Genomic DNA, 56,233 nt, shown 5'->3' with positions numbered 1-56,233 from the left:
AACCCCGCCACCGTGCTGGCGCTGCTGGATGAGCTGGAAGCCAAAGACCGCCGCATCGAAGAAGAGATAGGCAGAGCTAACCGCGAGCACCACCGTGGCTTCATGATGGCGTGCGGACACCTTAAAGAGCATTCAAATGTTCATTACGCCGATGCTGCCGAGATGGAGATAGCGGCCCTCCGCAATCGCATCAATGAGCTTGAATCCGCAGCCGGTAAAGGAGCGTGAAATGGCTGATACAACCGCAGAGTGGAGTTTATCGCTCGATACCGAATGCCCGCAGTGTAAACACGTTTTTGATTTGCGACCTGAGCTTTCCGAGTGCTGCTCGTCTATCCAGATTTGCGAAACAGACACCGTAGCAACCCGTGATTATGAAACAGCATGCCCGGAGTGCGGACATGAATTTACGTGCGACTTCGTGTACTGAGGGCTAACCATGAGCACTATTACCAGAGAATTCACCAAAGAGCAGTTAATTGCAAAGGCACGAGAGCAGATTGAATTTTGCCGCAACACGAAGATAACAGGCGAAGGCCGCGTCCACGTAAACCAATGTTCGGCGCTGTTTGAAATCGCACTGGCATCGCTCGAAGCGGAGGCTGTGGCGTACGTGGACCCGTTTGCCTTCAATAATTTCAGTGTTTACCGTGCTGGCGATACAGATAACAAGCGCATGGGCAGAGAGTGGATGTGGGCCAATCCGGACGAAGGGCTTATTCCTGTTTACACAGCCCCGCCTGCGCCGGTATCTGTGCATGAATCTGAGCCAGTAGCATACATCTTCAAACATCCGGCAGGTAGGCTGTTCTGGTCGCTGACTGACGAGAGCAACAAAGGGCAAAGCGACGTTATGCCGGTTTACTCCGCTCCAGTTCCGGCTTTTGTGCCTCCAGCCATTGAGCCGGATTACGAGGTCATCAAAGGCATTCTTCCGACCGCTAACCCTGATGAATATGCGTGCTGTATTGCAGCCGATATGTGGAACGCCTGCCGCGCCGCCATGCTTCAGGGTGCCGATGGCAACTCTCCGGTGGTGCCGGATGGTCTGCGCCTGGCGCTCAGCAATGCTGGGATAGCAGCTCCAGAGTCAGATGAAATGCTGGCTGCTACCTGTGAGAAGCATATTCAGGCACTGGTTACCTGGGTAAAAGAGAGAAAGCCTTTCAGCTCTCCGGTGATTCCGGATGGTTGGGTTATGGTGCCGGTTGAGCCTACGGAAGACATGATCGTTAATGGGTTCGAATCAGAGCCAGATGAGAGCTTTAGCGATGCGGAGGTCTGGGAAGCATACGACGCCATGAGCGGATGTCAGCAGGCAGCGCACCGGGCGAAGCTGTGCTGGGCAGCCATGATTGCAGCAGCGCCCAAACCGGAGGCCTAATGCCCAGCAAACTCAAACAGCGGCGCCTGCGCCGCCTTAAAGCAGACGTGAACTGGTGGCGAGAAGAGGCAGAGGATTGCCGCTACCGACTGCTGGAGCTGGCCGGGGAAATCGACAGGCTCAAGAAGTTGGTTATCCGCGTGCCGATGCCGGTTCTCATGCCGAAGGAGATGGTCCACCAGCTCTATTACACCGAAACAAAAAGATGTCGTACCTGCAATGATGGGCTTCGTGGTGGTTGCTCATCTTGCATTTTCTATAAGAGATAGCCGGGTGCAGCCGGTTAAGTGGAGAGCAACTTATGGGGCAGTTAGTAACACTACATGAGTGGGCGTCGGGTCCTAATGGGTTCAAATATCCATTAAGCAACTCAGCACTAAACAAGATAGCTAAGACCAAGCAAACTTTCCCACCAGCTTTAAAGCAAGGTCGCCGCTGGGTTATAGATGAGGACGCTCGTTTTATTGGCATGGTAAGCAATGTTGATATTTCATCATCATTATCAGACAAGGCTCGCCAGTTAGTGGAGAAAGCAATAAATGGCAGCTCGCCCCAGAAAGCATAACGTTAAAATACCTAACCTGTATTGCAAGTTGGATAAACGTACATCAAAAATCTACTGGCAATATCGCCACCCTGTCACTGGAACATTTGTTGGTTTTGGAACAGATGAAGAGGCAGCCAAAGCTGCTGCTACGGAGTTAAATCGGATAACATCTGAGCAGGAAACACGTCAATCCTTCGCTCTTATCGATATGGCCATTAAGAAGACAGATAAGAAAGAGAAAGGAATTCGAGTCGCAGACTGGATAAAAAGGTACGTAGATATTCAGATGGAAAGGATGCGTGACGGAGAAATAAAAAAACCGACCGTAAAATCCAGGAGGTTATGTGCTCAAGTTCTAGCCGACAGAGCTCCTAACGTTCGACTAAAAGATGTTGACACGAAGTTAATCGCAAAAATTATTGATGAATATAAGTCTGAAGGTAAACATCGAATGGGTCAGCTGATTAGGAGCGTGCTTAACGACGTATTTAAAGAGGCTCAACATGCTGGTGAGGTTGAACCCGGCTACAATCCTGCTTTAGCAGTTAAAAATCCGATAGCAAAGGTCAAGCGAAGCAGGCTCAGTATCGAACAATGGAAGCTAATCTATGAAAGCGCGGGAACATTGCCACCATGCGCTCAGAATTCCATGCTATTGGCTTTGGTGACGGGTCAACGGATTGGTGACATAGTGGCGATGAAGTTTAGTGATATATGGGATAATCATCTTCATATAACCCAAAGTAAAACAGGAATGAAGTTAGCTATTCCTTTAAATTTACGGTGTGATGCTATCGGCATGACGCTTGCAGAAGTAATAAGTAAGTGTCGAGACAGAGTTGTGAGCCCGTTTCTGATACACCACGTGAAACATCATGCTTACGGTAAAGCTGGTTCTCACGTTCCTGAAAAAACAATATCTAAGTATTTCAAAGAAGCGAGAGATAAAGCAAATATTGACTGGCCAAAGGATTGCATTGCCCTACCACCATTTCATGAGCAGCGTTCGCTTTCATCTAGAACCTATAAAGCACAGGGTATTGATGTCAAAACTTTGCTTGGACATAAAACTGAAGCGATGAGCACAATGTATGGAGATGATCGTGGCCTGGAATGGAACAAACTTGTGATTTAGCGAGACAGATAACTTTTAGAAAGTGCCAAATGATAAGCTGGCTTCATATGAGTTTTGGGGATTTGTTTTGGGGATAATTTGGGGAAGAAAAATTAACCTTATTAAACAATAAAATAAAAATCATCGAATTGTTCCACAAGCAATCTGCTACCAGCAACGCATAATCCAACAGCCAGCGAACCCGCTGGCTGTTTTCTTTCGACCTCGTTCATCCCGTGCTAATGTAGAACCCTGCAAAATGGATTATCACCGGGAAATCGTTATGACTGACGACGTTATTGGGGCAGGAACCCACCAGCAGCTGATTACCTTACTCACCGAGCAGGGCGCGCGGTTTCGCGTTATGGAGCATGCGGCGGTCGGGAAATGTGAAGCGGTAAGTGAAATTCGCGGGACCGATCTGCGGCAAGGCGCCAAAGCCCTGGTCTGCAAGGTGAAGGGCAACGGCGTAAAAAAACACGTTCTGGCGATCCTCGCCGCCGATCTGCAGGCCGACCTGGGCCAGCTTGCCAGCCATTTTGGCGGGCTGAAGGCCTCCCTCGCCAGCCCGGCCGAGGTCGATACCCTGACCGCCTGCGTTTTCGGCGCTATCCCGCCCTTTAGCTTCCATCCTGATTTGGCACTGGTTGCCGACCCGCTGCTGTTCGAGCGCTTTGACGAAATCGCCTTTAACGCCGGTTTACTGGAGAAATCCGTGATTATGGATACCCAGGATTACCTGCGCATCGCCCGTCCTGAGCTGGTGACCTTCCACAAAGCGTAACCGCGATGGCTGACGCCCCTGTCAGCCTTTTCTTTCCAGAAACAGCACGGAGGCGACGAGAATAATGGCAATAGCGAAAAACGATGAGGAGATGATCAGCGTTTCAACAAACATGTGATCGTTCATGATGGCGACCCCTTTTGCGATATCTGCCTTCGTTTTAATCCGCGTAAATGACAAGGTTATGACAGCAATATAATCTTTTTAAAACTGTCCTCCGCCGCGTTTGCGCGTACAGTAAGCAAGTTGATTATTTTGGCAAGGATTCCCTATGTTTGACCCTACTCTGCTCATTCTTCTGGCACTCGCCGCGCTCGGCTTTGTCAGCCATAACACCACCGTCGCCATCTCGATTCTGGTGCTGATTATTGTTCGCGTGACCCCGTTAAATACCTTCTTCCCGTGGATAGAAAAACAGGGCCTCACCATCGGGATCATCATTTTAACCATCGGGGTAATGGCGCCCATCGCCAGCGGCACGCTTCCCGCCTCAACCCTGCTGCACTCGTTTGTAAACTGGAAATCGCTGGTGGCGATCGCGGTGGGGATTTTTGTTTCGTGGCTGGGCGGGCGCGGCGTTACGCTGATGAGCAGCCAGCCCTCGCTGGTGGCGGGTCTACTGGTGGGCACCGTGCTGGGCGTGGCGCTCTTTCGCGGCGTTCCGGTGGGGCCGCTGATTGCGGCTGGCCTTGTCTCTCTGTTTATCGGGAAGTCGTAGTCAGGCTGGCCATATAACGCGCCGGCGTCTGGCCCAGTCCCTTTCTGAACATGGTGATAAACGCGGTGGTAGAGTCGTAGCCGAGTGTCTGTGCCACCTGCTGTACCGATTTCCCACCGATCAAATGCTGTAACGCCACGATCAGCTGCAGCTGGTGACGCCAGCGGCGAAAGCTTAAACCGGTCTCTTTCACTACCAGCCGCGCCAGGTTGCGTTCGCTCATGGCAAAGTGGCTCGCCCACTGCGTCAGCGTCTGCCAGGCGGCGGGCTCTTCCGCCATTTTCTCGCTCATCAGCCGAATTTTAGGATGGGGCGAGACGGGCAGCTGCAGATGCTCCTGACGCTGGAGCGGCAGCTCGTCAAACAGAACGTCTACCAGGCGCGACGTGGCCGCAAGAGAGAGTTGTTCACGCGATTTTTCCGCCAGGGATAAAATCAGCTCCCGCACCAGAGGGGAGATTTTCAGGGTGCAGCAGCGGTCGGGCAAGCTTGCCGCCCCCGGTTCAATGAACAAAAAGCAGAGCTGCGCGCCCGGGGTGGCCCTGTTGCTGTGCGGCATCTGGCCGGGGATCCAGACGGCGTACTGGGGCGGAACCATCAGCATGGCATTTTCCACTTCGCAGGTGATCGCGCCGCCGAGGGCCAGAATCAGCTGCCCCTTACGGTGATGATGCCGGGGAATATACTGTTCCTCCGCCACCACGCGGATGCGAAATGCGACGGCCGCGTCGTGCTGGCTATCGGGATCATAGCCGTCCAGTCCCAGACCAATCATCAGTTTGTCCGATTTTAGCGATAAACTGTCATTTTAGCCTGATTTAAACCGCCGGGAAAATCGGTATTGTGTGCGCTCGCTTGAACGTATGAGAACATAATGACTACTGCTATTCGCACCTCAGGAAAACACGGCGCGCTGTTGATTGCAGGCATCCTGATGATTGCCACTACGCTTCGCGTCACCTTTACCGGCGCAGCTCCGCTGCTCGACACTATTCGTCTTGATTATGGCTTAAGCACGGCGCAAACCGGTCTGCTGACTACCCTGCCCCTGCTGGCTTTCGCCCTTGTCTCGCCGCTCGCCGCAGGCGTTGCCCGACGTATCGGCATGGAGCGCAGCCTGTTTGTCGCCCTGCTGCTGATTTGCGCCGGAATTGCACTTCGCTCGCTGCCTTCCGCCGCGCTGCTTTTCATCGGAACCGCGGTCATCGGCTGCGGAATTGCGCTCGGGAACGTGCTGTTACCCGGATTAATTAAGCGTGACTTCCCGGGCCAGGTAGCCCGACTCACCGGGGCCTATTCCCTGACGATGGGCGTCTCGGCGGCGTTTGGCTCAGCGATGATTGTCCCCCTGGCGCAGGGTAGCGCAGGCTGGCATGGCGCGCTGCTGATGCTAATGACGTTTCCGCTGGTCGCGCTGCTGCTCTGGCTGCCGCAGTGGCGCCAGAAACACGTTGCGACGGTAACGGGCGCTGGCGCGCTGCATAATCGTGCCATCTGGCGCTCGGCTCTCGCCTGGCAGGTGACGCTCTTTTTGGGGATTAACTCGCTGATTTACTACGTCATCATCGGCTGGCTGCCGGCGATATTGCTCAGCCACGGCTACAGCGAAGCGCAGGCCGGCTCGGTGCACGGGCTGTTGCAGCTGGCCACGGCCGTGCCGGGGCTTGCCGTTCCGCTGATCCTCCACCGTCTGAAAGACCAGCGGGGGATCGCCGGCGCGGTGGCGCTGATGTGCGCGGTAAGCGCGGCAGGGCTATGGTTTATGCCTGACATGGCGGTGATGTGGACGCTGGTGTTTGGCTTTGGCTCCGGAGCAACGATGATCCTCGGCCTGACGTTCATCGGTCTGCGCGCCAGCTCCGCGCACCAGGCTGCAGCGCTGTCCGGCATGGCGCAGTCGATTGGCTATCTGCTCGCCGCCTGCGGCCCTCCGCTGATGGGGAAAATTCACGATAGCGCGGGAGACTGGCAAATCCCGCTTCTGGGCTGCGCTCTGGCCGCCGTGATAATGGCGCTCTGCGGCGTGCTTGCCGGGCGAGACCGGGAGATCGCGCCCCGTTAGAGACTGTGGCAGACCATCGGGTCTGCCTTTTCCTACCCGCGAGCCGCGCGCAGCATCGCCTGCACCAGCACGACCGGACGGCCTTCCAGCGCGGCACGCTCATGCTGGAATAAGGTGATCACGAAGAACGGGTGCGTGACCAGTTCTGCGGCGCGAATTTCCCCCTGTTCGTCCCAGCCCGTAACGTGCATGTCACCGCTTTCCAGCGCCTGTGCAAACGCCGGCGACACGCCATAGTTACAGTGATAGCCCTCTTCAATTTCCGGCTTGCCGTACGCTTTCGCGATCAGCGTATTTTTGCGCAGCTCAATGGCATCGGTTTTTTCCACCAGCGAGCAGGTCAGCGGCGCAATCACCATGGTGCCTTCTGTATCCGTCTCGGCATGTGCCGCATCGGCCCAGCCCAACACATTGCGGGCATACTCAATCAGCGCGTGCTGGAATCCACCGCAGGTGCCCAGGAACGGTACGCCGTTTTCACGCGCGTAGCGCGCGGCGATAAAGGCGGCCTCGGTGTTTTTATAGGGGCTGGCAGGCACCAGCCAGATGGCATCGTAGCCCACCAGATCTTCAGGGCTTGTCAGCTCCGTGGTGGCAAGCCAGTCGTAATCGGCGGTGAGGTCAAGGACTGCGGCGGCGTCGTCAATCGCCAGCGGGATCGCCTGATGCGCAATAACACTGGGATTGTAATCGCCAACCAGCGCAATGCGCAGCGTCGTTTTAACCGGGAGGTGTTCCATGAAAGGTTCCTTATGCCAGAGTATTATCAGATAACATAAGGAACCTCAGACTACCGATCTTCTGCAATTATCACAATACCTTAAATTGGGAGGGTGGAATTATGATTCAATGCAAACGCGTATACGAGCAGGCTGGTCCGGACGACGGCTATCGGGTGCTGGTAGACAAGCTGTGGCCGCGCGGGGTCAAGAAAACGGACCTCGCGTATGATGAATGGTGTAAAGCGCTCACGCCCTCGAATGAATTACGCAAGGCCTTTCATAGCGAAACCGTTGATTTCGCCGCCTTCAGCAAAGCCTATCGGGAAGAGCTGGCGCAGCATGCTGACGAGGGAATGCGTCTGGCGACGCTGGCGAACAGGCAGACCGTCACCCTGCTCTTTGCTGCCAAAGACACGAAGCAAAATCACGCCCTGGTATTAGCCGACTGGCTGCGCCATCTCTGATCAGCCGATCGCCAGCTCGTCATGCATTTGCGGCGCTTCATCGGGGGTGAGCGGCATCAGATGTTCGGCGCGGACAAAGGCAAAGCCGTGCTGATTGTCAAAGGCGTAAACATCACCTGTCACCAGCCAAAGCGCGCGATCGGCGGCAGAGGGTAATTGCGACATCACGCCGTTGACCGGGTTAACGAAACGCAGGCCGGGCTGACACAGGCCAAACAGCTCAACAGATTTACCAATATTTCGACGGCCTGACGCCGTGCGGGCACCGATGATCATCGCCATGCTGCCCGGTTTAAGCTGAAACATACTTCTCTCACGGTAACGATAGCCAGGGACTGGCTAAGAATAATCCTAAAGAGAAGTGTATCGCAGGCAATATACGTCTGTCACCTGGTGGGTTGCGGACGATCGCGACGGTAGAGCGTCCATTCATCAATCACTTCGCCCCCCGGTAGTTTGCACTCCGTGCGTACGCCCTGCGGGCTTTGAACCGGGATCTGTTCCCCGCCTTTCTCCAGGCAGTACACGGAGGCCGGGTTCGCCATACCAATAGCGTGCGGTGGTTTCGGCGCATCGGGTGGGGTTGTTTTCGCGGTGCAGGCAGCCATGGGAAGCGCCAGCGCCAGAAGCAGAAATCTCATCTCATTGATCCTTGTGACATCATGACAATCTAAGGTTAACGGGTCATCGCCCCTTTCTCCATGATTTCTCCATTTTAACTGCACTTTTCAACACTATAGTGTGGCATGTTCTCGATATGACCAGAGAACATCATTCCGTAATCAAGATGTCTTTGCCCCGGTCTCAACAACGGGGCCTTTTTTTCTCTGCTGCTGCCCTCTCCCTGCATATATTAAATTTTTTATATTCATGTTTTACTATGCCTGAAGTCTAAAAATTCAGCATAACATGCAGATGCAGACGTCTTCTGCCTGGGAGTCATTCTACGTCATGTCGGATATTATCCTTGCCCGTGTTTCAGAAACCCTCGCCACTGAACAATCCCTTGAAGGTCTCGTTCGCCAGCTGCTGGAGATGCTGGAGATTGTGACTGACATGGAGTCGACTTACCTCACCAAGGTAGATATCGAAGCCCGACTGCAGCATATCCTCTACGCCCGCAACAGCAAGCAGATGACAATTCCTGAGGGGCTGAGCGTCCCGTGGGATGAAACACTGTGCAAGCGCGCGCTGGATAGCGACACCGTATTCAGCAACGACGTTCCCGAACGCTGGCCGGAGTGCGAGGCGGCGAAAGCGCTCGGCATTACGACCTACATGAGTATTCCTGTCCATCTTGCGGATGGTTCACTCTACGGAACGCTTTGTGCCACCAGCACGGCCAGAAAGCCGCTTAGCGAGCGCGGTGAACAGGTTCTGAAGTTATTCGCCGGTCTGATTGCCCAGTCCATTCAGAAAGAGTCGCTGGTAACCCAGCTTCGCGAAGCCAACGCGGCCCTCATCGCGCACTCTTACACGGATGCCCTTACCGGTTTACCCAACCGTCGCGCCATTTTTGAAGATCTGACCACGCTGTTTTCCCTGGCGCGTCACCTTAAACGTAACACCGTCATCGCGTTCATCGATCTGGATGATTTCAAGCTGATTAACGATCGCTACGGCCACGAGGCTGGCGACCAGTTCCTGATTGAAGTGGGCAAGCGTCTGACGGAAGAAAAACAGCAGGACGATATCATTGGCCGGCTGGGCGGCGATGAGTTTCTGGTGGCGTCGTTGAGCACATCCCACAGCGAAGGAGATAACGCGCAGGTCACGCTGCTCAAAACGCGTCTCAGCGCCTGTATTGCCGGTGAATACTGGCTGGGTAGCGTCAACCTCATTTACCCCGGAGCCAGCGTCGGCGTTATCGAAGTGGACCCTCAGATAACCGATCCGGACAGCGCATTACGCGACGCAGATGTCGCGATGTATCAGGATAAGAAAGGAAAAAGCAAAACACGCTTTCTCACTATCGATTAACCCCGTACACTCTACGGCGTTACAAAAACCGAAACAGGTGATGATATGAGAATAGGGATCCTCTTCCCGGTCGTTATTTTTATAACGGCGGTGATTTTTTTAGCATGGTTTTTTGTCGGTGGTTACGCGGCGCCTGGGGCATAAATGAGAAAAACGACCCTCGTTATGCTGATCGTTGCCATCGCGGCATTTGCCGGCACGCAGCTTGGCTGGTGGTAAACGCCACTACGTAAAAAGGCCGCCATCTGGCAGCCTTTTTTAACGCTTGTAAGCCTTAGCTTTTGATTTTTCTGTAGATAAACAGAACAACCAGCGCACCAATCACCGCGACAGCGAAACTGCCGAAGTTAAAGCCATCGACTTTGCCAAAACCGAACAGCGTACTGATCCAGCCGCCGACTACCGCGCCGATAATACCCAGTATTACGGTGACGATAAACCCACCGCCATCTTTGCCCGGCATGATCCACTTCGCCAGAATACCCGCAATAAGCCCAAAGATAATCCAGGATAAAATTCCCATAACTTTCCTCTCTGTATGGTTTTTGTCATTAAATCAACGACACAAAAAAGAATAGCACAGGATTTCAGAAAGGAAATTTGTGATAGGCATCACAATGAGAGAGTGCGCAATTATTCATCAACAAAAAGGTCCAGCCGCATAAACTGTGGGGTTGCATCTTTTGTTGAGAAAGATTATCTTTCTCAACACTGAATAGTTGAGCGTAACACTCAGGTATTTAGTACGACATTGCTCACATTGCTTCCAGTATTTCTTGCCCACTCCTGAGTGGGCTTTTTTTTCTGTTCATACCCCAACAAACGCGTACCGGTTACGTCCCGCGCGTTTTGCCTGGTAGAGCGCCTGGTCAGCGGCAATAATAATATTCTGCTGGCTGCCCGCGATGTCGACCGCACGCGCGGTAGAAATCCCGACGCTTACCGTCACCCGCCCGAAGGGGCTAAAATCATGCGCGATTTGCAGGGAGAACACGTTGCGAATGATCGTCTGCGCCAGTCGAAGCGCCTCCTGAATATCCGTATCAGGCAATATCAGCGCAAACTCCTCTCCGCCGTAGCGCGCCACAATCTGATTATCACGGGTAAGGCTCTCCCTGAGACTGTTTCCCAGCAGCGTCAGACACCGGTCCCCTTCCGGATGGCCGTAGTTATCGTTGTATTTTTTGAAGTAGTCCACGTCCACAATCAGTATCGAAATTGCTGCGTCATGCGCGGCACAAGTCGCGATTTCCGAGAGGATTCTTTCATCAAAAATGCGACGGTTATACAGCCCGGTCAACGCATCCTCGGAAGCGATAATCTTCAGCGCCTTATTATCTCTGGTTTTTCTGGATAAGTCGGAATACAGGAAATATGACGCGACGATAAGTATCGCAGTGAAAACGAAAATGAGCAGCGCCAGCTGAATAGCCTGCTTGCGCCACGGTGCGAGGGCTTCATCAATGCTGACGGCCACGGTGGTCACCAGCCCGTAGCGTCGGTTTTTCTCATAGGCGTAAATGCGTTCGATTTTATCAAACCGCGAAACGGAACTGGCTATCCCGGTATTTTGTACCTTTAGGTATTTCCTGAAGAGGGGTGAATCAGAAAAAATCGTGCCGACGTAGGTATTTTTAAAGGGGTGACGGACCAGCAGCACGCCGGATTGTGTCGTTAAGCCAATGACGCCCAGATGACCAATATTAATCTGCCCGTAAAGCGCGAGAAAATTCTCAATACCCAGCGTCACCACCACGACACCGTTAAATGCCCCGGTGTGGGTTTCAAGGCGACGACTAATGGTAATGACCCATTTGCCATTGGTTCTGCTTACCACGGGCTCACCAATAAAAATCTGCTGATTTTTATTTTCCTTGTGATAGATAAAAAATGACCTGTCCGATCCTTTGCGTGGGCCTGTAAAAGTTTCATGCAGCGCGGTAAAGATATCGCCCTGAGCGTCGTAAACAACCACATTATTAATCTGGGTAAGAAGATTATCCTGATTATTTATCATCCGCTGAATATTGGTCGCCTGTTGCGGCGTCATGCCATAAATTTCGATTATGTCGGAAACGGTAGTAATTAACATTTCGCTTTGGCGCATGATCCCCTCGGTGTAGACATCAAGGGTATGGCTCAGGTTAGCAACGCTGGTATTAATTTGCTGAATTGACTGCTGTCTGGACGTGGCAATTTGGACGGCAAGCGACAGCGAGATGATCAATGAGACAATGATGACGGTAATGGTTGTTGTGTAAAAAGTATTTTTCACATGCACGAGCTTTTCCACCTTATCACGCCTGACATCCCTGGCTGACAACTCTTGTCACTGTAACAAAGCTGGGGATAAGAGGAAAATGAATTGCACTTAAGCATACAACAGAAGCTCGTCTTTATTTCGTTTTACAAACTAACGGTCTCCCTGGGTTTAGATAAAATGACCTTAATAAAATCGATATAGGAGACGGGCTTACCAAAATAATATCCCTGTAACAGGGTTATCTCATTACGGTTGAGATACTCCAGTTGCTCTTTTGTTTCTACGCCTTCAGCGACAATGCGCAATGAGAGTTTTTTCGCCAGGTCAATGACGCAGTCCAGCAAGATGGTTGAGTCCTTTTCCTCTGAAACCCGGTTCACAAAGCTTTTATCAATTTTAATATAATCAATGGCCAGCGCATTAAGGCATGACAGCCCGGAATAACCCGTACCAAAATCATCCAGGGCAATAACAAAGCCGGCGTTATGCAGCATGTTAAGGTTCTCCACGAGGTGAGGATTATCGATCAGCGGTTCACGCTCGGTCACCTCGAGAACCAGTTTGACCTCTTTACCCTGAAACCCGTTCCCGAAAACGCGACAGTCACCGATGAATGAAGGCGCATTAATATGCCTGGCGCTGATGTTCACCCCGATATGAAACCCGTCCGGTAGCTTAGGCAAAAGCGGCTTAAGCTGGGTCACCACTTTCGCCATCAATCCTTTGGTCAGCGGGATAATCAACCCGCTACGTTCGGCAATCGGAATAAAGACATCCGGCGGGATAAAGCCTGACTTTGGATGCTTCCATCTTGCCAGGACCTCAACGCCGTACAGCCCGCCAGTATCGCCGTTCACGATCGGCTGGTAATAAGGCTCGATCTCCCCCTGCAAAATCGCTTTACGCAAATCGTCTTCAAATGAGGTGCTTTTCCCTTTGTATCGACGGATCAAAATGCCTACCGCCACCGATAGCGCGAGAATAAGCAGTATCAGGCTCCATCCCTGTTGCAAAAGCCGCGTCAGGCTGAAAAAGGCAGGAGGTTGCCAGGCCAGGCTAAAGGGAAATTGCGTTGATGCCCTAAGTGACCCCGTCCAGGAGGCCGCTTTCCAGCCCCTCACATCGCCGTTGCGAACAAGCATGCTTTCGCCGACAACCAGCGCCAGATCCACGCTGTTCGATGCGCTTGCAATGACGTCCTGCAAATGCGCGTCACTGATGCTGACGATGACGCGCCCTCCCGCGATGGGCATCTGGAAGATAAGCACCGGAATGCCGTTCACCAGTCGATTGCCGGGTAACAGCATCAATTTTTCGGCAGGTAACGTCTCAGGATGAATAATCAACACGCCATTCCCGGGAAGGGAAGTACAGATGATTTTCCCCTGCAGCTCGATCATGATGGCGCGCAGATGCGGTTTTAGCGCTGCCTCTGTCCCCAGCGCCAGCTGTCCGCTACTGGTACACCCTTGAGCCGCAACGCGCTTTGCCGTGCTGGCCGCACTGACGGCTTCAGCCAGAATGTTTTCTATTTTTTGGGTGCTCGCCGTGGCGGTATGACTATTACTCAGCTTCGCCATCTGCCATAGCTGCCAGTTAATAATCAAAATGCCGCTCAGAAAAAGAAACAGAGCGCTAAGAATAGGGATCATCACGTTGCGCACGATGTTTTCCTTATTAGAAAAAACAAGCATGGATGTTCTGGTAGAAGAGCCTGTGCTAACCCGGTATTGCTTATAACAATGAAAATAGCTTAGCTGAGAATTGTCTTAAAAAACTGATACTTTCGTATGAGTTCACCTGCCGGCATTTACTCACATGACGTGACTATCAGGCTTGTTCCTTGCCCTGGCTGTGTTAAGATTTGTGAAATCAGGGAGCGGACTGGATAACTGGAAAATGAAAAAGCTCATTGCCGTTGCTATTGTTTCATCGCTTCTGGTCTTCCTGTCTCTTTATGCGGTCAATGCTGTAATCATTGGTCAGCAGAAGAGCAAACAGCGTGAAATATCCCGTACCCTTTTACATTATTCAGAAGACGTGTCCCAAAGCGTGGCGCTGGGTCTCAAAAGCATCACGACGCAGGGATGCGATAAAACCAGCCTCGATCGCTACAGACAAATTAAGCTTAATAATCTTTATTTTGCCGATATCGGCTTTATTGAGAAGGGAAAAATAGTCTGTACCGCTTTTTGGGGGAAACTCGCGACGCCCGTTGCACTTCCTGCAGAACTGCATAAAACGCCGAGGGGCTTTCTCCTGGCCCAGTTTTCGAGAAAAGACTTTTTCACGGGCAATGCGGCAATTTATAATAATATTATTATCTTCACCTCCCGCTATGCTTACGATAAATTCACCCCGGTTACCGCAAGCTATTCGCTCAGTGCTACCACCAAAGACTTCGGCAGAGTCTTTTTTTCGGCCGCCACGGAGCTAAATCAGCAGAGCTGGCTGCATTCGACGTTGTTTACCCTGACCCTGACACAGTGCAGCGCCTTCTGGGACCTGTGCGTCATCGTGAAGCATCACGACGCCGGGCTGGCCTCGTTACCTCCGTTTATCTTTGCGCTTCTCGCGGTCATTCTCTGTTTTATCTGGATTGCGATAACGTTATTTATCTTCCGTATCTATGAAGACCGTTTTTCTCTGGAACGTACGCTGATAAAAGCCGTCCTCACGAATACCATAAGCGTTAACTATCAGCCCATTATTCGTATTCACGATCAAAAAATCGTGGGTGTAGAAGTTCTGTCGAGATGGCGCGACCAAAAACACGGGGACGTCTCTCCGGAGCTGTTTATCCCATTAATTAAGAAGATCGGTCTGTATAAAAAATATTACAGTAATATTATCGAAAAATCCCTTTCCGAAATTGCCCCTCTGGCGATAAAACACCAGCTGATAGTCTCAATAAACGTTGGGCACAAGGAAATTGAAGATGGACAGTTCATTACCATTTTGCGTCGTGCGTGTTTTGCCAATCACCTTCCCCTTTCCCTGATGAAGGTCGAACTTTCTGAGAAAGCCGTTTCCACGGCAGATATCCTCGAGGGATTCTGTCAGGAGCTGAAATCGCTCGGCGTTAAAATATCAATAGATGATTTTGGCGTGCAAAACTCCAATCTCGCCCGCCTGTCGCTGCTTGAATATGATGAAATCAAAATTGATAAGTCGCTGGTGGACGGCATCAGCGAGCATTATAAGCAAAACATCTTTGCAATCTTCTGCGATGCCCTGGCAAGATTGAATAAAACGCTTGTTTTCGAGGGCGTGGAAAATGAAATTCAATATCGCTTTATTGCAAGCAGATATCCCGATGCGCTGATTCAGGGATGGTATTTTTCAAAAGCACTCACCCGGAGCGAGCTGGCGAAGCGACTCACCGGGGTCGCACCGTAACCCGAAGCCTTGCGCGTCCGTTTTTTTCCAGTCGGGCATTTCTATTTTTTACGCAAAAACATATAGTCGTCACATTCAGACGGTAGATTACCCTGAAGCACACTCATATTTTGGTTAAAAACGTGAAATTATCCTTACTATTCCCATTGGTACTCTTTTGTCTGACCGTTATTTTCGCGCTGTTTATCGACGCCCCCGCTTCGCATATTCTGCGGAAAAAATGCATGTGGTCCGATAGCGTGATGCTGAGCTGTATCGCAAAGCATCAGCATAACGGCTTTTGAAGCAGACTATTCATTTCCCCACTGATTGAGGAAGTTCGCAATATCATCAACGCGACCCGCACGGATCCCGGCCTCAGTGGCCATCTCCTGCTGGGCTTCCTCGCTAATCTCCTCATTATTCGATAAACGGGTGAGCAGCAGCTGGAAATAATGTGCCAGAGCGTCGCGCTCTGACTCAGCGACCTGTTCAGCGGCTTCCGTCGCGTACTCATCGGCAATGTCATAATATTTCAGTGGGATATCGTTGTTCATAACAGTCTCGTCGCTAACCTGTAAGGGTAAAGCCATCAGTATATCGGACGCCCTATCTCAACCAAAGCATTGCTTCAGATGAGTAACGCAAGCAGCGCTGCGAGAGCGGGCGCGGCCTGTACATACAAAATTTTTCGGCTGGCGGTGGCTGCGCCAAAGAGTCCGGCGATCAGCACGCAGGCCAGGAAGAAGATGGCCACCTGAATCCCCTTTTCCCCGAGCCAGAGGCTCCAGAGCAGACCAGCCGCCAGAAAACCGTTATACAGCCCCTGATTCGCGGCCAGCACGCGGGTCTCGCGCGCAAAATCAGGACGCAGATTAAAGGCCTTGTGTCCTGTTTTGGTATTCCACAGGAACATTTCCAGCACAAGAATATAAAGATGGATGAATGCAACGACAGCGATAAGGACGGTGGCTAACATCGTGTTGTCTCCCGCAGGCAGAGGCAAAAAAAACGGGAACCCTCAGGCCCCCGCTCTTGTTTAACCCAGAATCTGGATTACATATTCGCGATAATCGCGTCGCCAAACTCTGAGCATTTCAGCAGCTTAGCGCCTTCCATCAGACGTTCGAAGTCATAGGTTACGGTTTTCGCGTTGATCGCGCCTTCCATACCTTTAACGATCAGGTCTGCGGCTTCGAACCATTCCATATGACGCAGCATCATCTCTGCGGACAGGATGATAGAGCCTGGGTTCACTTTGTCCTGGCCTGCATATTTAGGTGCAGTACCGTGGGTCGCTTCGAACAGAGCGCACTCGTCACCGATGTTCGCGCCAGGGGCGATACCGATACCGCCAACCTGTGCTGCCAGGGCGTCAGAGATGTAGTCACCGTTCAGGTTCATACAGGCAATCACGTCGTATTCTGCAGGACGCAGCAGGATCTGCTGCAGGAACGCATCGGCGATCACATCTTTAATGATGATCTCTTTGCCGGTGTTCGGGTTCTTGATCTTCTGCCACGGGCCGCCGTCGATCAGCTCACCACCGAACTCCTCTTTCGCCAACTGGTAGCCCCAGTCTTTGAACGCGCCTTCGGTGAACTTCATGATGTTGCCTTTGTGAACCAGCGTCACAGAGTCACGGTCGTTGGTGATCGCGTATTCGATGGCCGCACGCACCAGACGTTTAGTACCGTCTTCAGAGCATGGCTTGATGCCGATACCGCAATGCTCAGGGAAGCGAATTTTCTTCACGCCCATCTCTTCGCGCAGGAATTTAATCACTTTTTCTGCGTCAGCTGAGTCCGCTTTCCATTCGATACCCGCGTAGATGTCTTCTGAGTTTTCGCGGAAGATAACCATATCGGTCAGTTCAGGGTGCTTAACCGGGCTTGGGGTGCCCTGATAGTAACGAACCGGACGCAGACACACGTACAGGTCCAGCTCCTGACGCAGTGCCACGTTCAGGGAACGGATACCGCCGCCAACTGGCGTCGTCAGTGGGCCTTTAATAGCAACGCGGTAGTCGCGGATCAGGTCCAGCGTTTCTGCTGGCAGCCAGACGTCCTGGCCATAAACTTGAGTAGATTTCTCACCGGTGTAAATTTCCATCCAGGAAATTTTACGCTCGCCTTTGTAGGCTTTCTCAACAGCGGCATCAACCACTTTCAGCATCGCCGGGGTAACGTCTACACCGATACCGTCACCTTCGATGAACGGGATAATCGGATTGTGAGGAACGTTAATCTTGCCGTTTTGCAGGGTGATCTTTTTACCTTCCGCCGGAACAACTACTTTGCTTTCCATTAACCTCTCCTTCGAGCGCTTCTGGTTGTTACTGATCTTATGTTAATAAATTGTAATGAGCCCTTCGATAGTACCTGATTGTCCTGCGCCATGAAAGGTCTTCGTTATTAGGCTATAATGCGGCAATTGATAACGCCTGAAAATACCATGAAGAAAACTTCTTTTACAAAACACCGGGTTGAGCGATTCAGCTCGCGACAAGCCGCCAGAAGACCGCAGGAAACCCAGCCGAAGCGGGTTATTTTGTTCAATAAACCCTACGATGTTTTGCCGCAGTTTACCGATGAAGCCGGGCGCAGCACGCTGAAGGACTACATTCCTGTTCAGGGTGTCTACGCGGCCGGGCGCCTGGACCGCGACAGCGAAGGCCTTCTGGTCTTAACCAACGACGGCGCGTTGCAGGCGAAGCTCACGCAGCCGGGCAAACGCACCGGCAAAATTTACTTCGTCCAGGTGGAAGGCGAGCCGGATGACGCGACGCTGGCAGCACTACGCAGCGGCGTGACGTTGAACGATGGCCCAACCCTGCCCGCAGGTATTGAACGCGTGAATGAGCCGGAGTGGCTGTGGCCGCGCAACCCGCCGATTCGCGAACGCAAATCCATCCCAACAAGCTGGCTCAAAATCACCCTTTATGAAGGCCGCAACCGCCAGGTTCGGCGCATGACCGCACACGTCGGCTTCCCTACCCTGCGTCTGATTCGCTACGCCATGGGCAGCTACACCCTGGAAACGCTGGCAAACGGCGAATGGCGCGACGTCACCCCTTAAGGAGTCACTATGTTTAAACCTCATGTCACGGTTGCCTGCGTGGTCCACGCCAGGGGTAAATTCCTTGTTGTCGAAGAGAGCATTAACGGCAAAGCGCTGTGGAACCAGCCTGCCGGACACCTTGAAGCCAATGAAACCCTGCTGCAGGCAGCGAAACGCGAGCTGTGGGAAGAGACCGGCATTCACGCTGAGCCGCAGCACTTCATCCGTATGCACCAGTGGATCGCGCCGGATCACACCCCGTTTCTGCGCTTTTTATTCGCCGTTGAGCTTAGCGAAACGTGCGCCACAGAGCCGCAGGATGACGATATCGATCGCTGTCTCTGGGTCACCGCCGACGAGATCCTGAACGCGCCAAACCTGCGCTCGCCGCTGGTTGCGGAAAGCATTCGCTGCTGGCAGTCTGCTGGCCGCTTACCGCTGGACGTCATCGGCGCATTTAACTGGCCGTTTACAGAGGGTGTCAATGGTGGGGGGGCGTGATAGAATACGCCGCCTTGAAGTTCAATGTCGTGAGTATTCCATGTCAGATAACAGCCAGAAAAAAGTGATCGTCGGCATGTCCGGCGGTGTCGATTCCTCCGTTTCCGCCTACCTGTTACAGCAACAGGGCTATAAGGTGGAGGGCCTGTTCATGAAGAACTGGGAGGAAGATGATGGCGAGGAATACTGCACCGCCGCTGCGGATCTCGCCGACGCGCAGGCCGTATGCGATAAGCTCGGTATTGAACTGCACACCGTTAACTTTGCCGCAGAATACTGGGACAACGTTTTTGAACTGTTCCTGGAAGAGTACAAAGCGGGCCGCACGCCGAACCCGGATATTCTGTGCAACAAAGAGATCAAATTTAAGGCCTTCCTGGAATTCGCCGCGGAAGATCTGGGCGCTGACTACATCGCGACCGGTCACTACGTGCGTCGCGCAGACGTCAATGGCAAAAGCCAGCTGCTGCGCGGTCTGGACGGCAACAAAGATCAAAGCTACTTCCTCTATACGCTGAGCCACGAGCAAATCGCCCAGAGCCTGTTCCCGGTCGGCGAGCTGGAAAAGCCGCAGGTGCGTAAAATCGCCGAAGAGCTGGACCTCATCACCGCGAAGAAAAAAGACTCTACCGGCATTTGCTTCATCGGCGAGCGCAAATTCCGCGATTTCCTGGGGCGTTACCTGCCTGCTCAGCCGGGTAAAATTGTCACCGTCGACGGGGAAGAGATTGGCCAGCATCAGGGGCTGATGTACCACACGCTCGGCCAGCGTAAAGGCCTGGGTATTGGCGGGACCAAAGAAGGTAGCGAAGATCCATGGTATGTTGTCGACAAAGACGTCGAAAACAATATTCTGGTTGTTGCCCAGGGCCACGATCATCCGCGTCTGATGTCCGTTGGCCTTATCGCGCAGCAGCTGCACTGGGTCGATCGTGAGCCACTGAAAGGCACCCTGCGCTGCACGGTGAAAACACGCTACCGTCAGACCGATATTCCTTGCACCATTACCGCGCTCGATGACGATCGCATTGACGTGCGTTTCGACGAGCCGGTCGCGGCCGTCACCCCGGGTCAGTCTGCTGTCTTCTACAGCGGCGAAATCTGTCTGGGCGGCGGGATCATCGAACAGCGCCTGCCGCTGCCTGCTGTTTAATACGATTCACACATAAAGGAGACCGTGTGGCGAAGAACTACTATGACATCACCCTGGCGCTGGCGGGAATTTGCCAGTCAGCCCGTCTGGTGCAACAGCTGGCGCATCAGGGTCATTGCGACGCAGATGCCCTGCACGTTTCACTGAACAGCGTTATCGATCTCAACCCCGGCTCGACCCTGGGCGTGTTCGGCGGCAGTGAAACCAATCTTCGTCTCGGTCTTGAAACCCTGCTCGGCGTGCTTAACGCCAGCAGCCGTCAGGGATTAAACGCGGAGCTGACCCGCTACACGCTGAGCCTGATGGTGCTGGAGCGTAAGCTGAGCGCCGCAAAAGGCGCGCTCAATACCCTGGGCGATCGTATTGCCGGGCTGCAGCGCCAGCTTGACCATTTTGACCTGCAGTCCGAAACGCTGCTGAGCGCTATGGCCGGTATTTATGTTGACGTCATCAGCCCGCTGGGCCCGCGTATTCAGGTCACCGGATCCCCTGCCGTGCTGCAAAGTCCGCAGGTACAGGCAAAAGTGCGCGCGTCCCTGCTGGCAGGTATCCGCGCCGCCGTGCTGTGGCACCAGGTGGGCGGTGGCCGCCTGCAGTTAATGTTTTCTCGTAATCGCCTGACCACTCAGGCAAAACAAATTCTTGCTCATTGTTAACCTCCCGGAGTTGCGAATTATGGAATTATCCTCACTGACCGCCGTATCCCCTGTCGATGGACGCTACGGCGATAAAGTCAGCGCGCTGCGCGGGATCTTCAGCGAATATGGTTTGCTGAAGTTCCGTGTTCAGGTTGAAGTACGCTGGCTGCAAAAGCTGGCCGCCCAGGCAGCAATCAAGGAAGTTCCTGCTTTTGACGAAAAGGCAAACGATTACCTTGATAAAATCGTTGCCGGGTTTAGCGAACAAGACGCCGCGCGCATTAAAACCATTGAACGCACCACCAACCACGACGTGAAAGCGGTTGAGTACTTCCTGAAAGAGAAAGTGGAAAGCGTCCCTGCGCTGCATGCCGTGTCTGAGTTCATTCACTTCGCCTGTACCTCTGAAGACATCAACAACCTGTCTCACGCGCTGATGCTCTCCACCGCGCGTAAAGAGGTGGTGCTGCCTTACTGGCGTAAAATCATCGACGCGGTAAAAGCGCTGTCCGTGGAATACCGCGACATTCCGCTGCTCTCCCGTACCCACGGCCAGCCGGCCACCCCATCCACGATGGGTAAAGAGATGGCGAACGTCGCGTACCGCATGGAGCGCCAGTACCGTCAGCTGGAGCAGGTTGAGATCCTCGGCAAAATCAACGGCGCGGTCGGTAACTATAACGCCCACATCGCCGCTTACCCGGAGGTGGACTGGCACCAGTTCAGCGAAGAGTTCGTGACCTCTCTGGGCATTCAGTGGAACCCGTACACCACGCAGATTGAGCCGCACGACTATATCGCCGAACTGTTTGACTGCATCGCGCGCTTCAACACCATCCTGATCGACTTCGATCGTGACGTGTGGGGCTACATCGCCCTGAACCACTTCAAGCAGAAAACCATCGCCGGTGAAATCGGCTCTTCCACCATGCCGCACAAAGTGAACCCAATCGACTTCGAAAACTCCGAAGGCAACCTGGGTCTGGCGAACGCCGTGCTGCAGCATATGGCAAGCAAACTGCCGGTATCCCGCTGGCAGCGCGACCTGACCGACTCCACCGTACTGCGTAACCTGGGCGTGGGCATTGGCTACGCGCTGATCGCGTACCAGTCCACCCTGAAAGGCGTGAGCAAACTGGAAGTGAACCGTGACCGTCTGCTGGACGAGCTGGATCACAACTGGGAAGTGCTGGCGGAGCCAATCCAGACCGTGATGCGCCGTTACGGTATCGAAAAACCGTACGAGAAGCTGAAAGAGCTGACCCGCGGCAAACGCGTTGACGCCGAAGGCATGAAGCAGTTTATCGACGGTCTGGCGCTGCCGGAAGACGAGAAAACGCGCCTGAAGGCGATGACCCCGGCGAACTACATTGGCCGCGCCATCACCATGGTCGACGAGCTGAAGTAACGCCCCTCTCCCCCTTTTCGCCCGAAAAGGGGGATGCTTTTCCCCGGTTTACTCAATGTTTATCCCCACAACAACATAATCAGCGTTAAACTATTCATACCAATTATTTAGGGAGAAGAGATGATGCGCGTACTGGTTGTTGAGGATAACGCATTGCTACGCCATCACCTGAAGGTTCAGCTTCAGGAGATGGGACATCAGGTGGACGATGCTGAAGATGCAAAAGAAGCCGATTATTATCTCAATGAACACCTGCCGGATATCGCCATTGTCGATTTAGGGTTGCCTGACGAAGACGGTCTGTCGTTAATTCGCCGCTGGCGCAGCCACGATGTCTCCCTGCCGGTTCTGGTTCTGACCGCCCGTGAAGGCTGGCAGGATAAGGTCGAAGTGCTCAGCGCGGGTGCAGACGATTACGTCACCAAGCCGTTTCATATTGAAGAGGTGGCGGCGCGCATGCAGGCGCTGTTACGCCGCAACAGCGGGCTGGCTTCACAGGTTATTTCCATCCCACCATTCCAGGTCGATCTCTCCCGCCGGGAATTAGCAATCAATGATGAAGTGATTAAGCTCACCGCCTTCGAATACACCATTATGGAAACGCTGATCCGTAACAATGGCAAAGTGGTGAGCAAAGATTCCTTAATGCTCCAGCTTTATCCTGATGCTGAACTGCGCGAGAGCCATACCATTGACGTGCTGATGGGCCGTTTGCGTAAGAAAATTCAGGCGCAGTATCCGCAGGATGTGATTACCACCGTCCGTGGCCAGGGCTACCTGTTCGAATTACGCTAAATGAGAGGGATTTTACGCCACATTCTGCCCCTCTCGCTGCGGGTTCGTTTCTTACTGGCAACAGCCGCCGTCGTGCTGGTGCTGTCGCTCTCCTACGGCATGGTCGCCCTGGTGGGCTACAGCGTCAGCTTTGATAAAACCACCTTTCGACTGTTACGCGGCGAAAGCAATCTGTTTTATACCCTGGCGAAATGGGAAAATAACCGAATCACCGTCGAAATGCCGGAAAACCTCAACCAGCAGAGCCCAACGCTGGCCCTGATTTATAACGAAAAAGGGAAATTACTGTGGGCGCAGCGTGATATCCCCTGGCTGGTTAAAAGCATTCGTCCGGACTGGCTCAAAACCAACGGGTTTCATGAAATTGAAGCCGATCTCAACACCACCAGCTCGCTGATCCGTGAAGATCGCTCCCTGCAGCAAAAGCTGAACGAGATCCGCGCCGACAACGCCGAAACGGAGATGACGCACTCCGTCGCGATTAACCTCTATCCGGCGACGCTGAACATGCCGCAGCTGACCATTGTGGTGATCGACACCATTCCGGTCGAGCTGAAGCGTTCTTATATGGTCTGGAGCTGGTTCATCTACGTTCTGGCTGCGAATCTCCTGCTGGTGATCCCGCTGCTGTGGGTGGCAGCGTGGTGGAGCTTGCGCCCCATTGAGTCACTGGCGAAAGAGGTTCGTGAGCTGGAAGAACATCATCGCGAGAAGCTGAACCCGGAAACCACCCGTGAGCTCACCAGCCTGGTGCGTAACCTCAACCGCCTGCTGAAAAGTGAACGCGAACGCTACGATAAATACCGTACCACCCTTACCGACCTGACCCACAGCCTGAAAACTCCGCTGGCCGTCATGCAAAGTACCCTGCGTTCAATGCGCAGTTCGAAGCTGAGCGTCGATGATGCCGAGCCGGTGATGCTGGAGCAAATCAGCCGTATTTCACAGCAAATTGGCTATTACCTGCACCGCGCCAGCATGCGTTCCGGCAGCGCGCTTCTGAGCCGCGAGCTGCACCCGGTAGCCCCGCTTCTGGATAACCTCACGTCCGCCCTCAACAAGGTGTATCAGCGTAAAGGGGTTAACATCAGCCTCGATATCTCGCCAGAGATAAGCTTTGTGGGTGAAAAAAATGACTTCATGGAAGTGATGGGTAACCTGCTGGATAACGCCTGCAAATACTGTCTGGAGTTCGTGGAAGTGTCAGCGCGTCAGACGGAAACCGAACTGCATATTATCGTTGAGGACGATGGCCCAGGGATCCCTCGAAATAAACGCGATGTGGTGTTCGATCGCGGTCAGCGCGCCGATACGCTACGTCCTGGCCAGGGCGTCGGGTTAGCCGTCGCCCGTGAGATTGTCGACCAGTACGACGGGAAAATCGAAACCAGCGAAAGCCTGCTGGGCGGCGCCAGAATGGAGGTTATTTTTGGCCGCCAGCAGCCCACATTGAACGATAGTTAACCCGTTATGTGAAAAATGCGAGGATCTCGCAGCCGGGGGGCTGAGCTTCCGTTATAATCCGAGTCAGTAAGAGCCTGCGGAATAAATAAATATGGATTATCACTTAACGCTTAACTGGCCCGAGTTTATTGAACGCTACTGGCAAAAACGCCCGGTGGTTCTGAAACGCGGATTCAGCAATTTTGTCGACCCTATCTCGCCTGACGAGCTGGCAGGTCTGGCCATGGAAAACGAAGTCGACAGCCGTCTGGTCAGCCACCAGGACGGGAAATGGCAGGTTAGCCACGGTCCTTTCGAAAGCTACGATCACCTCGGTGAAAACAACTGGTCGCTGCTGGTGCAGGCGGTCAACCACTGGCACGAGCCGACTGCCGCCTTAATGCGCCCGTTCCGCGCCCTGCCCGACTGGCGCATGGACGATCTGATGATCTCCTTCTCCGTGCCGGGCGGCGGCGTAGGTCCACATCTTGACCAGTACGACGTGTTCATCATTCAGGGTACGGGCCGCCGCCGCTGGCGCGTGGGCGAAAAAGTCCCGATGAAGCAGCACTGCCCGCATCCTGACCTGCTTCAGGTTGACCCGTTTGAAGGGATTATCGATGAAGAGCTGGAGCCGGGTGATATTCTCTACATTCCGCCGGGATTCCCTCACGAAGGCTACTCCCTGGAAAACTCACTCAACTACTCCGTGGGGTTCCGCGCGCCAAGCGGCCGCGAGATGATCAGCGGATTTGCCGACTATGTTCTGCAACGCGAGCTGGGCAGCTATCGTTACAGCGATCCTGATGTGCCTGCGCGCGAGCATCCGGCGGATATTCTGCCAGAAGAACTCGATAAGCTGCGCGGCATGATGCTGGATCTGATCAACGAGCCGGAGCACTTCAAACAGTGGTTTGGTGAGTTTATCAGCCAGTCTCGTCATGAGCTGGACGTTGCGCCGCCGGAGCCACCTTATCAGGCTGACGAGATTTATGATGCGCTTCAGCAGGGCGACAAGCTGACGCGTCTGGGCGGGTTGCGCGTGCTGCGCATTGGTGAAGAGGTGTTCGTTAACGGCGAGAAGCTGGACTCTCCGCACCGTCCGGCGCTGGAAGCCATTGCCAGCCATCTGGTGCTGACTGCCGACACCTTTGGCGATGCGCTGGAAGATCCTTCCTTCCTCGCGATGCTCGCCGCGCTGGTCAACAGCGGGTACTGGTTCTTTGAGGACTGAGTCGCCTTAATGCCCGGTGGCGCTTCGCCACCGGGCTTTTCTTACCGCTTCGCGGTCAACTCCGCTATCCGCACTATCACCTTCACCGCTTTTTCCATCCCTTCCAGCGTCACAAACTCATGCTTGCCATGGTAGTTGTAGCCACCGGTAAACAGGTTCGGGCACGGCAGCCCCATAAACGACAGCTGAGAACCGTCGGTGCCGCCGCGAATCGGCTTCAGCTGCGGTCCAATATCGCAGTCGCGCATCGCCTGCTGGGCGATATCGAGAATATGCGGATGCGCCATCACCTTCTCGCGCATGTTGTAATAGCTGTCTTCAATGATCAGCTCAATATAGCAATCAGGGTGTAACCCTTTACCGACCTTCTTGGCGATCTCCATCATCTTGCGCTTGCGCGCCTCAAAGGCTTTGCGGTCGAAATCGCGGATAATGTAGTGCATCTGCGCGCTGTCCACGGTGCCTTTAATGCTGGTCAGGTGATAGAAACCTTCATACCCTTCTGTCTGTTCAGGGCTCTCTTCCGCCGGGACTTCTGCATGAATTCTGGATGCCAGCGACAGCGCGTTCACCATGACGCCTTTCGCCGAGCCGGGGTGAACGTTGTTGCCGACAATTTTGATCGTGACGGACGCGGCATTGAAGTTTTCATACTCCAGTTCGCCGACGCCACCGCCGTCGACGGTATAAGCCCACTGCGCGTTAAAGGCTTCCACGTCGAAGTGCTTCGCGCCCTTGCCGACCTCTTCATCCGGCGTAAAGGCCACGCGGATATCCCCGTGCGGGATGTTTTTGCCCTTCAGCACCGCCAGCGCCGTCATGATCTCCGCGATACCCGCCTTGTCATCCGCCCCCAGCAGCGTTTTACCGTCGGTGGTGATCAGCGTCTGGCCCAGCAGCTGGTGCAGCACGGGGAACATCACCGGCGAGAGCACCTCGTCGCCAATGCCCAGCGCAATATCGCCGCCGCGGTAATTTTCCACAATCTGCGGGTTCACATGTTTACCGCTAAAATCCGGAGAGGTGTCGACATGGGAGATAAAGCCAATCGCCGGAATATCACCCTGGACATTCGCCGGCAGCGTTGCCATCACAGTGCCTTTTTCGCTTAACGTGACGTTGACCAACCCCATGGCGTCAAGCTGCTCTTTAAGCAGGTTTAATAACTTCCACTGGCCTTCAGTGCTCGGCACCTGGCGAACACCCGGTTTAGATTGGGTATCCAGCGAAACGTACTGTAAAAAACGCTCAAGTAATTTATCCATGCAGTCACCCTCACTTTTCGTGACAACATTATCAGTAAGCATCAAAACGCAAATATTGCGTCAGGTCACTTTTATCCCGCAAACGAGAATATTTTCCGTTTATATGGTTATGCGTTAGTAAATGTAGCTTATGAATCAGTGACAAGGTTTGGCGTTCGCAGGGGATTGCCGTAGAATGTCCGCCCTCATTACGAGTCACCAAGGTGGTTACACACAAACCCCGCTTCAGTCTGCTGCCTGAGGCGTCTATATGGGACAGCGCAAAAATTGAATACACAATCCCGTTCACGTTCACCGCTGGTGCAACTGGAACGAATTCGTAAAAGTTTTGATGGTAAAGACGTTATTTCCGACCTCACTCTGACCATCAATGACGGTGAGTTTCTGACGCTGCTTGGCCCCTCGGGCTGCGGCAAAACAACCGTACTGCGCCTTATCGCCGGGCTGGAAAGCGTCGATAACGGCCATATCCATCTTGAAAACCAGGACATCACCCAAGTTCCTGCCGAAGATCGCCACGTCAACACCGTCTTTCAGAGCTACGCCCTGTTCCCGCACATGACCGTGTTTGAAAACGTGGCGTTTGGCCTGCGGATGCAAAAAACGCCGGCGAATGAGATCGAACCGCGCGTCATCGACGCCCTGCGCATGGTGCAGCTTGAGACGTTTGCCCAGCGTAAACCCCATCAGCTTTCCGGCGGCCAGCAGCAGCGTGTAGCCATCGCACGCGCCGTGGTCAACAAGCCGCGCCTGCTCCTGCTGGATGAATCCCTCTCCGCGCTGGATTACAAGCTGCGCAAGCAGATGCAGAACGAGCTTAAAGCCCTGCAGCGCAAGCTCGGCATTACCTTTGTCTTCGTCACCCACGATCAGGAAGAGGCCCTGACCATGTCCGACCGCATCGTGGTAATGCGCGACGGCAAAATCGAGCAGGACGGCACGCCGCGCGAAATCTACGAAGAGCCGAAGAATCTGTTTGTCGCCAGCTTCATTGGCGAGATCAATATCTTCGACGCTACGGTGATTGAGCGTCTGGACGACCAGCGCGTGCGCGCCAGCGTCGAAGGACGCGAGTGTAATATCACGGTGAATTTCCCCGTCGAAAAGGGACAAAAACTCAACGTTCTGCTGCGCCCGGAAGATCTGCGCGTCGATGAAATTCACGGCAATACCGAGGCCGAAGGGTTAATCGGCTATATCCGCGAGCGCAACTACAAAGGGATGACGCTGGAGTCCGTCGTCGAGCTGGAGAACGGCAAGATGGTGATGGTCAGCGAGTTCTTTAACGAAGACGATCCTGACTTCGACCACTCTCTCGACCAGAAAATGGTTATCAACTGGGTAGAAAGCTGGGAGGTTGTGCTGGCTGATGAAGAACACAAGTAAATTCCAGAATGTGGTGATTGCCACGATCGTCGGTTGGCTTGTGCTGTTTGTCTTTTTGCCCAACCTGATGATCGTTGCCACCAGCTTTCTGACCCGCGACGACGCTAGCTTCGTTTCGCTGGTCTTTACGCTGGACAACTACGCGCGCCTGCTCGATCCGCTCTATTTTGACGTGCTGCTGCACTCGCTCAACATGGCGCTGATTGCCACCCTTGCCTGTCTGGTGCTGGGGTATCCTTTCGCATGGTTCCTCGCGGGCCTGCCGCAAAAGGTGCGACCCCTGCTGCTGTTTTTACTGATTGTTCCCTTCTGGACCAACTCGTTAATCCGCATCTACGGGCTGAAAATCTTCCTTAGCACTAAAGGCTATCTCAACGAGTTTCTGCTGTGGCTGGGGGTGATTGATACGCCGATCCGCATCATGTTTACCCCGAGCGCGGTGATTGTCGGCCTGGTCTACATCCTGCTGCCGTTTATGGTGATGCCGCTCTACTCCAGCATCGAGAAGCTGGATAAACCGCTGCTGGAGGCGGCAAAAGATCTGGGCGCTAACAAGCTGCAGACCTTCATCCGCATTATTATCCCGCTGACCATGCCGGGCATTATTGCGGGCTGTCTGCTGGTAATGCTCCCGGCGATGGGTTTGTTCTACGTGTCGGATCTGATGGGCGGCGCGAAAAACCTGCTGATCGGTAACGTGATCAAGAGCCAGTTCCTGAACATCCGCGACTGGCCGTTCGGCTCCGCGACCAGCATTACGCTGACGGTGATCATGGGCCTGATGCTGCTGGTCTACTGGCGCGCCTCACGCTTGCTGAATAAAAAGGTGGAACTCGAATGATCGGTCGACTGCTTCGCGGCGGTTTTATGACCGCCATTTATGCCTGGCTCTATATCCCGATCGTTATTTTGATCGTGAACTCGTTTAACAGCTCACGCTTCGGGATTAACTGGCAGGGCTTTACCACCAGCTGGTACAGCCTGCTGATGAACAACGACAGCCTCCTGCAGGCCGCGCAGCACTCGCTGACGATGGCGATCTTCTCCGCCACCTTCGCGACGCTGATTGGCTCGCTCACCGCCGTGGCGCTGTACCGCTATCGCTTTCGCGGCAAACCGTTCGTCAGCGGTATGCTGTTTGTGGTGATGATGTCGCCTGACATCGTGATGGCCATTTCGCTGCTGGTGCTGTTTATGCTGCTGGGCGTACAGCTTGGCTTCTGGTCGCTGCTGTTCTCGCATATCACCTTCTGCCTGCCGTTTGTGGTGGTGACCGTTTTCGCGCGCCTGAAAGGGTTCGACGTGCGCATGCTGGAGGCGGCGAAGGATCTGGGCGCCAGCGAGATGACCATCCTGCGCAAAATCATCCTGCCGCTGGCGATGCCCGCCGTGGCGGCCGGATGGCTACTTAGCTTCACCCTGTCGATGGATGACGTGGTCGTGTCCTCCTTCGTCACCGGTCCGAGCTATGAAATTCTGCCGTTGAAGATCTATTCAATGGTGAAAGTCGGCGTCTCACCGGAGGTGAACGCGCTGGCGACCATTCTGCTGGTGTTGTCGCTGGTTCTGGTGATCGCCAGCCAGGTTATTGCTCGTGATAAAACAAAATCTCAGGGGACAATGAAATGAAAAAAATGCTCGCCGCTGCGGCGCTGGTGCTTGGCATGGGTGCCGCGCACGCTGATGACAGCAAAACGCTCTACTTCTACAACTGGACCGAGTACGTGCCGCCGGGCCTGCTGGAACAGTTCACGAAGGAGACGGGCATCAAGGTTATCTACTCGACCTACGAGTCGAATGAAACCATGTACGCCAAGCTGAAAACCTACAAAGACGGCGCGTACGATCTGGTCGTGCCTTCCACCTACTTTGTCGACAAAATGCGCAAAGAGGGCATGATCCAGAAGATCGACAAAACGAAGCTAACCCATTTTTCAAACCTCGATCCAGAGATGCTCAACAAGCCGTTCGACCCCAATAACGACTACTCCATTCCGTACATCTGGGGAGCAACCGCGATTGGCGTGAATAGCGATGCCGTCGATCCGAAAACAGTGACAAGCTGGGCCGATCTGTGGAAACCAGAATACAAGGGTAGCCTGCTGTTAACCGACGACGCGCGTGAAGTGTTCCAGGTCGCGCTGCGCAAGCTGGGCTACTCGGGCAACACGACGGATCCCAAAGAGATCGAAGCGGCATATGCCGAGCTGAAGAAGCTGATGCCTAACGTGGCGGCGTTCAACTCTGATAATCCGGCAAACCCGTATATGGAAGGCGAAGTGAATCTGGGGATGGTGTGGAACGGCTCCGCGTATGTCGCCCGCCAGGCCGGGACGCCGCTTGAGGTGGTCTGGCCGAAAGAAGGGGGGATCTTCTGGATGGACAGCCTTGCGATCCCCGCCAACGCGAAAAACGCTGAAGGGGCGCACAAGCTGATTAACTTCCTGCTGCGCCCGGACGTGGCGAAACAGGTTGCCGAGACGATTGGCTACCCGACGCCAAACCTCGCCGCACGCAGGCTGCTAAAACCTGAAGTGGCTAACGATAAATCGCTCTACCCGAATGCCGAAACCATCAGCAAAGGTGAATGGCAGAACGATGTCGGTGACGCCAGCCGCCTCTACGAAGAGTATTACCAGAAATTAAAAGCGGGCCGATAAACGGTATCGCGTTCTTCCTCACGCCGTACGTGCGGCGTGAGGAGGATTAACTGACCGCATTCTCCCCAGCCCAGATCGTCGCCTTTCTCATCGCCTCAACCACATCCTCATCCGACAGACCCAGCGCCTGACGAACCCGGGTCGCCTCGTCCCACTGCTGCTGTTCATAGTAACGGCACAGGCTCACCATATCGGCTAAACGTCCCTCCTGGTGGCACAGGGCATTGCTCACGCTCTGCGGGACCGCAATTTGCTTCATCAACTCGGCCATCGGCTGTTCGAGGAGGGTATCGAGCAGCGAAAACAGGCCGCACATGAAGGCATTTTCAGCCAGCGCCGGTTCGTTCATCGTCCCGGCTATCAGCTCGCAGAACTTGCCGCGCATCATGCTCAGCGGATAAAGCTCGCTGACGGTGTCATTGCCTGCGCTCGCCAGGACCACGACGGCAACAAACCGTCTCAGCTGATTTTCTCCAAGGTATCTGAGAACTTCGCTCAGGGTTAACTTGCTGAAATTACAGGCACCGATATGTTTAAAGGCGGTGTGCTTCATGTAGCGCATGATTTTCCAGGACAGCGTGAGATCGGTTTTAATCAACGACTCGACGATCCGAAAATCAGGCTTATTGCGCCCAACCTCCATTTGCAGCCGAAAAATTGCCAGCTGATTTTGCGATAGCCGTTTATATTTAATGATCTCCGGACGGCAGAAAAAATAGCCCTGAAACAGCGAGAATCCCTCTTCCCTGTATTGGCTGAATTCCTCTTTAGTCTCAATTTTTTCAGCGAGATATTTAATATGCCCGGTTAAATGTTTACGCTCTTTCAGATACTGTTTAATTTGCGCTAAGGTATAATTTCTGACGTCAAATTTCAGTATTGAAATATAGGGTAAAAAAGCATCCCATTCTGGAGCAAGGGTGAAATCATCAAGCGCAAACTGATAACCATCCGCACTCATCTCCCTGACGGCCTGCAACAGCTCCGCTCCCGGCACAGCATCTTCCAGGATCTCAATGACCACGCTCTCTTTATCCAGCGCTTCTCCACTGCGGTCTATGACCATCCGCGAAGGGAAATTAATAAACGACGTATGTGCCCCGGCGATGCGCTGGGACGGCACGCATAAAAACTGATCTGATATCATCCTGGAGGTGGCATATTCCGCCGACACGTCCGGAAAACGGTTTGTCATCCCATCTCTGAAGAGCAGCTCGTAGGCCACCGTCTTCATCTCAGGGTTAAAAATGGGTTGTCGCGCAATAAATCCGTACATATCCCATCCTCCTCTACAACTTTATATTTATTAGCATCCTCTTTCTACACGACGATAACGAGCTTTATCGAGCACTATTTTGATTGAATGCACAAAATAAAAGCATCCACACTAATTAACCGGATTTACAAATCAAAATTTAAATTAAATATCCCTGGCGCTCTACAGAAAGAGGAGAAAATATCCGATAAGGAATATGTGCCTGCCCGACATGCACGATATTACGGGAGATGAGAATGAAAGACGCCGTGGTCCAAAGAAAAAAAATAAGAGTCAAGACGTTGATGCTATTGTCCATTTTCCTCACTGTAACGGTGGGCTTTACGGCAACGATCGGGTTTATGATGTGGCAGTGGATGGCACAGCAGGAGGTTCTGGCCAAAAAACATATCCGCCAGATTGCTGAAGTGCAAGCGTTGCAGGTCAGCAAACAGCTGGATTCTGCCCTGACTGCCGCCCGGGATATGGGCAACAGCGCCCTGGCGCTGCGCGAGGCGGGCGTGACCGATCGTCAGAGCCTGAACCAGCTGCTCATCCACTACCTTTCGGCTCACCCGCAGTTTCTCTCCATGTCGATGGCCTTTGAGCCTAACGCGTTCGACGATAAAGATGCCGTCTGGGCCGGTCAAAGCGGTGAAGATCCTGCCGGGCGCTACGCCCGCTACGTTGACCGGGACGCCACCGGCAAACCGGCATTACACCTGCTGACGGACATCGAAACGCCCGGCAGCGGCGATTATTATCTGCTGCCGAAACAACGCCATAAAGATGTGATCATCGAACCCTATATCTATCCCTACAACGGCGTGGACGTGATGCTCACCTCGATTGCCGCCCCCATCATGCGTGACGGTCAGTTTCTGGGCTCGGTCACCTCTGACTTCTCTCTCGCCACGCTGCAATCGACGATCGGCGCGATTAAACCGTGGAACGGCACGGGCTATGCCCTGCTCCTCTCCGCAGGTCATAACGTGGTGTCCAGCCCGGACAAGCGCGCGGCGGGCAAGCCTTACGCCGGTCAGATTGCCGGTCATGACGTCACCCGCATTAACGATCCGCTGCTGAAGGAGGACGTGTTTATCACCTGGCAGGACATCGCCGTCGGTAATAGCCAGACGCCGTGGAAACTCGCCATTATCACGCCGGTCAGCGAAGTGATGGCCGAAGCGCGCGCATTTTTACTGAAAGCCATCATCATGATGGTGTTAAGCATCGTGGCGGTTAGCCTGGTCATGGCACAGATCTTCACCCGCAAAGTTGACCGTCCGGTTGGGGGCGAACCTTCGGAGGCCGCCGGAATCGCTCTGGCCGTTGCCCGGGGAGACCTGAACAACACCATCCCGGTGCGTTCCGGAGATACCCACAGCATTTTTTACGCCCTGCACACCATGCAGATGCAGCTCAAGCGCATCGTCGACAACATCAGCGAAGCCAGCCACTCCGTGCACGGCGGCACCAGCGAAATTTCGGCGGGCAACCTGGACCTCGCCTCGCGAACCGAGGAACAGGCGGCTGCGATTGTTGAAACGGCAGCCAGCATGGAAGAGATTTCGGTCACGGTGAAGAATAACGCCGACAACGCCCACAAGGCGACCACGCTGACCGATCGCGCCGCGAACCTCGCCGGGCATGGCGAAACGCTGGTGAACGACGTGGTCGTGGTGATTGGGGAGATTGATGAGAGCGCGCGTAAGATCGGCGAGATTAACAGCATTGTCGATGGCATCGCCTTCCAGACCAATATCCTGGCGCTGAATGCTGCCGTTGAAGCGGCACGGGCAGGCGAACAGGGGCGCGGCTTCGCGGTTGTCGCTGGGGAAGTGCGCAATCTTGCCCAGCGAAGCGCCAACGCGGCAAAAGAGATCTCTCAGCTGATTGCCGAGTCCTCAGGGCGCGTCAGCAAAGGCGTTGAGCTGGTCAATGAAACCGGCGTGATGATGAAACAGGTGATTGAAGCGGTATCGCATGTGCATCTGGTCATCAACGATATCGTTCAGGCGCTGGACGAGCAAAATCGCGGGATTAGCCAGGTCAGCACCGCCGTTAACCAGATGGACAGCACGACCCAGCAGAACGCCTCGCTGGTTCAGCAGATCTCTGCGGCGGCGCTCTCGCTGGATGAGCAGGCTAAATCGCTCGAGAAGACGCTGGCGTTCTTCCATTCATAAATAAAAAGGCACCCGCTGGACGGGTGCCTTTTCTGGCGATTGCCGTTACAGCCCTTTCAGCAGCTTGTCGACAAACTCCGGTACGACCGTGCTTGCCAGACCGTAGTGTTTCTCTTCAAACTCGCTGCCCACCTGGCTTGGCTCAAGATTGAGTTCTACCGTATGCGCACCGTGCAGCCGCGCTTCGTGGACAAACCCCGCCGCCGGATAAACATGACCGGATGTGCCGATGGCGATAAACACGTCGGCCATCGCCAGCGCGCTGTAGATATCATCCATTCCCAGCGGCATTTCGCCGAACCAGACCACGTGCGGACGCAGGCGCGACGGGAACTGGCAGCAGTGGCACTTATCCTCTGGCAGCACGTCCTCTTGCCAGTCCAGCACCTGACCGCTCCAGGCGCAGCGAACCTTGAGCAGCTCGCCGTGCATGTGGATGATGTTCTTGTTACCGGCCCGCTCGTGCAGGTTATCGATATTCTGCGTCACCAGCAGAAAACGATCGCCGAGCGCCTCTTCGAGCTTCGCCAGCGCCAGATGCGCCGCATTCGGCGCGACGTCAGGCTGCTGAAGCTGACGGCGGCGGGCGTTGTAAAACGCCTGGACGAGATCCGGATCGCGGGCAAAGCCTTCCGGCGTGGCTACATCCTCCACGCGGTGCTCTTCCCACAGCCCGTCCGCCGCGCGGAAGGTTCGAATTCCTGACTCGGCGGAGATCCCCGCCCCGGTCAGCACCACCACTCTGGGTTTATCCATCGCTTCTGGCATTATTCTGTCTCTGAAAAAAATCCGCTGGCGCAAGCGCTCACGCAAGCGGCGTTTGTTTTTGCGAAAACGGCTGAGTCGACCCTGGCGACGCGACAGCATAGAAACCTCGTAAACTAATCGGTGAGATGAAGGAATGCGGCTCCGCGCATGCCTCCTGCGTCCCCGTGTCGCGCGCGTTCAATACGCGGCACGCGGGCAACCGGCAATAAATGTCGGGGCAAACGCCCGGACAACCGTTCCGTAATCGCGGTAAAGTTTGACAGCCCTCCCCCAATCACCAGCAGATCCGGGTCGACGATGGTGAGAATATTTCCCAGACACACCGCCAGCAGATCCAGATAACGCTCGACGTGCTCACGCGCCTGCGCATCCCCTTGCTCCCACAGGGTAATGATTTGAGGGGCCTCAAGTTTCTGATGATAGAAGTGTTCGTAAAGCCATGCAAACCCGCGGCCGGAGAGGTAGTTCTCAATACAGCCGTGCTGGCCGCAGCCGCAGCGGGTCAGCGGGAAATCGCGCCCCACTACCTCCAGGGCATCCACCGGGAGACGGATATGACCAAACTCGCCGGTGATGTAGCTGCGCCCGGTGATTGGCTTCCCGTTGATCACAATTCCCCCGCCGACGCCGGTGCCGAGGATCAGACCCATCACCAGCGGATACTGACGGAACTCATCGTCCCAGGCTTCGGAGAGCGCAAAGCAGTTAGCATCATTGTCTAAACGCACGTCGCGTTCAAGGAGGGCAGAGAGATCGGCGCGGAGCGGTTTACCGCTGGCGGCAGGCACGTTGGCGGCATACAGCGTGCCGTCGTCGGTTTCGGGCATACCCGGAATGCCAATGCCGACGCTGCCTTTCACGCCAAAGCGTTCATCGGCCTGCGCCACCAGCGCGGCAATCGCGGTTAAAAATTCGTCGTAGCTTTCGCGCGGCGTGGGAACGCGGGTTTCCCACTGTAGTTTGAGGTCTTTATCAAACACGCCTAGCGCAATCTTGGTGCCGCCAATATCAAATCCGTAATACATAACGCATTCCTCTTTTAACCTGGCGGCCCGAAAGCCGCTAGATCATGACGTAATTACTGGCCACTTAATACCCTCGCCGGATCAATTCGGCTTGCGCGACGCGCCGGATACCAGCTTGCCAGCAGACTCAGTAAAAGTGCTGTAACCAGCACATAAAAAACGTCCAGCCAGTGCAGTTCAGACGGCAGGAAGTCAATAAAGTAGATATCACCCGACAGGAACTGGTGACCAATAAGCTTTTCGATCCCGTTGATAATCGGCGTCAGCTGCAGGGAAACCACCACGCCAATCACCACGCCGCAAAGGCTACCGAACAGCCCCGCCAGCAAACCGTACCAGACGAAGATGGCGCGAATAAGACCGTCTTTCGCCCCCAGCGTACGCAGCACGGCGATGTCGCCGCTCTTGTCCTTGACCGCCATCACCAGCGTCGAGACGATATTAAAGCACGCCACACCAATCACCAGCACCATCGCCAGATACATGATGGCGCGGATCATCTGGATATCACGGTACATATAGCCGTAAGTGCCGATCCAGCTTTTGATGTAGACATAGTTATTGGTCACGCTGCCCGCGTCGCGAACCAGTTTGTTGGCGTTAAAGACGTCGTTCACCTTAATGGCAATGCCCGTCACGCTGTCAGCCATGTCGAGATACTGGCGCGCATCCTCCATCGGCACCATCGCAAAGCTATGGTCAAGCTGACCGCTCAGCTGAAGAATACCGGTGACGTGCAGGCGCACGCGCTTAGGCTGCTGCAGCTTGTGGTCGGCGCTGGCGTTCGGGATCATGATCGACACCCAGTCGCCCTGCTTCACCTTCAGGGCATCGGCCACGCCTTTACCCATGATGATCTGCTGCTCGCCGGCCTTAAAGTTGGCCCACGCGCCGTTCTGCACATAGTTTGGCAGCGCGCTGAGACGCGCTTCCTGGGCGGGGTTAACCCCCTTTACCTGAATGGCGCGCAGGTTTACCCCGCTCTCCACCAGCCCGGTAAAGTTAATGAAGGGCGCGGCCGCGGCAATGCCCGGCACCTTTTCGACTTTGGCGAGCGCATCGCTCCAGTTCGTCCACGGCTGGTTAACCGGCTCGATCTCCCCGTGCGGCACTACCGCCAGAATGCGGTTATTCAGCTCGCGCTCAAAACCGTTCATGGCGCTCAAGCCGACAATCAGCACCGCCACACCGAGCGCAATACCGATGGTCGAGATGACGGAGATCAGCGACACCATGCCGCCGCGACGGCGGCCGCGGCTAAAACGTAAACCGATGAGTAACGATAACGGTGACGCCATTACTCTGCTCCCATCAGGGTCAGTTCCGCGTTCAGATGGCCGTCGCGCATCTCAAGCTGACGCCCCATGCGTTTTGCCAGCTGCAGATCGTGGGTTACGACCAGAAACGCGGTGCCCTGCGAGGCGTTCAGCTCGCCCAGAAGCTGGAAAATACTGTCCGCATTGCGGGCATCCAGGTTACCGGTAGGCTCATCCGCCAGCACCAGACGCGGGTTGTTGACTAGCGCACGGGCAATCGCCACGCGCTGGCGTTCGCCGCCGGAAAGCTCAGAGGGACGATGGTTACCGCGATGGCCCAGCCCTACCGCTTTCAGCATGTCGCTGGCGCGGGCGTTAATTTCTGCCGGTTTCTTTTTGCCAATCAGCAGCGGCATCGCCACGTTTTCCAGCGCCGTGAAATCAGGCAGCAGGTGGTGGAATTGGTAGATAAAGCCCAGCTCGCGGTTACGCAGCTCTGCCTTCGCCGCAGAGGACATTTTGCTCATCGGCTGGCCGGAGAAAATCACGTCGCCGTTAGTTGGCGTATCCAGCCCGCCCAGCAGATGCAGCAGCGTACTTTTACCCGAGCCGGAGCTGCCGACAATCGCCATCATCTCGCCTTCGCCCACGCTGAAGCTCACATTGTGCAGCACGTCGGTTTGCACAGTGCCTTCCTGATAGCGTTTGGACAGGTTGTCGCATTGCAACAGGATCTTATTCATAACGTAAAGCCTCAGCGGGTTGAGTGGCGGCAGCGCGCCAGGAAGGATAAAGCGTAGAAAGCAGCGCAATGGCCATCGCGGCCAGCGCAATACCGACCACCTGCAGCGGCTCGATAGCCACCGGCAGCGCCGCGCCGTCAAGCAGGGCGCCGATGATCGGCATTAAGTTATTAAGCTGGCTGGCAAGCAAGGCCCCCAGCACGGCGCCGAGCAGCGCGCCGATGATGCCTGCGCTGGCCCCCTGCACCATAAACACCGCCATAATCTGGCGCGGCGTGAGCCCCTGGGTTTGCAGAATGGCGACTTCGCCCTGCTTCTCCATCACCATCAGGCCCAGCGAGGTAATGATGTTAAATGCGGCCACGGCCACGATCAGGCTCAGCAGCAGCCCCATCATATTTTTTTCCATCCGCACGGCCTGGAACAGTTCGCCTTTACGCTCGCGCCAGTCCTGCCATTTGGTGCCGTCCGGCAGTTTTTGCTGGCTGAGGGTATCGACCTTCAGCGGCGCGTCGAGCCACAGGCGCCAGCCGGTGATATTCCCTGCCGGGTAGCGCATCAGGCGTGAAGCGTCCTGGATATTTACCAGCATCTGATAGCCATCGACTTCGCTGTTGGCGGCAAAGGTACCAATCACGTTGAACAGGCGCTGGCTTGGCAGGCGCCCCATCGGCGTAAACTGGCTGGCAGAAGGTACCATCACGCGCAGCTGGTCACCGCGGTTGACGCCAAGCTGTCCGGCAAGCTGTTCACCCAGAATCACGTTGTATTTCCCGGCATCCAGATCGGTCTGCTTCACGTTAACTAGATACGGCGTCAGCGGATCGTTTTGCGCCGGGTCGATACCCAGCATCACGCCGACCGCCACGCTGCGGGCGCTTTGCAGCACCACGTCGCCGGTCGTCAACGGCGCGACGCGCGTGACGCCCTGTAACTTCGCCGCGCTTTCCGGCAGCTGTTGCGGGTTAACCGAACCGTTGGATGATGAGAGAACGGCCTGCGGCATCAGCCCCAGGATGTTGTTTTGCAGCTCGCGTTCGAAGCCATTCATGACGGAAAGCACCGTCACCAGTGCCATCACGCCAAGCGTAATGCCAATAGTCGAAAGCCAGGAGACAAAGCGACCGAAGCGGTCCGCGGCGCGCCCACGCATGTAACGTAAGCCTATGAAGAGTGCGACAGGTTGATACATGAAATCCGTCTGTTTGCTGATAGCAGACCCACGAGTATATAAGCGAATCCGTTAAGCGTAAATGACTGAAACAGTAAGCTTTGGTAATCATTCTTCCGAAAAATTCAGATAAATCAGGGTGCTATTGTCTGAATACTCACCTCGCAACCTCCACCTTTTCCGAAAAACCGCCGGATACAGACTGTTACCCATTACATCCCGGCTTCGTTTTACAACAATTGCTCGTTCGTTTATGGCAATAAGGTAGTGGCGAATAATGAAGCAAAAAGCATTATGGATTAACCAGATAAAAGGGCTGTGTATCTGCCTGGTGGTTATCTATCATTCGGTTATCACGTTTTATCCGCATCTGATCGGGCTACAACACCCGCTCTCCGGCCTTCTCGCCAAATGCTGGGTCTATTTTAACCTCTATCTCGCACCGTTTCGTATGCCGGTCTTCTTCTTTATCTCCGGCTATCTGATCCGTCGTTATATTGACGAAGTGGACTGGCGAACCAGTCTCGACAAGCGGATCTGGAGCATTGTCTGGGTCCTGGCGCTGTGGGGCGTTCTGCAATGGCAGGCGTTGACCCACCTGAACGCCTGGCTGGCGCCCGAGCGTGAGCTTGCCACCGCGTCGAACGCGGCCTACGCCGAGTCTCTCTCAGGATTTGTACGGGGTATGCTCACCGCCAGCACCAGCCTGTGGTATCTGTATGCCCTGGTGGTCTACTTCACGCTGTGTAAACTGCTGAGCCGCTGGAAGCTGCCGGTTCTGGGACTGCTGGCGCTGGCGAGCATCGCGATTAACTTCATGCCGCTGCCGTGGTGGGGGATGAACAGCGTGGTCCGCAACATGATCTACTACAGCCTCGGGGCGTGGTATGGCGCAGCGCTGATGGCGTGGATGAAAAGCGTCAACCTGCGCCGCATCTGGCTGGCAACCGGGGCTTTCGCCGCCGTCTCCGTGGTGCTGTGGTTTGCTAACGTTCCGCTGCTGCTCTCATTGCTGTCGATTGTGTTGATCATGAAGCTGTTCTACAGCCTTGAGCAGCGCTACGCCGTTAACCCGAACAATCTGCTGAACGTGATTGGCTCCAATACCATTGCGATTTATACCACCCACCGCATCCTGATTGAGGCCTTTAGCCTGTTCCTGATTGGCGAAATGAATGCCGCCTCGTGGCCGGTCTGGGCAGAGCTCACCCTGGTGCTGGTCTACCCGTTTGCCAGCCTGCTTATCTGTACCCTTGCCGGGCTCGGAGTGCGTAAAATCTCCACCGCGCTGTTTGGGGACGTGTTCTTCTCTCCTCCGTCTACGCTAACCCTGTCACCTTCAACGCGTTAATGCCCTCTCCGCCCCCGTTTCGGGGGCGTTTAGCCCTGCCGTGCGGTTACGATTTGCTTATGTAAAACGATCGAGGATAATAAAGACATTGCGTATCAGTGATATGCCCCAATACTGTTGGTATATCCATAAGAGACTCTGACATAGCCATGCCTGAACACTATCGTTATTCCTTGCCTGTCAAAGCGGGCGACCAGCGCCAGCTGGGTGAACTCACGGGCGCGGCGTGCGCCACGCTGGTGGCGGAAATCGCCGAGCGTCACCCAGGCCCGGTGATTCTGGTTGCCCCGGATATGCAAAACGCCCTGCGCCTGCACGACGAAATTCGCCAGTTCACCGATAGCCTGGTATTCAGCCTGGCCGACTGGGAGACGCTGCCGTATGACAGCTTCTCTCCGCATCAGGAGATTATCTCCTCGCGCCTGTCGACGCTCTATCAGCTGCCGACCATGCAGCGCGGCGTGCTGATTGTGCCGGTGAACACCCTGATGCAGCGCGTCTGTCCGCACAGCTATCTGCACGGTCACGCGCTGGTGATGAAAAAGGGCCAGCGTCTGTCCCGTGATGCCCTGCGCGCGCAGCTTGACGGTGCCGGCTATCGCCACGTCGACCAGGTGATGGAGCACGGGGAATACGCGACCCGCGGCGCGCTGCTTGACCTTTACCCGATGGGCAGCGACCAGCCGTATCGTCTGGATTTCTTTGATGATGAAATCGACAGCCTGCGCGTATTCGACGCTGACACGCAGCGCACGCTGGAGGAAGTAGAGTCCATCAATTTACTACCCGCGCATGAGTTCCCAACGGACAAAACCGCTATCGAGCTGTTCCGCAGCCAGTGGCGCGATAAGTTCGAGGTGAAGCGCGACGCGGAACATATTTATCAGCAGGTCAGTAAAGGCACGCTTCCAGCCGGGATCGAATACTGGCAGCCGCTGTTCTTCAACGAGCCGCTGCCTGCCCTGTTCAGCTACTTCCCGGCGAATACGCTGATTGTCAACACCGGGGATATCGACGCCAGCGCCAGCCGCTTTGAGAGCGAAACCCGCGCGCGCTTTGAAAACCGTGGCGTTGATCCGATGCGTCCGCTGCTGCCGCCGGAAGCGCTGTGGCTGCGCACCGACGAGCTCAACGCCGAGCTGAAGCGCTGGCCGCGCATGCAGCTGAAAACCGATTCGCTTGCCGATAAGGCCGCCAATACCAACCTCGCCTTCCGGACGCTGCCGGACCTGGCCGTTCAGGCGCAGCAGAAATCTCCGCTGGATAATCTGCGCAAGTTCCTGGAGTCATTCACCGGCCCGGTGGTGTTCTCCGTTGAGAGTGAAGGCCGCCGCGAAGCGTTAGGTGAGCTGCTGGGACGCATCAAAGTGGCGCCGAAGCGCATCCTGCGTCTGAGCGAAGCGACCGGAAACGGTCGTTACCTGATGATTGGCGCCGCCGAGCACGGGTTCATCGACACGCTCAACAACCTGGCGCTGATTTGCGAAAGCGACCTGCTGGGCGAGCGCGTCGCGCGTCGCCGTCAGGACAGCCGTCGGACCATCAACCCGGACACGCTGATCCGTAACCTGGCCGAGCTGCATCCCGGCCAGCCGATTGTTCACCTGGAACACGGCGTTGGGCGCTATCAGGGGATGACCACGCTGGAAGCGGGTGGCATCAAAGGTGAATACCTGATGCTGACCTACGCTAACGACGCCAAACTGTATGTTCCAGTATCGTCCCTGCATCTGATCAGCCGCTACGCGGGCGGTGCCGAAGAGAATGCGCCGCTGCACAAGCTGGGCGGCGACGCCTGGGCGCGCGCGCGCCAGAAGGCGGCGGAAAAAGTACGCGACGTGGCCGCCGAGCTGCTGGATATCTACGCCCAGCGCGCGGCCAAACAGGGCTTCGCCTTTAAGCACGATAAAGAACAGTACCAGTTGTTCTGCGACAGCTTCCCGTTTGAAACCACGCCGGATCAGGCCCAGGCCATCAACGCCGTGCTGAGCGACATGTGCCAGCCGCTGGCCATGGACCGCTTAGTCTGCGGCGACGTCGGCTTCGGCAAAACCGAAGTGGCGATGCGCGCCGCCTTCCTTGCGGTGGAAAACAACAAGCAGGTGGCGGTGCTGGTGCCGACCACCCTGCTCGCTCAGCAGCACTTCGATAACTTCCGCGACCGTTTCGCCAACTGGCCGGTACGTATCGAGATGCTCTCGCGTTTTCGCAGCACCAAAGAACAGACGCAGATCCTCGAACAGGCCAGCGAAGGCAAAATCGATATTCTGATCGGCACCCACAAGCTGCTGCAAAGCGACGTGAAGTGGAAAGATCTGGGGCTGCTGATCGTCGACGAAGAGCACCGCTTCGGGGTGCGTCATAAAGAGCGAATCAAAGCGATGCGCGCCGACGTCGATATCCTGACTCTGACCGCAACGCCAATCCCGCGAACCCTCAACATGGCGATGAGCGGCATGCGCGATCTGTCAATTATCGCCACGCCGCCTGCGCGCCGTCTGGCGGTGAAAACCTTTGTCCGCGAGTACGATAATCTGGTGGTGCGTGAGGCCATTCTGCGTGAAGTGCTGCGCGGAGGTCAGGTCTACTACCTCTACAATGACGTGGAAAACATCCAGAAAGCGGCGGACAGGCTGGCGGAGCTGGTGCCGGAAGCGCGCATCGCTATCGGTCACGGGCAGATGCGCGAGCGCGAGCTGGAGCGGGTAATGAACGACTTCCATCACCAGCGTTTTAACGTGCTGGTGTGTACCACCATCATTGAGACCGGGATCGACATTCCGACGGCAAACACCATCATCATTGAGCGTGCGGATCACTTTGGTCTGGCGCAGCTTCACCAGCTGCGCGGCCGCGTCGGGCGTTCGCACCATCAGGCCTACGCCTGGCTACTGACGCCGCATCCGAAAGCGATGACCACCGACGCGCAAAAGCGTCTGGAAGCCATCGCCTCGCTGGAAGACCTGGGCGCTGGCTTTGCGCTGGCGACGCACGATCTCGAGATCCGCGGTGCCGGCGAGCTGCTGGGTGAAGACCAGAGCGGCTCCATGGAGACCATCGGCTTCTCGCTCTATATGGAGCTGCTGGAGAACGCGGTTGATGCCCTGAAGGCCGGACGCGAGCCGTCGCTGGAAGATCTTACCAGCCAGCAGACCGAGGTCGAGCTGCGTATGCCTTCCCTGCTGCCGGACGATTTTATTCCGGACGTGAATACCCGACTGTCGTTCTACAAGCGCATCGCCAGCGCGAAGAAGGAAAACGAGCTGGAAGAGATCAAGGTGGAGCTGATTGACCGCTTTGGTCTGCTGCCCGATCCGGCGAGAAATTTGCTGGATATCGCGAGGCTGCGCCAGCAGGCGCAAAAGTTGGGGATCCGCAAGCTTGAAGGCAATGAAAAAGGCGGCGTGATTGAATTCGCCGAGAAGAATCACGTCAACCCGATGTGGCTGATCGGCCTGCTGCAAAAACAGCCGCAGCATTTCCGTCTGGATGGTCCAACACGTCTCAAATTTACCCAGGAACTGACGGAGCGCAAAACCCGTATGGACTGGGTGCGTAACTTTATGCGCCAGCTGGAAGAGAACGCGATCGCATAACCTCCCTTCCCCCTGTTAGCTGAGGAGTTTCATGTAGTTTATTAACCGGAAGCGATGAAAGTTGCTTCCGGGAATGAACAGCTTACAGCGCCCCCCTGGTCCGGCTGTAAATCGCTGAGGCGTTTCCTTGCAGGCCGGGGCGAGGCGCAGGGATGCGCCGGGAGGGCGGGCTTTACATGGACGTTGCCTCCGCCCGTCCCCGATAAGCCGGAAGGAATAAGCCGAGGGCACCGCGAAGCGGCGATTTACTGCCGGGAGCCCGGGTCACCAGGGTGGTGGCGATTGAGCCACCCTGGCTCGTTCACCGGTTATGTCGTTAAAGAGTAGCAAGGAACATGAAGTGAACGGAATGACCACCAGAGCCGTATGTTCCCCCTCACCCCAACCCTCTCCCTCAAGGGAGAGAGGGTCGTCCGTTCAGGCATTATTTTATGGGGATCCCTTCCCCCTGTTAGCCCGGCGCTACGGAGGGACAATTTACAAACTCTTTGCACTTCACCCGATCTTCCCGACATACCCATTCGCCATAATTATGTTTAACGTCTTATAAAACAATAACCTTATCATTTGCATGGATTATGGTGATGATGACCTCTTCGCGTTTTACCCGCTGGATGACCCTGTTGGCGCTGGCAGCCACCGTCGCGGTGGCGCTTCCCGCCCGGGCAAACACCTGGCCCCTTCCCCCTCCCGGCAGCAAGGTCGTGGGTGAAAACCGCTTTCATGTGGTTGAAAATAATGGCGGTTCGCTGGAAGCGATTGCCAAAAAATATAACGTCGGTTTTCTGGCCCTGCTGCAGGCGAACCCCGGCGTCGACCCGTATGTCCCGCGCGCGGGCAGCGTACTGACCATCCCGTTACAGACCATCCTGCCAGACGCCCCGCGCGAGGGGATGGTGATAAACCTCGCCGAGCTGCGCCTGTACTATTACCCGCCGGGTAAAAACGAAGTGACGGTCTACCCTATCGGTATTGGTCAGCTGGGCGGCGACACGCTGACGCCGACGATGGTCACCACCGTCTCGGATAAACGCGCGAATCCAACCTGGACCCCGACGGCCAACATTCGTGCCCGCTATAAGGCCCAGGGGATCGATCTTCCTGCTGTGGTTCCGGCAGGCCCGGATAACCCGATGGGGCACCACGCGATACGCCTCGCGGCATACGGCGGCGTCTACCTGCTGCACGGAACGAATGCGGACTTTGGCATCGGCATGCGCGTCAGCTCCGGCTGTATTCGTCTGCGCGATGACGATATCAAAACGCTGTTTAACGTCGTTACGCCGGGAACCAAAGTGAATATTATCAATACGCCGATTAAAGTTTCAGAGGAGCCCGGCGGCGTGCGGCTGGTTGAGATCCATCAGCCGTTATCGAAAAACATTGGCGACGATCCGCAGACGCTGCCCATTAACCTGAATGCCGCGATGGTAAGTTTCAAAACGAATGCGAATACCAACAGCGTGGTGATGGAGCGTGCGATGGAAGCCCGGTCAGGCATGCCGACCGATGTCACCCGGCATCACGATGTCGTCCCGCAGTCGATGTAAATCAGAAATAAAAAAACGCCCTGCTGAGCAGGGCGTTTTTTATTGCAGTGGCATAAATGAGGGTTTATGCACGGCTTATTTGTAGATGACCGCCGTGCCGTGAAGGGTGTTAGGACCGGTCACTGAGGTGATGCGGTAAGATTTTGCACCCATCTCTTGCGCTTTTTGCGCCAGCTGATCTTCCAGGGAACCCAGGTTAGTACCTGCAGACGCAGAGATTGTCCCGACTTTATGCTGGTCAGCAGGGGTGGATTGTACCTGTACAGCAGCAAAGCTTGCGAAAGAGAGTGAACTCAGGACAGCGGCAGCGATGAGAGTTTTTACGTTTTTCATGATGTTTACCTTTAGCAGATGAATTTGGAGGTCGTTAATCATTTAGTTAACGATCGATAGGTAAATCATAAATGTGATCCAGGTCACGCGTCAACATAATTTTATAACGAGCGTTAACTTAATTTTAAAATTGTTATTTTTCATACATATATGATTAATTTATTTTTAAGCATTCTGCACTGGTGGTGGGTTGCGTTTATTTTTATAATGGTCATTCACCAAACCAACAGAGGACCAACGGCAAATGACAACCGATGTCACGAGTTGTGCGAAGAAAAGCCGTGGCCGACCAAAAGTGTTTGACAGGGATGCAGCGCTTGATAAGGCCATGACTCTCTTCTGGCAACATGGGTATGAAGCAACCTCGCTTTCCGATCTGGTAGAAGCTACCGGAGCCAAAGCGCCGACGCTGTATGCCGAATTTACCAATAAAGAGGGACTGTTCAGGGCGGTGCTGGACAGATACATTTCGCGCTTTGCGGCGAAACACGAAGCCCAGCTGTTCTGCGAAGAGAAAAGCGTTGAACAGGCGCTTCGGGACTATTTCACCGCCGTCGCGACCTGTTTCACCAGTAAAGAGACGCCTGCGGGCTGCTTTATGATTAACACCTCTGCCACCCTTGCGGCGTCCTCTAAAGAGATTGCCAATACGGTGAAATCACGGCATGCCATGCAGGAGGAGACGCTCAGCGCATTTCTGGCGCAGCGTCAGCAGCGCGGTGAAATCCCCGCGCAATGCAACCCTCAGCTGCTGGCGCAATACCTGAGCTGTATTTTGCAGGGGATGTCGATCAGCGCCCGCGAAGGGGCCACGCTGGAAAAACTGCAGCATATTAGCGAAACCACGCTGCGGCTGTGGCCTGAGCTACTGAAAATCTGAAGCAAAAAAAAGCTCCTCAGCCTGAGCGCATGAGGAGCTAAATTCAGAGAACATCTTTTTTACACTTTGTTATTCAGAACCAGCTGGCCGTTTCCATCCAGTGGAATTTGCGTGCCCGGGTCTTTATCCATGCGGATTTTGCCCTGCTGATCGCCAATTTTGTACGTCACGTCATAGCCCAGCATTTTTTCCGACTTGTCATAGACGGTTTTACAGCGTTGCTGAGTCGTGGTGTAGGTATCATTATCCTGCATCGCGCCCTGCACCTGGTTACCGGCATAGCCGCCACCCAGCGCGCCGACCACGGTCGCCACGTCTTTACCCCGGCCGCCGCCAAACTGGTGACCAATTACGCCACCCGCTACCGCACCCAGAACAGAACCGGCAATGCGGTTTTCATCCTGCACCGGACGACGGTGCGTCACGGAGACGTTACGGCACTCCTGACGAGGCGTTTTTACGGTTTCTTTAATCGGTGTAGCAGAAACCACCTGTGCATACTGCGGGCCGCGATCTAATACGTTGAGACTGGCAACGGCAGCCACACCTAACGCAGCCGCGACGCCAATCCCTATACCCGCCAACATTGATTTATTCACGGGACTTCCTCCTTTGTTGCTATTGGTAACAATTTTGCAATGGAGGCACGGCTTCGCCAATAAGATAAAGGATCAAAAAAGGGGCGTTGAGAGGAGATATATTGTATTTAGGAGAACTCTTAAGCAGCCAAGCTGTGATCTACAGCATGAAATGCTAAAAACTCCCTCCGGAGGGCCCGGAGGGAGTGAAAGATTAGTGCAGCTTCAGACGCGGACGGATCACGCGGTTGATTCTGCCCACCAGCATCATCAGCCCGGTTTTGAAATAGCCGTGCAGCGCAATCTGGTGCATGCGGTACAGGGAGATATACACGAAGCGGGCAATGCGCCCTTCTACCATCATTGAGCCGCGCATCAGGTTGCCCATCAGGCTGCCGACGGTAGAGAAGTTTGACAATGACACCAGTGAACCGTGGTCTTTGTAGACATAGGCTTTCATTGGCTTGCCTTTGTACTGCGCCAGAATGTTGTGCAGCACCAGGCTTGCCATCTGGTGAGCGGCCTGCGCGCGCGGCGGCACGAATCCACCTTCAGGACGCGCGCAGGAGGCACAGTCACCGATGGCAAAGATTTCAGGATCGCGCGTGGTTTGCAGCGTTGGCTCGGTTACCAGCTGGTTAATGCGGTTGGTTTCCAGACCGCCGATCTCTTTCATAAAGTCAGGCGCTTTGATACCAGCCGCCCAGACCATCAGATCCGCTTTGATATACTCGCCGTCTTTGGTGTGCAGGCCGCCTTCGTCGGCGCTGGTCACCATGGTCTGCGTCAGCACCCGCACGCCCAGTTTGGTGAGCTCATTGTGCGCCGCACCGGAAATACGCGGAGGCAGCGCAGGCAGGATACGTTCACCGGCTTCAACCAGCGTGACGTTCAGCGCTTCGTTAGTTAACCCTTTGTAACCGTAGCTGTGCAGCTGCTTCACCGCATTGTGCAGCTCCGCTGACAGCTCAACGCCCGTCGCGCCGCCGCCGACAATGGCGATATTCACCTTACCGTTCGCACCCATATTGCTTGTGTACTTCAGGAACAGGTTCAGCATTTCCTGATGGAAACGACGCGCCTGGTGCGGGTTATCGAGGAAGATGCAGTGCTCTTTCACGCCCGGCGTGTTGAAGTCGTTAGAGGTACTGCCCAGCGCCATGACCAGCGTGTCGTACGCCAGTTTACGCTCGGGAACCAGCAGCTCCCCTTTTTCATCGCGCAGCTCTGCCAGGGTAATGGTTTTGCTTTCACGGTTGATGTCCACCACCGAGCCCAGCTGGAACTGGAAATGATGGTTGCGCGCGTGCGCCAGATAGCTGAGCGCGTCCACGCCCTCATCCAGAGAACCGGTCGCCACTTCGTGCAGCAGCGGTTTCCACAGGTGGCTGTGGTTACGATCCACCAGCGTAATTTTGGCTTTTTTACCGCGACCCAGCTTCTTGCCCAGCTGTGTAGCCAGCTCCAGCCCGCCAGCACCACCGCCTACAATCACTATCTTTTTCAATGGCGTAGTCAACGTGACCCCCTCAAATTATTAACCAATTGTTAATTAAAAGTTATAAAAATAACCCTTAATTAACAACAGGTTACAGCACTGAAACCATTCAGGTGCATTGAGAATACCACGTCAGGCGCATTGGTCATACCAAAATTGATATGCATCAAGTTTTGATGGCTTAAAAGTAGACAATTCTGGTCAAAAAGAAAGCCCGGCACGCTTTCGCGGCCGTGCTTTGATGCATGCGGGAAATTGATTAACCCAGCGTTTTAAACGCTTTGATACGCTGCAGATGCGGGGAGATGTTTTTGAACTTGTGGGTCTGTTCTTCGTCCCAGACGATCTCATAGTAATGATGCAGGAGCTCTGCTGCCCGATGGCTGTTGAGCGCTTCATCATTACGGGAAAGGATCACCAGGCAGCGGTCGCGGTTTTTCTCACGGAAGTTGCTCACGCACTTGGTCGCAATATCGACATACTCTTCCGGACGGTCAATTTTGCCTTCCATGTTCTCGTTCGGGAACAGGTTAGGATTGAACACCACCTGGCGAATGTCGCACAGGAAGCCAATCCGCTCCGCCCAGTAGCCGCCCAGCCCTACGCCGCAAATCAACGGGCGATCGTCGACGTTGAGCTGCAACATCTTGTCCACCTCTTTGAGCAGATGCTGCATATCATGCTTCGGATGACGCGTGCTGTAGCTGATCAACCGTACATCCGGATCGATAAACTGCAGCTGCAGCACCTTCTCATGATTGCCAGGACTGTTTGAGTCAAAACCGTGTAAATAGATGATCATCGTCTTCTCACCACGCTACGCCTTCCGGGAGGGTTTACAGGCTGGCTTTATGTGCCTGCCAGCGCTCATTCAGGTCTTCAAGCCGGGCGTTGACCGTCTTCCAGCGCGCCGAATCCATCAGCTCCTGACGGCTAAATGAACCTTTATGATACAATTGTGTAACACGCTCTGCATTGATCGGCGACAGGTTATCCAGCACGCTAACGGCACCTTTACGATTATTGCAGACCAGGATCATATCGCAACCTGCATCCAGCGATGCCTGACCGCGTTCAGCGTAGCTGCCCATGATCGCGGCCCCTTCCATCGACAAATCGTCAGAGAAAATCACGCCGTTGAAGCCCAGTTCCTGACGCAGAACGGTTTTCAGCCAGTGCGGAGAACCGCTGGCAGGACGCGGGTCGACGTCGCTGTAAATCACGTGCGCGGGCATAATGGCATCAAGCTTGTTATCGGTGATAAGCGACTGGAAAACTGACATATCTTTGGCGCGAATTTCCGCTTCCGGGCGCGGATCGCGCGGGGTCTCTTTGTGAGAATCCGCCATCACCGCCCCGTGACCCGGGAAGTGTTTCCCGGTGGTTTTCATGCCTGCGTCGTGCATGCCGTCGATGAACCGGGTCGCCATTGCCAGCGCAATACGCGGGTCTTCATGGTATGAGCGCTCGCCAATGGCAGCGCTGATATGCCCTACATCCAGCACCGGTGCAAAGCTGATGTCGATATCCATAGCAATCATTTCGCTGGCCATCAGCCAGCCGGCCTCCTGCGCCAGTTTTCCACCCTCTTCCGCGCCGAGCAGCGCAGCGAATGACTGGGCTGCCGGGAGGCGGGTAAAACCGTCGCGAAAACGCTGCACGCGCCCGCCTTCCTGATCGACGGCCACCACCAGATGGTTACGCGACGCGGCGCGGATCTGACGCACCAGCTCGCGCAGCTGCGCCGGATCGTGATAGTTGCGAGTAAACAGGATCAGGCCACCCACCAGCGGATGCGCCAGAATTTCACGCTCCTCCGCATCCAGCTCAAACCCTTCAACATCCAACATGACTGGACCCACATCCACCTCTCTTATCCTTTAGTTTGTAACTGACGCCAGGCATCGTCTGCCAGCGCAATAAATTGTTTGTCTCTGGACTGCCGGTAGCGCATTTCAAACCAGCCAGCCATTAACATGACGACCCAGGGTCGCCAGCGTCTGACCTGACGCCTCAGCGCGTCGGGGTCAATATGTGCCACCCGGGCGTATTCCCTGATGAGCATCTGCCGCGCGGCTTCACTCTCCGTCCAGACGGCCGCCAGCTCCAGCGCCACATCGCCATCTCCGGCATACTCCCAGTCGATAAGCCTGATCCCCGCTGGCGTATGAACAATATTCCCGGCATGAACATCCATGTGCAGCGGCGCGAGCCGAATCGGCTGCGGCTCGCCCGTTTTACGCAGCCGCTTAAGACGTGCCAGCCACACTGGAGTACGTCTGTCTGGCAGGGCTTGCTGCCAGTAATGTTCCAGCAGCGGGAATAACGTAATTCGCCATCCCAGACGTGGCTGCCGGTGCAGATGATACAGCACCGCCGCAAGCTCCGGCGTGTCCGGCAGCGCGCTTTTAACTTCACCGTCCAGATAGTCGACGGCCATCCAGCCCTGTCTGAAAAAACGAGGGGCAGGCACGAGATCCGCCGGAAGACGTCTCAGGGCACGAAACTGACGACGGAAATGGGAGGCAGGCGCGTCGGGGTCGTGATTTTGCCGCAAGACCAGACGTCGTTCGCCCTGTTCTATAATGCAACTCGCGCCGCCAAGCCCGGAATGGGCCTGCGGCGCGATAAGGCGGTACTGAGGAAAATAGCGCGTCAGAATCTCTTCACGCGTGCCGTCATTGTTGCGTAACCGCACCTTTACCTGACCAGATAATTTCGCCTGTCTGAACCAGCATCAGCTGCATCTGCAGGGCTGGGGTATTCACGTTACCGGTGGCGTTAGAGTAAAGCACATACTGCGCGCCAACGTTACGTGCAATGCCGATCGCCTTGCTGCGGGTACCGAGGCTATCCTGCGGCGACAGGCCCAGCTGCTGTTTGGCGACGGCGAGCTGCTGAGCCGAGACCAGCGTAAACTTGCCGTTGTTAGCCAGAGCATTACGCAGGGTTTCCGTGGCTTCACCCGCGTTCAGCGAACCGTTGGTACGGTTGTTCACGCTGTCGACCAGCAATACGCTGCCCGCCGTCACGCCCTGCGCCTGCAGCATTTTGCCTACCATCGGCTGCATCGCCCCGTTCCAGTCGTAATGGCGCACGCGCGGCGTGGGCTGTGACGTCTGGTCCGGATGTTCAATCGGGCCTGGCTGCGCCGGAATAGACGGTACAGACGGCACGGTTGGCTGCTGCTGCGTTGGCGGTGTCGGCTGTTCAGTACCCGGTTTAGCCTCTTCCACAGGCGCAGGCTGTTCAGTTCGGGTCACACACCCTGCAAGAAACAGAGCGAAAGCTGTCACGAGCGCATAGCGGCTCAAATTTTTAATCAAGGTTCACCCCTCAGAGATAAAGATAAAGTCTCACCTTATGCGCACCCAGATAGTTGGCGCTGCCATAGAGCGTTACCGACGACCTGGCCGGAATGGTGACGCTGCGCGGCGCCTCCAGCGGATGCATTTCAAGACCTCTTACGTCATACCAGAAAAAACGGTAGTGGACCGTCACCGGTTCATGTCTTTCATTAAAGAGCGTAGAGGAGGCAGATGAGTTGATTTCACTGATGGTCAACGCGGGCTGTTGCGCCGTGATGCCCGCGGCAAGCACGGAGGACTCCATGACCAGCGTCTGTTCATCATTCACGGGGATCGCCGGACGCGAGCTGCACCCCACAATCATCATCGCCATTACCAGCGCTGCAATACGCCCTTTCAGCATGTCAAAGACCTTTATGTGCCAGCATCGGCCCCAGAGGACGTCCACCCAGCAGATGCATGTGAATATGATAAACTTCCTGGCCACCATGGCGGTTGCAGTTCATGATCAGACGGTAACCGTCTTCTGCAATCCCTTCCTGTTCAGCGATTCTGGCAGCCACAGTCAGCATACGACCTAACGCCACTTCATGCTCGGTTTTTACGTCGTTTACAGTCGGAATCAGAATATTGGGAATGATAAGGATGTGCGTCGGGGCCTGAGGGGAAATGTCCCGGAAAGCCGTCACCAGTTCATCCTGATAGACGATATCCGACGGGATTTCGCGGCGGATAATTTTACTGAAAATCGTTTCTTCAGCCATGACCTTTTCCTTTTTTGTTTAATCTGGCGCAATGCGTCCGCTGTAAACACACTCCCGGGATCGGTGTGTGACACAATCCAAGAGTATGAGCGAGTTTCTCCTGTCCTTTCAACCTCCTCCCTCGATTTCTTTCCTGAATGTTCATCAGCTGACTGAAGAGTGACCGCTCTCGCGTCTCAGTGGCGTTTTTTAAGACACAAATAAAAAAGGCAGCCATTCGGCTGCCTTAGTCTCCCCAGGTCACAACTTAGTTGCTGCGGATGTACTCATCCATTTCGGTTTTCAGGTTATCGGATTTGGTACCGAAGATTGCCTGTACACCAGAACCTGCAACAACTACGCCCGCTGCGCCCAGTTTTTTCAGACCCGGCTGGTCTACTTTCGCTACGTCGGCAACGCTCACACGCAGACGAGTGATGCACGCGTCCAGGTTAGTGATGTTCTCTTTACCGCCGAACGCTGCGACCAGTGCCGGAGCCATTTCGCTGGTAGCGCCAGCTTTGCTGTCTTCTGTCGCATCTTCACGACCCGGAGTTTTCAGGTCCAGTGCTTTAATCAGCACGCGGAAGATGGTGTAGTAAACAACGGCATAGCACGCACCCACGATTGGGAACAGCCACAGTTTGCTGCTGTTACCGGACAGAACGATGAAGTCGATCAGACCGTGAGAGAAGGACGTACCGTCACGCATACCCAGCAGGATACAGATTGGGAACGCCAGGCCCGCCAGAATCGCGTGGATAACGTACAGGATCGGCGCAACGAACATGAAGGAGAACTCGATCGGCTCGGTGATACCGGTCAGGAACGAGGTCAGCGCTGCGGAGATCATGATACCGCCCACTTTTGCACGGTTCTCTGGCTTAGCAGAGTGCCAGATAGCAATCGCAGCTGCTGGCAGACCGTACATTTTGAACAGGAAGCCACCAGACAGTTTACCTGCAGTTGGGTCGCCCGCCATGTAACGTGGGATATCGCCGTGGAATACCTGACCTGCTGCGTTGGTGAATTCACCAATCTGCATCTGGAATGGAACGTTCCAGATGTGGTGCAGACCGAATGGCACCAGGCAACGCTCGATGAAGCCGTAGATACCAAACGCCACAACCGGGTTCTGGTAAGCAGCCCACTGAGAGAAGGTCTGGATAGCAGAGCCGATTGGTGGCCAGATGAAGGACAGGATCACGCCAGTGAAAATCGCTGCCAGACCAGAGATGATCGGAACGAAACGCTTGCCCGCGAAGAAGCCCAGATACTCAGGCAGCTTGATGCGATAGAAGCGGTTAAACATATACGCTGCAATCGCACCGGAGATGATACCGCCCAGAACACCGGTGTCCGCCAGGTGTTTCGCGGCGATCTCTTCTGCCGGTAAATGCAGAACCAGCGGCGCAACCACAGCCATGGTTTTCACCATGATGCCGTAGGCAACCACTGCAGCCAGCGCAGAAACGCCGTCGTTATTGGTGAAGCCCAGAGCCACACCGATCGCGAAGATCAGTGGCATGTTAGCAAAGACAGAACCGCCTGCTTCGGCCATCACGTGGGACACTACGGCTGGCAGCCAGCTGAAGTTAGCAGAACCGACACCCAGCAGGATACCTGCGATAGGCAGTACGGATACTGGCAGCATCAGCGATTTACCGACCTTTTGCAGGTTAGCAAATGCATTCTTAAACATAATTGAGAGTGCTCCTGAGTATTTGTGCTTTTTTTACGCTTTCACGCATTGGCCCGGGGGGAGTACCGTGCCGTGGACAGGACATCTAAGCGCCCTTTATTTATTACACAGAGTAAAATAATTCCCTCTGAGTTTGTTTGACGGCTATCACGTTTCAGCTTAAGGCGGTCGAAAAACTTTCAGTTATTTACAAAAAGCATGTCCGGATGTGTCTAAATACACACTCACCGCCCCAAATGAGGCGGTGAACTTTACTCGCTTTACTTATTAATTACGAGCCTAAAAAAAACAGGTGTATCAAACAGATTGCAGGCGGGCGGGGTCGATATGGAACAGCGTGGAGAAGTTTTCCGTCGTCACGCGGGCCAGCTCATCAATGCTGACGCCCTTCAGTACGGCCATGTACTCAGCCACATCTCTCGTCATAGCGGGCTGGTTCTCTTTACCGCGATGCGGTACCGGTGCCAGGTACGGAGAATCCGTCTCCACCAGAATGCGATCGAGCGGAACATAACGTGCAGCATCACGCAGCTGCTCAGCGTTACGGAACGTCACGATCCCCGAAAACGAGATATAAAACCCCAAATCAAGCAGCTTCCCCGCCGTTTCTCTGTCTTCTGTGAAACAGTGTAGTACGCCACCGCAATCCGTCACGTTTTCTTCCTGTAGGATAGCCAGGGTATCCGCACGCGCATCGCGGGTGTGGACGATAACCGGCTTGTTCAGTTCCCGGCCAATGCGAATATGGTTGCGGAAGGACTCCTGCTGGCGCGGTTTGGTTTCCGGCGTGTAAAAATAGTCCAGCCCGGTCTCGCCCATCGCTACCACGCCCTCTTCGGCTGCCAGTCGGCGCAGTTCCTCAACGTCGTAGGCCTCGTCCTGATTCAGCGGGTGCACGCCGCAGGAGAACACCACGTTATCGCGAACGCCCACCAGCTCACGCATGGAGCGGTAGCCCGGCAGCGTCGTCGCCACCGCAAGACAGAATTTCACATCGCGGGCAGCGGCTTTTGCCAGCACGTCATCCACGTTTTTATGCAGGGATTGATAATCCAGGCCATCAAGATGGCAGTGTGAGTCGACTAAAAACATAATGTCTCTCTCAGAGATGGGAAACTGGCGGTGTGACGCCGGGTTGCAGGTAATGTTCGATACGCAGTAACTGGTCGGTCAGTAAAAGCTCGCGATTAAGACCCGTTACGGTTAAAAGCTGTTCACGGCTCTGGCAGATGTCATGGAGCATCGCGTGAAGAACCGTCCCTGAGAGCCGGTTCGCCAGCGTATTCACCAGCGTCAACGCGTCCGGGTTAGTCAGAAGCGTTGCACCT

The 56,233-nt window shown here is 54.9% G+C and carries 58 protein-coding genes and 1 pseudogene (2 of these 59 running past the window's edge); 29 read left to right on the top strand and 30 right to left on the bottom strand.

Going from position 1 to position 56,233, the window contains the following annotated elements; translation table 11 throughout:
• The 6 genes and pseudogenes from NWV12_RS08420 to NWV12_RS08395 form a co-directional block, all read left to right on the top strand.
• Positions 1-219 (top strand): annotated as a pseudogene (locus tag NWV12_RS08420) (ead/Ea22-like family protein) (its annotated part extends 213 nt beyond the left edge of the window); the annotation flags it as partial.
• 220 nt (positions 220-439) lie between these two features.
• On the top strand, positions 440-1,384 hold the full coding sequence (locus NWV12_RS08415; RefSeq protein WP_375379094.1) for a hypothetical protein: 945 nt from the start codon (positions 440-442) through the stop codon (positions 1,382-1,384).
• Complete coding sequence (locus tag NWV12_RS08410; protein ID WP_101744475.1) at positions 1,384-1,653, top strand: hypothetical protein; 270 nt, start codon at positions 1,384-1,386, stop codon at positions 1,651-1,653. Before NWV12_RS08415 ends, NWV12_RS08410 begins: the two co-directional genes overlap by 1 nt.
• Positions 1,654-1,685: 32 nt before the next feature.
• Positions 1,686-1,949: an excisionase gene (locus NWV12_RS08405; protein WP_008500733.1), complete on the top strand. Its 264-nt coding sequence runs from the start codon at positions 1,686-1,688 to the stop codon at positions 1,947-1,949.
• Positions 1,924-3,066, top strand: a complete 1,143-nt coding sequence (locus tag NWV12_RS08400) for a phage integrase Arm DNA-binding domain-containing protein (protein WP_101744474.1) — start codon at positions 1,924-1,926, stop codon at positions 3,064-3,066. Before NWV12_RS08405 ends, NWV12_RS08400 begins: the two co-directional genes overlap by 26 nt.
• Positions 3,067-3,328: 262 nt before the next feature.
• Positions 3,329-3,829, top strand: a complete 501-nt coding sequence (locus tag NWV12_RS08395) for a YbaK/prolyl-tRNA synthetase associated domain-containing protein (protein WP_033145243.1) — start codon at positions 3,329-3,331, stop codon at positions 3,827-3,829.
• 21 nt (positions 3,830-3,850) lie between these two features.
• Here the strand turns inward: NWV12_RS08395 and yoaI are convergent, their stop codons facing one another.
• On the bottom strand, positions 3,851-3,955 hold the full coding sequence (gene yoaI, locus NWV12_RS08390; RefSeq protein ID WP_087822389.1) for a small membrane protein YoaI: 105 nt from the start codon (positions 3,953-3,955) through the stop codon (positions 3,851-3,853).
• A gap of 145 nt (positions 3,956-4,100) precedes the next feature.
• On the opposite strand from yoaI, the gene NWV12_RS08385 reads away from it, so the two are divergent.
• Complete coding sequence (locus NWV12_RS08385) at positions 4,101-4,547, top strand: DUF441 domain-containing protein (protein WP_024908579.1); 447 nt, start codon at positions 4,101-4,103, stop codon at positions 4,545-4,547.
• Here the strand turns inward: NWV12_RS08385 and NWV12_RS08380 are convergent.
• The gene (locus NWV12_RS08380) at positions 4,531-5,322 is read right to left on the bottom strand and encodes a helix-turn-helix transcriptional regulator (protein WP_047061599.1); all 792 of its coding nucleotides are present in this window, start codon (positions 5,320-5,322) and stop codon (positions 4,531-4,533) included. The two genes, NWV12_RS08385 and NWV12_RS08380, sit on opposite strands and share 17 nt — an antisense overlap.
• A gap of 99 nt (positions 5,323-5,421) precedes the next feature.
• Here NWV12_RS08380 and NWV12_RS08375 point away from each other — a divergent pair, with 99 nt between their 5' ends.
• Entirely contained in the window at positions 5,422-6,609 is a 1,188-nt protein-coding gene (locus tag NWV12_RS08375; RefSeq protein WP_048979423.1) for a CynX/NimT family MFS transporter, read from the top strand.
• A 32-nt stretch (positions 6,610-6,641) separates the two neighbouring features.
• Here NWV12_RS08375 and NWV12_RS08370 read toward each other — a convergent pair whose 3' ends face one another.
• Complete coding sequence (locus tag NWV12_RS08370; RefSeq protein WP_033145239.1) at positions 6,642-7,349, bottom strand: CTP synthase; 708 nt, start codon at positions 7,347-7,349, stop codon at positions 6,642-6,644.
• Between the two features lie 101 nt (positions 7,350-7,450).
• Here NWV12_RS08370 and NWV12_RS08365 point away from each other — a divergent pair, with 101 nt between their 5' ends.
• A complete protein-coding gene (locus tag NWV12_RS08365; protein ID WP_048979422.1) occupies positions 7,451-7,795 on the top strand; it encodes a DUF488 domain-containing protein in 345 nt (114 codons plus the stop codon).
• On the opposite strand, the gene NWV12_RS08360 is transcribed toward NWV12_RS08365, so the two are convergent.
• Together NWV12_RS08360 and NWV12_RS08355 are read right to left on the bottom strand one after the other, a co-directional pair.
• Positions 7,796-8,101 carry a periplasmic protein gene (locus NWV12_RS08360; protein WP_048979421.1) on the bottom strand — a complete coding sequence of 102 codons (306 nt, stop codon included), beginning with the start codon at positions 8,099-8,101 and terminating at the stop codon, positions 7,796-7,798.
• Positions 8,102-8,181: 80 nt separating this feature from the next.
• A complete protein-coding gene (locus NWV12_RS08355) occupies positions 8,182-8,436 on the bottom strand; it encodes a DUF333 domain-containing protein (RefSeq protein WP_048979419.1) in 255 nt (84 codons plus the stop codon).
• A 310-nt stretch (positions 8,437-8,746) separates the two neighbouring features.
• Between NWV12_RS08355 and NWV12_RS08350 the strand changes: the two genes are divergently transcribed.
• Entirely contained in the window at positions 8,747-9,775 is a 1,029-nt protein-coding gene (locus NWV12_RS08350; protein ID WP_047061889.1) for a sensor domain-containing diguanylate cyclase, read from the top strand.
• 45 nt (positions 9,776-9,820) lie between these two features.
• Positions 9,821-9,919, top strand: a complete 99-nt coding sequence (locus NWV12_RS08345; protein WP_029739841.1) for a YoaK family small membrane protein — start codon at positions 9,821-9,823, stop codon at positions 9,917-9,919.
• 130 nt (positions 9,920-10,049) lie between these two features.
• On the opposite strand, the gene NWV12_RS08340 is transcribed toward NWV12_RS08345, so the two are convergent.
• From NWV12_RS08340 to NWV12_RS08330, 3 genes are all read right to left on the bottom strand, one after another.
• Entirely contained in the window at positions 10,050-10,298 is a 249-nt protein-coding gene (locus NWV12_RS08340; RefSeq protein WP_006174788.1) for a GlsB/YeaQ/YmgE family stress response membrane protein, read from the bottom strand.
• Positions 10,299-10,583: 285 nt separating this feature from the next.
• Positions 10,584-12,068 carry a diguanylate cyclase gene (locus NWV12_RS08335; protein ID WP_370642431.1) on the bottom strand — a complete coding sequence of 495 codons (1,485 nt, stop codon included), beginning with the start codon at positions 12,066-12,068 and terminating at the stop codon, positions 10,584-10,586.
• Between the two features lie 113 nt (positions 12,069-12,181).
• Positions 12,182-13,702, bottom strand: coding sequence for a cyclic diguanylate phosphodiesterase (locus NWV12_RS08330; RefSeq protein ID WP_080973618.1), 1,521 nt, complete (start codon positions 13,700-13,702; stop codon positions 12,182-12,184).
• Between the two features lie 235 nt (positions 13,703-13,937).
• Between NWV12_RS08330 and NWV12_RS08325 the strand changes: the two genes are divergently transcribed.
• Positions 13,938-15,437, top strand: coding sequence for a cyclic diguanylate phosphodiesterase (locus tag NWV12_RS08325; protein ID WP_033145235.1), 1,500 nt, complete (start codon positions 13,938-13,940; stop codon positions 15,435-15,437).
• 290 nt (positions 15,438-15,727) lie between these two features.
• Here NWV12_RS08325 and NWV12_RS08320 read toward each other — a convergent pair whose 3' ends face one another.
• The 3 genes from NWV12_RS08320 to icd all read right to left on the bottom strand — a co-directional run bounded on the left by NWV12_RS08320 (position 15,728) and on the right by icd (position 17,723).
• Entirely contained in the window at positions 15,728-15,973 is a 246-nt protein-coding gene (locus NWV12_RS08320) for a DUF2543 family protein (protein ID WP_033145234.1), read from the bottom strand.
• A 74-nt stretch (positions 15,974-16,047) separates the two neighbouring features.
• Positions 16,048-16,395: a DUF1304 domain-containing protein gene (locus tag NWV12_RS08315; RefSeq protein ID WP_047061595.1), complete on the bottom strand. Its 348-nt coding sequence runs from the start codon at positions 16,393-16,395 to the stop codon at positions 16,048-16,050.
• A 77-nt stretch (positions 16,396-16,472) separates the two neighbouring features.
• The gene (icd, locus tag NWV12_RS08310; RefSeq protein WP_032657958.1) at positions 16,473-17,723 is read right to left on the bottom strand and encodes an NADP-dependent isocitrate dehydrogenase; all 1,251 of its coding nucleotides are present in this window, start codon (positions 17,721-17,723) and stop codon (positions 16,473-16,475) included.
• 117 nt (positions 17,724-17,840) lie between these two features.
• On the opposite strand from icd, the gene rluE reads away from it, so the two are divergent.
• The 8 genes from rluE (at position 17,841) to NWV12_RS08270 (ending at position 25,648) form a co-directional block, all read left to right on the top strand.
• Positions 17,841-18,494 (top strand): 23S rRNA pseudouridine(2457) synthase RluE, encoded by a 654-nt coding sequence (gene rluE, locus NWV12_RS08305; RefSeq protein ID WP_023311239.1) that lies wholly within the window; start codon positions 17,841-17,843, stop codon positions 18,492-18,494.
• A 9-nt stretch (positions 18,495-18,503) separates the two neighbouring features.
• The gene (locus NWV12_RS08300) at positions 18,504-18,977 is read left to right on the top strand and encodes an NUDIX hydrolase (protein ID WP_033145233.1); all 474 of its coding nucleotides are present in this window, start codon (positions 18,504-18,506) and stop codon (positions 18,975-18,977) included.
• Between the two features lie 40 nt (positions 18,978-19,017).
• Positions 19,018-20,130 carry a tRNA 2-thiouridine(34) synthase MnmA gene (mnmA, locus tag NWV12_RS08295; protein WP_032657963.1) on the top strand — a complete coding sequence of 371 codons (1,113 nt, stop codon included), beginning with the start codon at positions 19,018-19,020 and terminating at the stop codon, positions 20,128-20,130.
• A 26-nt stretch (positions 20,131-20,156) separates the two neighbouring features.
• Positions 20,157-20,786, top strand: coding sequence for a high frequency lysogenization protein HflD (hflD, locus tag NWV12_RS08290; protein WP_013097081.1), 630 nt, complete (start codon positions 20,157-20,159; stop codon positions 20,784-20,786).
• Positions 20,787-20,805: 19 nt separating this feature from the next.
• Entirely contained in the window at positions 20,806-22,176 is a 1,371-nt protein-coding gene (gene purB, locus NWV12_RS08285) for an adenylosuccinate lyase (RefSeq protein ID WP_048979235.1), read from the top strand.
• 123 nt (positions 22,177-22,299) lie between these two features.
• Positions 22,300-22,971, top strand: a complete 672-nt coding sequence (gene phoP, locus NWV12_RS08280; RefSeq protein WP_028019015.1) for a two-component system response regulator PhoP — start codon at positions 22,300-22,302, stop codon at positions 22,969-22,971.
• Entirely contained in the window at positions 22,972-24,435 is a 1,464-nt protein-coding gene (phoQ, locus tag NWV12_RS08275) for a two-component system sensor histidine kinase PhoQ (RefSeq protein WP_033145232.1), read from the top strand.
• Positions 24,436-24,526: 91 nt separating this feature from the next.
• Positions 24,527-25,648, top strand: coding sequence for a cupin domain-containing protein (locus tag NWV12_RS08270; RefSeq protein WP_023311180.1), 1,122 nt, complete (start codon positions 24,527-24,529; stop codon positions 25,646-25,648).
• Positions 25,649-25,689: 41 nt separating this feature from the next.
• On the opposite strand, the gene pepT is transcribed toward NWV12_RS08270, so the two are convergent.
• Complete coding sequence (gene pepT / locus NWV12_RS08265) at positions 25,690-26,913, bottom strand: peptidase T (RefSeq protein WP_048979234.1); 1,224 nt, start codon at positions 26,911-26,913, stop codon at positions 25,690-25,692.
• Between the two features lie 237 nt (positions 26,914-27,150).
• Between pepT and potA the strand changes: the two genes are divergently transcribed.
• From potA to potD, 4 genes are read left to right on the top strand one after another with little or no spacing between them, the layout of a single operon-like run.
• A complete protein-coding gene (gene potA, locus NWV12_RS08260; protein ID WP_172620299.1) occupies positions 27,151-28,299 on the top strand; it encodes a spermidine/putrescine ABC transporter ATP-binding protein PotA in 1,149 nt (382 codons plus the stop codon).
• On the top strand, positions 28,283-29,140 hold the full coding sequence (gene potB / locus NWV12_RS08255) for a spermidine/putrescine ABC transporter permease PotB (protein WP_033145229.1): 858 nt from the start codon (positions 28,283-28,285) through the stop codon (positions 29,138-29,140). Before potA ends, potB begins: the two co-directional genes overlap by 17 nt.
• A complete protein-coding gene (gene potC / locus NWV12_RS08250) occupies positions 29,137-29,928 on the top strand; it encodes a spermidine/putrescine ABC transporter permease PotC (RefSeq protein ID WP_048979233.1) in 792 nt (263 codons plus the stop codon). The genes potB and potC overlap by 4 nt, the downstream gene beginning before the upstream one ends.
• Positions 29,925-30,959 carry a spermidine/putrescine ABC transporter substrate-binding protein PotD gene (gene potD / locus NWV12_RS08245; RefSeq protein WP_101744473.1) on the top strand — a complete coding sequence of 345 codons (1,035 nt, stop codon included), beginning with the start codon at positions 29,925-29,927 and terminating at the stop codon, positions 30,957-30,959. The genes potC and potD overlap by 4 nt, the downstream gene beginning before the upstream one ends.
• Positions 30,960-31,005: 46 nt before the next feature.
• Here potD and NWV12_RS08240 read toward each other — a convergent pair whose 3' ends face one another.
• Positions 31,006-32,235, bottom strand: coding sequence for an EAL and HDOD domain-containing protein (locus NWV12_RS08240; RefSeq protein ID WP_048979231.1), 1,230 nt, complete (start codon positions 32,233-32,235; stop codon positions 31,006-31,008).
• A gap of 236 nt (positions 32,236-32,471) precedes the next feature.
• On the opposite strand from NWV12_RS08240, the gene NWV12_RS08235 reads away from it, so the two are divergent.
• Positions 32,472-34,403, top strand: coding sequence for a methyl-accepting chemotaxis protein (locus NWV12_RS08235; RefSeq protein ID WP_039261923.1), 1,932 nt, complete (start codon positions 32,472-32,474; stop codon positions 34,401-34,403).
• 45 nt (positions 34,404-34,448) lie between these two features.
• Here NWV12_RS08235 and cobB read toward each other — a convergent pair whose 3' ends face one another.
• Genes cobB through lolC form a run of 5 tightly spaced genes read right to left on the bottom strand, consistent with a single transcriptional unit; the run spans position 34,449 to position 39,387 of the window.
• Complete coding sequence (gene cobB / locus NWV12_RS08230) at positions 34,449-35,270, bottom strand: Sir2 family NAD+-dependent deacetylase (protein ID WP_045888802.1); 822 nt, start codon at positions 35,268-35,270, stop codon at positions 34,449-34,451.
• A gap of 14 nt (positions 35,271-35,284) precedes the next feature.
• The gene (nagK, locus tag NWV12_RS08225; RefSeq protein WP_048979230.1) at positions 35,285-36,196 is read right to left on the bottom strand and encodes an N-acetylglucosamine kinase; all 912 of its coding nucleotides are present in this window, start codon (positions 36,194-36,196) and stop codon (positions 35,285-35,287) included.
• 53 nt (positions 36,197-36,249) lie between these two features.
• Positions 36,250-37,494, bottom strand: coding sequence for a lipoprotein-releasing ABC transporter permease subunit LolE (gene lolE, locus NWV12_RS08220; RefSeq protein WP_048979229.1), 1,245 nt, complete (start codon positions 37,492-37,494; stop codon positions 36,250-36,252).
• The gene (gene lolD, locus NWV12_RS08215) at positions 37,494-38,195 is read right to left on the bottom strand and encodes a lipoprotein-releasing ABC transporter ATP-binding protein LolD (protein WP_008500772.1); all 702 of its coding nucleotides are present in this window, start codon (positions 38,193-38,195) and stop codon (positions 37,494-37,496) included. Before lolD ends, lolE begins: the two co-directional genes overlap by 1 nt.
• Positions 38,188-39,387, bottom strand: coding sequence for a lipoprotein-releasing ABC transporter permease subunit LolC (lolC, locus tag NWV12_RS08210; protein ID WP_048979228.1), 1,200 nt, complete (start codon positions 39,385-39,387; stop codon positions 38,188-38,190). The genes lolD and lolC overlap by 8 nt, the downstream gene beginning before the upstream one ends.
• Before the next feature lie 256 nt (positions 39,388-39,643).
• Between lolC and NWV12_RS08205 the strand changes: the two genes are divergently transcribed.
• From NWV12_RS08205 to NWV12_RS08195, 3 genes are all read left to right on the top strand, one after another.
• Positions 39,644-40,717, top strand: coding sequence for an acyltransferase family protein (locus tag NWV12_RS08205; RefSeq protein ID WP_048979227.1), 1,074 nt, complete (start codon positions 39,644-39,646; stop codon positions 40,715-40,717).
• Between the two features lie 149 nt (positions 40,718-40,866).
• On the top strand, positions 40,867-44,313 hold the full coding sequence (gene mfd, locus NWV12_RS08200) for a transcription-repair coupling factor (protein ID WP_023311167.1): 3,447 nt from the start codon (positions 40,867-40,869) through the stop codon (positions 44,311-44,313).
• A 584-nt stretch (positions 44,314-44,897) separates the two neighbouring features.
• On the top strand, positions 44,898-45,863 hold the full coding sequence (locus tag NWV12_RS08195) for a L,D-transpeptidase family protein (protein WP_033145220.1): 966 nt from the start codon (positions 44,898-44,900) through the stop codon (positions 45,861-45,863).
• A 75-nt stretch (positions 45,864-45,938) separates the two neighbouring features.
• Here the strand turns inward: NWV12_RS08195 and bhsA are convergent, their stop codons facing one another.
• A complete protein-coding gene (bhsA, locus tag NWV12_RS08190; RefSeq protein ID WP_023616599.1) occupies positions 45,939-46,196 on the bottom strand; it encodes a multiple stress resistance protein BhsA in 258 nt (85 codons plus the stop codon).
• A gap of 244 nt (positions 46,197-46,440) precedes the next feature.
• Here bhsA and NWV12_RS08185 point away from each other — a divergent pair, with 244 nt between their 5' ends.
• Complete coding sequence (locus NWV12_RS08185; protein WP_029739866.1) at positions 46,441-47,076, top strand: TetR/AcrR family transcriptional regulator; 636 nt, start codon at positions 46,441-46,443, stop codon at positions 47,074-47,076.
• A gap of 59 nt (positions 47,077-47,135) precedes the next feature.
• Here NWV12_RS08185 and NWV12_RS08180 read toward each other — a convergent pair whose 3' ends face one another.
• From NWV12_RS08180 to holB, 11 genes are all read right to left on the bottom strand, one after another.
• The gene (locus NWV12_RS08180) at positions 47,136-47,675 is read right to left on the bottom strand and encodes a glycine zipper 2TM domain-containing protein (protein WP_008500779.1); all 540 of its coding nucleotides are present in this window, start codon (positions 47,673-47,675) and stop codon (positions 47,136-47,138) included.
• Between the two features lie 193 nt (positions 47,676-47,868).
• Positions 47,869-49,173: an NAD(P)/FAD-dependent oxidoreductase gene (locus NWV12_RS08175; RefSeq protein ID WP_023335290.1), complete on the bottom strand. Its 1,305-nt coding sequence runs from the start codon at positions 49,171-49,173 to the stop codon at positions 47,869-47,871.
• Positions 49,174-49,411: 238 nt separating this feature from the next.
• Positions 49,412-49,954 (bottom strand): alpha/beta hydrolase YcfP, encoded by a 543-nt coding sequence (ycfP, locus tag NWV12_RS08170; RefSeq protein WP_008500781.1) that lies wholly within the window; start codon positions 49,952-49,954, stop codon positions 49,412-49,414.
• Between the two features lie 34 nt (positions 49,955-49,988).
• The gene (nagZ, locus tag NWV12_RS08165; protein ID WP_048979237.1) at positions 49,989-51,014 is read right to left on the bottom strand and encodes a beta-N-acetylhexosaminidase; all 1,026 of its coding nucleotides are present in this window, start codon (positions 51,012-51,014) and stop codon (positions 49,989-49,991) included.
• Positions 51,015-51,025: 11 nt separating this feature from the next.
• Positions 51,026-51,850 carry a thiamine kinase gene (thiK, locus tag NWV12_RS08160; RefSeq protein WP_048979226.1) on the bottom strand — a complete coding sequence of 275 codons (825 nt, stop codon included), beginning with the start codon at positions 51,848-51,850 and terminating at the stop codon, positions 51,026-51,028.
• Complete coding sequence (gene lpoB, locus NWV12_RS08155) at positions 51,831-52,478, bottom strand: penicillin-binding protein activator LpoB (protein ID WP_023311160.1); 648 nt, start codon at positions 52,476-52,478, stop codon at positions 51,831-51,833. Before lpoB ends, thiK begins: the two co-directional genes overlap by 20 nt.
• Before the next feature lie 10 nt (positions 52,479-52,488).
• A complete protein-coding gene (locus NWV12_RS08150; protein ID WP_023311159.1) occupies positions 52,489-52,863 on the bottom strand; it encodes a YcfL family protein in 375 nt (124 codons plus the stop codon).
• Between the two features lies 1 nt (position 52,864).
• Entirely contained in the window at positions 52,865-53,224 is a 360-nt protein-coding gene (gene hinT / locus NWV12_RS08145; RefSeq protein ID WP_033145218.1) for a purine nucleoside phosphoramidase, read from the bottom strand.
• A 247-nt stretch (positions 53,225-53,471) separates the two neighbouring features.
• Entirely contained in the window at positions 53,472-54,905 is a 1,434-nt protein-coding gene (ptsG, locus tag NWV12_RS08140; RefSeq protein ID WP_023311158.1) for a PTS glucose transporter subunit IIBC, read from the bottom strand.
• 297 nt (positions 54,906-55,202) lie between these two features.
• Complete coding sequence (locus tag NWV12_RS08135; RefSeq protein WP_048979225.1) at positions 55,203-55,997, bottom strand: metal-dependent hydrolase; 795 nt, start codon at positions 55,995-55,997, stop codon at positions 55,203-55,205.
• Between the two features lie 10 nt (positions 55,998-56,007).
• A protein-coding gene (holB, locus tag NWV12_RS08130; RefSeq protein ID WP_048979224.1) for a DNA polymerase III subunit delta' crosses the window boundary here: on the bottom strand, positions 56,008-56,233 show its 3' portion. It continues 779 nt past the right edge of the window; 226 of the gene's 1,005 nt are visible here — the last part of the coding sequence; the start codon falls outside the window, past its right edge; the stop codon is at positions 56,008-56,010.

This window comes from Enterobacter sp. Crenshaw, assembly GCF_024734705.1.
Classification (GTDB): Bacteria; Pseudomonadota; Gammaproteobacteria; order Enterobacterales; family Enterobacteriaceae; genus Enterobacter; species Enterobacter asburiae_B.
The sequence above is the reverse complement of the archived record's forward strand: the minus strand, read 5'-3'. Positions and strand labels throughout refer to the sequence as shown.

Coding starts and splice junctions, on each gene's coding strand:
- NWV12_RS08415 (WP_375379094.1), top strand. CDS start 440: ATGAGCACTATTACCAGAGAATTCACCAAAGAGCAGTTAATTGCAAAG.
- NWV12_RS08410 (WP_101744475.1), top strand. CDS start 1,384: ATGCCCAGCAAACTCAAACAGCGGCGCCTGCGCCGCCTTAAAGCAGAC.
- NWV12_RS08405 (WP_008500733.1), top strand. CDS start 1,686: ATGGGGCAGTTAGTAACACTACATGAGTGGGCGTCGGGTCCTAATGGG.
- NWV12_RS08400 (WP_101744474.1), top strand. CDS start 1,924: ATGGCAGCTCGCCCCAGAAAGCATAACGTTAAAATACCTAACCTGTAT.
- NWV12_RS08395 (WP_033145243.1), top strand. CDS start 3,329: ATGACTGACGACGTTATTGGGGCAGGAACCCACCAGCAGCTGATTACC.
- yoaI (WP_087822389.1), bottom strand. CDS start 3,955: ATGAACGATCACATGTTTGTTGAAACGCTGATCATCTCCTCATCGTTT.
- NWV12_RS08385 (WP_024908579.1), top strand. CDS start 4,101: ATGTTTGACCCTACTCTGCTCATTCTTCTGGCACTCGCCGCGCTCGGC.
- NWV12_RS08380 (WP_047061599.1), bottom strand. CDS start 5,322: ATGATTGGTCTGGGACTGGACGGCTATGATCCCGATAGCCAGCACGAC.
- NWV12_RS08375 (WP_048979423.1), top strand. CDS start 5,422: ATGACTACTGCTATTCGCACCTCAGGAAAACACGGCGCGCTGTTGATT.
- NWV12_RS08370 (WP_033145239.1), bottom strand. CDS start 7,349: ATGGAACACCTCCCGGTTAAAACGACGCTGCGCATTGCGCTGGTTGGC.
- NWV12_RS08365 (WP_048979422.1), top strand. CDS start 7,451: ATGATTCAATGCAAACGCGTATACGAGCAGGCTGGTCCGGACGACGGC.
- NWV12_RS08360 (WP_048979421.1), bottom strand. CDS start 8,101: ATGTTTCAGCTTAAACCGGGCAGCATGGCGATGATCATCGGTGCCCGC.
- NWV12_RS08355 (WP_048979419.1), bottom strand. CDS start 8,436: ATGAGATTTCTGCTTCTGGCGCTGGCGCTTCCCATGGCTGCCTGCACC.
- NWV12_RS08350 (WP_047061889.1), top strand. CDS start 8,747: ATGTCGGATATTATCCTTGCCCGTGTTTCAGAAACCCTCGCCACTGAA.
- NWV12_RS08345 (WP_029739841.1), top strand. CDS start 9,821: ATGAGAATAGGGATCCTCTTCCCGGTCGTTATTTTTATAACGGCGGTG.
- NWV12_RS08340 (WP_006174788.1), bottom strand. CDS start 10,298: ATGGGAATTTTATCCTGGATTATCTTTGGGCTTATTGCGGGTATTCTG.
- NWV12_RS08325 (WP_033145235.1), top strand. CDS start 13,938: ATGAAAAAGCTCATTGCCGTTGCTATTGTTTCATCGCTTCTGGTCTTC.
- NWV12_RS08320 (WP_033145234.1), bottom strand. CDS start 15,973: ATGAACAACGATATCCCACTGAAATATTATGACATTGCCGATGAGTAC.
- NWV12_RS08315 (WP_047061595.1), bottom strand. CDS start 16,395: ATGTTAGCCACCGTCCTTATCGCTGTCGTTGCATTCATCCATCTTTAT.
- icd (WP_032657958.1), bottom strand. CDS start 17,723: ATGGAAAGCAAAGTAGTTGTTCCGGCGGAAGGTAAAAAGATCACCCTG.
- rluE (WP_023311239.1), top strand. CDS start 17,841: ATGCGGCAATTGATAACGCCTGAAAATACCATGAAGAAAACTTCTTTT.
- NWV12_RS08300 (WP_033145233.1), top strand. CDS start 18,504: ATGTTTAAACCTCATGTCACGGTTGCCTGCGTGGTCCACGCCAGGGGT.
- mnmA (WP_032657963.1), top strand. CDS start 19,018: ATGTCAGATAACAGCCAGAAAAAAGTGATCGTCGGCATGTCCGGCGGT.
- purB (WP_048979235.1), top strand. CDS start 20,806: ATGGAATTATCCTCACTGACCGCCGTATCCCCTGTCGATGGACGCTAC.
- phoP (WP_028019015.1), top strand. CDS start 22,300: ATGCGCGTACTGGTTGTTGAGGATAACGCATTGCTACGCCATCACCTG.
- phoQ (WP_033145232.1), top strand. CDS start 22,972: ATGAGAGGGATTTTACGCCACATTCTGCCCCTCTCGCTGCGGGTTCGT.
- NWV12_RS08270 (WP_023311180.1), top strand. CDS start 24,527: ATGGATTATCACTTAACGCTTAACTGGCCCGAGTTTATTGAACGCTAC.
- pepT (WP_048979234.1), bottom strand. CDS start 26,913: ATGGATAAATTACTTGAGCGTTTTTTACAGTACGTTTCGCTGGATACC.
- potB (WP_033145229.1), top strand. CDS start 28,283: ATGAAGAACACAAGTAAATTCCAGAATGTGGTGATTGCCACGATCGTC.
- potC (WP_048979233.1), top strand. CDS start 29,137: ATGATCGGTCGACTGCTTCGCGGCGGTTTTATGACCGCCATTTATGCC.
- potD (WP_101744473.1), top strand. CDS start 29,925: ATGAAAAAAATGCTCGCCGCTGCGGCGCTGGTGCTTGGCATGGGTGCC.
- NWV12_RS08240 (WP_048979231.1), bottom strand. CDS start 32,235: ATGTACGGATTTATTGCGCGACAACCCATTTTTAACCCTGAGATGAAG.
- NWV12_RS08235 (WP_039261923.1), top strand. CDS start 32,472: ATGAAAGACGCCGTGGTCCAAAGAAAAAAAATAAGAGTCAAGACGTTG.
- cobB (WP_045888802.1), bottom strand. CDS start 35,270: ATGCTGTCGCGTCGCCAGGGTCGACTCAGCCGTTTTCGCAAAAACAAA.
- nagK (WP_048979230.1), bottom strand. CDS start 36,196: ATGTATTACGGATTTGATATTGGCGGCACCAAGATTGCGCTAGGCGTG.
- lolE (WP_048979229.1), bottom strand. CDS start 37,494: ATGGCGTCACCGTTATCGTTACTCATCGGTTTACGTTTTAGCCGCGGC.
- lolD (WP_008500772.1), bottom strand. CDS start 38,195: ATGAATAAGATCCTGTTGCAATGCGACAACCTGTCCAAACGCTATCAG.
- lolC (WP_048979228.1), bottom strand. CDS start 39,387: ATGTATCAACCTGTCGCACTCTTCATAGGCTTACGTTACATGCGTGGG.
- NWV12_RS08205 (WP_048979227.1), top strand. CDS start 39,644: ATGAAGCAAAAAGCATTATGGATTAACCAGATAAAAGGGCTGTGTATC.
- mfd (WP_023311167.1), top strand. CDS start 40,867: ATGCCTGAACACTATCGTTATTCCTTGCCTGTCAAAGCGGGCGACCAG.
- NWV12_RS08195 (WP_033145220.1), top strand. CDS start 44,898: ATGATGACCTCTTCGCGTTTTACCCGCTGGATGACCCTGTTGGCGCTG.
- bhsA (WP_023616599.1), bottom strand. CDS start 46,196: ATGAAAAACGTAAAAACTCTCATCGCTGCCGCTGTCCTGAGTTCACTC.
- NWV12_RS08185 (WP_029739866.1), top strand. CDS start 46,441: ATGACAACCGATGTCACGAGTTGTGCGAAGAAAAGCCGTGGCCGACCA.
- ycfP (WP_008500781.1), bottom strand. CDS start 49,954: ATGATCATCTATTTACACGGTTTTGACTCAAACAGTCCTGGCAATCAT.
- NWV12_RS08150 (WP_023311159.1), bottom strand. CDS start 52,863: ATGCTGAAAGGGCGTATTGCAGCGCTGGTAATGGCGATGATGATTGTG.
- hinT (WP_033145218.1), bottom strand. CDS start 53,224: ATGGCTGAAGAAACGATTTTCAGTAAAATTATCCGCCGCGAAATCCCG.
- ptsG (WP_023311158.1), bottom strand. CDS start 54,905: ATGTTTAAGAATGCATTTGCTAACCTGCAAAAGGTCGGTAAATCGCTG.
- NWV12_RS08135 (WP_048979225.1), bottom strand. CDS start 55,997: ATGTTTTTAGTCGACTCACACTGCCATCTTGATGGCCTGGATTATCAA.